The 57,430-nt window shown below is 47.1% G+C and carries 28 protein-coding genes and 3 pseudogenes; 22 read left to right on the top strand and 9 right to left on the bottom strand.

Going from position 1 to position 57,430, the window contains the following annotated elements; translation table 11 throughout:
• Positions 1-188 precede the first annotated feature (188 nt).
• Positions 189-1,299: pseudogene (locus BM122_RS09620) on the bottom strand (IS1380 family transposase).
• 587 nt (positions 1,300-1,886) lie between these two features.
• On the opposite strand from BM122_RS09620, the gene BM122_RS09615 reads away from it, so the two are divergent.
• From BM122_RS09615 to BM122_RS09570, 10 genes are all read left to right on the top strand, one after another.
• Complete coding sequence (locus BM122_RS09615; RefSeq protein ID WP_046850527.1) at positions 1,887-2,102, top strand: MbtH family protein; 216 nt, start codon at positions 1,887-1,889, stop codon at positions 2,100-2,102.
• Positions 2,103-2,114: 12 nt separating this feature from the next.
• The gene (locus tag BM122_RS09610; protein ID WP_074905362.1) at positions 2,115-2,861 is read left to right on the top strand and encodes a thioesterase II family protein; all 747 of its coding nucleotides are present in this window, start codon (positions 2,115-2,117) and stop codon (positions 2,859-2,861) included.
• On the top strand, positions 2,830-3,528 hold the full coding sequence (locus BM122_RS09605; protein WP_074905361.1) for a 4'-phosphopantetheinyl transferase family protein: 699 nt from the start codon (positions 2,830-2,832) through the stop codon (positions 3,526-3,528). The genes BM122_RS09610 and BM122_RS09605 overlap by 32 nt, the downstream gene beginning before the upstream one ends.
• 85 nt (positions 3,529-3,613) lie before the next feature.
• Positions 3,614-8,914 carry a non-ribosomal peptide synthetase gene (locus tag BM122_RS09600; RefSeq protein WP_074905360.1) on the top strand — a complete coding sequence of 1,767 codons (5,301 nt, stop codon included), beginning with the start codon at positions 3,614-3,616 and terminating at the stop codon, positions 8,912-8,914.
• Complete coding sequence (locus tag BM122_RS09595; protein WP_074905359.1) at positions 8,914-13,506, top strand: type I polyketide synthase; 4,593 nt, start codon at positions 8,914-8,916, stop codon at positions 13,504-13,506. The genes BM122_RS09600 and BM122_RS09595 overlap by 1 nt, the downstream gene beginning before the upstream one ends.
• Positions 13,507-13,547: 41 nt before the next feature.
• Positions 13,548-16,880, top strand: coding sequence for a non-ribosomal peptide synthetase (locus BM122_RS09590; RefSeq protein WP_074905358.1), 3,333 nt, complete (start codon positions 13,548-13,550; stop codon positions 16,878-16,880).
• 6 nt (positions 16,881-16,886) lie between these two features.
• Complete coding sequence (locus BM122_RS09585) at positions 16,887-28,823, top strand: amino acid adenylation domain-containing protein (protein ID WP_074905357.1); 11,937 nt, start codon at positions 16,887-16,889, stop codon at positions 28,821-28,823.
• A gap of 103 nt (positions 28,824-28,926) precedes the next feature.
• Entirely contained in the window at positions 28,927-29,043 is a 117-nt protein-coding gene (locus tag BM122_RS25995) for a ferritin family protein (protein WP_371264912.1), read from the top strand.
• 352 nt (positions 29,044-29,395) lie between these two features.
• Positions 29,396-30,031, top strand: a complete 636-nt coding sequence (locus BM122_RS09575; RefSeq protein ID WP_074905356.1) for a LolA family protein — start codon at positions 29,396-29,398, stop codon at positions 30,029-30,031.
• A gap of 32 nt (positions 30,032-30,063) precedes the next feature.
• The gene (locus BM122_RS09570) at positions 30,064-30,324 is read left to right on the top strand and encodes an IS30 family transposase (protein WP_143083386.1); all 261 of its coding nucleotides are present in this window, start codon (positions 30,064-30,066) and stop codon (positions 30,322-30,324) included.
• A gap of 201 nt (positions 30,325-30,525) precedes the next feature.
• Here BM122_RS09570 and BM122_RS26565 read toward each other — a convergent pair.
• Positions 30,526-31,277, bottom strand: a pseudogene (locus BM122_RS26565) (IS982 family transposase).
• Between the two features lie 106 nt (positions 31,278-31,383).
• Between BM122_RS26565 and BM122_RS21630 the strand changes: the two are divergent.
• Positions 31,384-31,814 (top strand): annotated as a pseudogene (locus tag BM122_RS21630) (ISNCY family transposase); the annotation flags it as partial.
• A gap of 315 nt (positions 31,815-32,129) precedes the next feature.
• On the opposite strand, the gene BM122_RS09560 reads toward BM122_RS21630, so the two are convergent.
• From BM122_RS09560 to BM122_RS09545, 5 genes are all read right to left on the bottom strand, one after another.
• Positions 32,130-33,194, bottom strand: coding sequence for a multicopper oxidase domain-containing protein (locus BM122_RS09560; RefSeq protein WP_074905354.1), 1,065 nt, complete (start codon positions 33,192-33,194; stop codon positions 32,130-32,132).
• A 322-nt stretch (positions 33,195-33,516) separates the two neighbouring features.
• Complete coding sequence (locus BM122_RS25975; RefSeq protein WP_371264913.1) at positions 33,517-33,588, bottom strand: hypothetical protein; 72 nt, start codon at positions 33,586-33,588, stop codon at positions 33,517-33,519.
• 26 nt (positions 33,589-33,614) lie between these two features.
• Positions 33,615-33,869 (bottom strand): hypothetical protein, encoded by a 255-nt coding sequence (locus tag BM122_RS09555; RefSeq protein ID WP_143083385.1) that lies wholly within the window; start codon positions 33,867-33,869, stop codon positions 33,615-33,617.
• A 153-nt stretch (positions 33,870-34,022) separates the two neighbouring features.
• The gene (locus tag BM122_RS09550) at positions 34,023-35,291 is read right to left on the bottom strand and encodes a PepSY-associated TM helix domain-containing protein (protein ID WP_083398435.1); all 1,269 of its coding nucleotides are present in this window, start codon (positions 35,289-35,291) and stop codon (positions 34,023-34,025) included.
• Positions 35,292-35,295: 4 nt separating this feature from the next.
• Positions 35,296-36,966: a cyclic peptide export ABC transporter gene (locus BM122_RS09545; protein WP_074905353.1), complete on the bottom strand. Its 1,671-nt coding sequence runs from the start codon at positions 36,964-36,966 to the stop codon at positions 35,296-35,298.
• Between the two features lie 285 nt (positions 36,967-37,251).
• On the opposite strand from BM122_RS09545, the gene BM122_RS09540 reads away from it, so the two are divergent.
• From BM122_RS09540 to BM122_RS09495, 11 genes are all read left to right on the top strand, one after another.
• Positions 37,252-38,358 carry a GNAT family N-acetyltransferase gene (locus tag BM122_RS09540; protein WP_256211979.1) on the top strand — a complete coding sequence of 369 codons (1,107 nt, stop codon included), beginning with the start codon at positions 37,252-37,254 and terminating at the stop codon, positions 38,356-38,358.
• A gap of 10 nt (positions 38,359-38,368) precedes the next feature.
• On the top strand, positions 38,369-39,670 hold the full coding sequence (locus BM122_RS09535; protein ID WP_074905352.1) for a lysine N(6)-hydroxylase/L-ornithine N(5)-oxygenase family protein: 1,302 nt from the start codon (positions 38,369-38,371) through the stop codon (positions 39,668-39,670).
• A 36-nt stretch (positions 39,671-39,706) separates the two neighbouring features.
• Entirely contained in the window at positions 39,707-42,052 is a 2,346-nt protein-coding gene (locus BM122_RS09530) for a TonB-dependent siderophore receptor (RefSeq protein WP_074905351.1), read from the top strand.
• Positions 42,053-42,124: 72 nt separating this feature from the next.
• Positions 42,125-43,102, top strand: coding sequence for an alpha/beta hydrolase (locus tag BM122_RS09525; protein ID WP_074905350.1), 978 nt, complete (start codon positions 42,125-42,127; stop codon positions 43,100-43,102).
• A gap of 67 nt (positions 43,103-43,169) precedes the next feature.
• Positions 43,170-44,537 (top strand): efflux transporter outer membrane subunit, encoded by a 1,368-nt coding sequence (locus BM122_RS09520; RefSeq protein WP_074905349.1) that lies wholly within the window; start codon positions 43,170-43,172, stop codon positions 44,535-44,537.
• A gap of 48 nt (positions 44,538-44,585) precedes the next feature.
• Complete coding sequence (locus tag BM122_RS09515) at positions 44,586-45,776, top strand: efflux RND transporter periplasmic adaptor subunit (RefSeq protein WP_074905348.1); 1,191 nt, start codon at positions 44,586-44,588, stop codon at positions 45,774-45,776.
• Entirely contained in the window at positions 45,773-48,913 is a 3,141-nt protein-coding gene (locus BM122_RS09510; RefSeq protein ID WP_074905347.1) for an efflux RND transporter permease subunit, read from the top strand. The genes BM122_RS09515 and BM122_RS09510 overlap by 4 nt, the downstream gene beginning before the upstream one ends.
• 23 nt (positions 48,914-48,936) lie before the next feature.
• Entirely contained in the window at positions 48,937-50,322 is a 1,386-nt protein-coding gene (locus BM122_RS09505; RefSeq protein WP_218152050.1) for an AMP-binding protein, read from the top strand.
• The gene (locus BM122_RS24135; protein ID WP_218152049.1) at positions 50,292-50,555 is read left to right on the top strand and encodes an AMP-binding enzyme; all 264 of its coding nucleotides are present in this window, start codon (positions 50,292-50,294) and stop codon (positions 50,553-50,555) included. Before BM122_RS09505 ends, BM122_RS24135 begins: the two co-directional genes overlap by 31 nt.
• Positions 50,556-50,972: 417 nt before the next feature.
• Positions 50,973-52,790 (top strand): penicillin acylase family protein, encoded by a 1,818-nt coding sequence (locus BM122_RS09500; RefSeq protein WP_177198088.1) that lies wholly within the window; start codon positions 50,973-50,975, stop codon positions 52,788-52,790.
• A gap of 436 nt (positions 52,791-53,226) precedes the next feature.
• Positions 53,227-54,165, top strand: coding sequence for a bestrophin family protein (locus BM122_RS09495; RefSeq protein ID WP_074905346.1), 939 nt, complete (start codon positions 53,227-53,229; stop codon positions 54,163-54,165).
• A gap of 136 nt (positions 54,166-54,301) precedes the next feature.
• Here BM122_RS09495 and BM122_RS09490 read toward each other — a convergent pair whose 3' ends face one another.
• Both BM122_RS09490 and BM122_RS09485 read right to left on the bottom strand, forming a co-directional pair.
• Positions 54,302-55,840, bottom strand: coding sequence for a cytochrome B6 (locus BM122_RS09490; protein WP_074905345.1), 1,539 nt, complete (start codon positions 55,838-55,840; stop codon positions 54,302-54,304).
• A gap of 1,101 nt (positions 55,841-56,941) precedes the next feature.
• Complete coding sequence (locus BM122_RS09485) at positions 56,942-57,136, bottom strand: hypothetical protein (RefSeq protein WP_046850506.1); 195 nt, start codon at positions 57,134-57,136, stop codon at positions 56,942-56,944.
• Between the last annotated feature and the right edge of the window lie 294 nt (positions 57,137-57,430).

Raw genomic sequence — 57,430 nt, 5'->3', positions numbered from 1 at the left:
TTATCAATCGCTTCTTGAAGCCAAATCTTCTCCAGCTTCGACCAGAACTCATCATTAAGCATCCATCGTGGCATCGCAAACTCGTTTTGTTGGGGATATAGGAAATTCAATATTACGAGTTGGTTTTTATCTATGAAATACTTACCTTAAAACGTCAACAGACCCTAGTTCATAATCCTGGAAATGAGTTATCCAGAAGTCAGTCTGGCTGCGGCTTGGAAGAATAGTTTCTGATAAGGACAGCTACTTGCAAGTAAAAAGCGAATACGGCGGGTATGGCGTAGAATAACGGCGCCGATTTTGATCAACTTAAGGCGCAATGTGCTTACATAGGTTTGAGCCAGTTCCGTGCCTTGCAAGGCAAGGTGCCGGATGGTTTCCAGCAGGATGTACGCCAGGGAAGACAGGAGTAGACGAAATTGATTTGACCACCACCGATGGCAGCTGGTGCAATCTGCAAACAGATCAAGCTGTTGTTCCTTGATATGATTTTCCATTTCACCGCGGGGTGAGTCAAAGCTTATCATAGAGGAACTGCGGTTTGCCTATCAGATTGGTGACCACATAACGGGGATTGCTGCCTTTGTCAGCATGTTCGATTTTAATGATGATGCGCCGTGTCCGTTTCCAGCTCTTGGTAGCATAGTGAAATTCGTCAAACGAGCGTACTTTCTCACCGCATGCGGCATACAGCTGATTGCTGCCATTGCGCGCTGATCTCATTCAATCGCTTGTTCTGGGCGATCTCTATGAGGTAACCCACCTCATGATGCTCACACCATGCCAGCATTCTGTGGCGGCAACAACCACTGCCACCGCGAAAAATGATACGAACTTCAAGCCAGCTTTGCCTGAACCGCTTTACCAGCAATGACAGGATAGCCCGGGCATGTTTTGCCCCATCAAGATTGCTTGGCCGCAGGTAGCTTAACTGCTCTATCATCACTTGATGAACATGCCAGGCTGTTTGTCGATCCGCTGATTCTCCCGGCGGCACAAGGTGGAACGGCTGGCCAATACCTCTTCGCATTCAACCGCTGATGGAATCGTCAAATCATGACGTAATGGCTGATGATCATTGAGGTCTTCATAGCCGCATGCCAAGGCATAAACGCGTTGGCGCAATAGCGCCAAATTATCATGTTTGCAACTTGCCTGTCGACGATTGTCTTCCAGTGCCTGAGCAACCGCTTTACTCAACCCAATGTGTTTATCCGCCTGGCGCAATAACATGGCACCACCATCTGAAGTAATCTCTCCACCCTCGAAATTCACTTCAACAGTACGCTTTTTTAACATCTGGAAAATTAAATGATTCCCGGGTACATTTTGTCACTGGCAATTCCTTTTCTTTACTCAGCGTAAATAACTGTATTATAAAGAATTATTGAGGAATTGCCACTTCCCTTTGTGCAATATTGGAGTTAAATAGCCAGCAGGTTCAAAAGATTCTCTGGCTATTTCTTGATCATAAAATGCGCACAATTACCCGGAATCATCCTCATCTAAGGCGCGAAAAAAAGCAGACAGTGGAGCAATATCTGTACTTCATATGAGCTCTAGCCAGATCAAGTAAGGTATTTCGCAATTGATTTTTCCAAGTCAGCGTGTATGTGGTGCTGAATTTGTTCTGACTCAGTGAAGAAAAGCTTTATGCTTTCAATTTTTTGTAGGTCCAAACACTTACTGTATTGGATATAGTCGGAATAACTTCTCTATGTAACTTCCTAACTCATTTAATAAACAAGGCATTCAAAGGGCTTGCAAAAAGATTTTTAATATTTCTTTGTATTCTCAATAAGCCGGTTCGTCTAGTATGAATAAGAAGCATTCTTATTTAGAAGAATTAAAAAATTCTATTTATTTGTAAATCCGAGGGGTGTGCTATGACGAATTGCTTTGATCGCGAAGATGGTGTTTTTCGCGTTTTAGTTAATCATGAAGAACAATACTCTATCTGGCCGGAATGGAAAGCAATTCCTGGTGGCTGGCAAGATACCGGTGTGCTAGGCGACAAAAAGACCTGTCTTGATCATATTGAGAAAGTCTGGACTGATATGCGTCCGCTCAGCTTGCGGCTTTTTATGGATAACCAGGTTTAGGGCAATATATTTATGCTCAAACCACTCACCCTGTTCTGTTTACCGTGTGCAGGCGCAGGTAGTGCTATGTACCTCCGCTGGCGACGGTTACTATCTTCCTGGATAACGGTGCAGCCGATCGAGTTGCCAGGGCGTGATAGCCGGATAGATGAACTCCCTGAAGAAAATTATTTAGCGCTGACTGAATGCTTAAGCAATGAGCTTGTGCCTACATTGCCCGAAAATTATGCCTTTTTTGGACATAGCATGGGCGCCTTGCTGGCTTATGGGATTACCCATCGCTTGTCTGCTCAGAAATTACCGCTTCCCACTGCATTGGTGGTTTCAGGCTGCGCAGCACCGAATCGTCAGGATAGTGAGCGCTATAGCAAAATACAGGGTGAGGCAGCATTGATCGCGGAGCTAAGAAAACAGGCAGGTACACCGGAAGAAGTGTTCGATCATCCGGAATTGCTGGCGATGACGCTGGATTTATTGGCAATAGATTACCGGCTATGTGGGAGCTTCCAGCACGTGGAGCTACCGCCTTTGCCCATTCCCATCCATGTTTTTGGCGGGCGTGCGGATGAGATTGAAGCGGCAAAGTTGGATGATTGGCGACTGGCAGGTGCTCAAGCGTTCACCTTGGATTGGTTTGAGGGTGGTCATTTCTTTCTTCGTCAGTCTGAAGAAGTATTTCTGCATACTCTGGTAAAACGTCTTACAGAAAGTTTAAGTGGAGCCCCTCATGAAGCATCTGAAGTGCCTGCAATTGCCTGAAACGATGCCTATTGGAGTCGATGTTTGGTTGCTCGAGTTCGATTTCGATTCGAATCAGCTTGCTGTTGACTGGACATTGCTGAGCGCAGAAGAAAAAGCGCGCGCACTTCGCTTTCGTCAACTGCGGGATCGGGAGCGCTTTATTACGACTCGTGCAGCGCTCCGCCGTCTGCTAGCGGAATGTGTGATGGCGCCACCTCAGACATTACGTATTGAAACGAACAGCTTTGGTAAGCCGTGCTTGCCAGCGAATTCCGGGATCGAGTTCAACGTTTCCCATGCTGATAATTTTGCTTTGATTGCGTTATCTACTCATGGGGAAGTGGGTATCGATATTGAGCAGTGCCATCGGGATGTTGCCGATCTGGAAGCGCATGTGCTTTCTTCGGTAGAACGGGCTTGGAGGATCTGGTCAAGCAAGAACTTCATCGAGCTGTGGGTCGTGAAAGAATCGGTACTGAAAGCATTGGGATTTGGCATTGCCGAATACCTGCCAGCTATAACCGTTCTGCCAAATCATGATGGCAGTTATTGTATTACTCACGATCAGACTGAATGGGCAGAAGTCCACGCCTGGCCGATTAGTGCACCCATTCACTATGCGGCAGCATTAGCATTGACCCATAAAAATCAATCGCTAGCAAAGCGCCAGCCTTTTCTATCCTAATTAATTCCAGAAGCAATGAAGTATGCAAAATTAGGCTGGGTTAATAATTTTTCAGTAAAGCATGCATTTATTTTAAGTATTAATCATGAATACAAGACTGATTCCTTCTCGCAGTTACCCTGACAATATTGTGATTCATCTGCAAACGCTCGCTCGTGAGCGGCCGACAGATATAGCTCTGATCGTAGTAAGTGCGAATGGCGATACACTCATTGACAAACAGTTCGATTATGTTTCGCTCAATTTGTATGTCAGGGCTGTTGCCGCTGTTTTACAGGATCGATTCGATCAAGGTGATCGAATACTATTGTTAATGGATAACGATGAACATTATGTAGTCGGTTTCCTTGCCTGTCTTTATGCAGGGATGATCGCAGTACCAGTTTTTCCACCCGAATCGATACGAGAGCAACATCTGACTAGGCTGCTCGCGATTGCAACCGATGCAAAGGCGCGATGCATTCTGACGACTAGCGAAATTATACCGCTGATTAGCGAGGCAGCGATTATGCAATTGGCAGACGCTGATATTCTAGCGGTTGACACCATAATGAAAAATAATAGGTTTGGTATGGCGTCCGCATGGCATGAGCGCATGCCGGAGAAAGATGAGATTGCTTTTCTGCAATATACCTCTGGGTCGACTTCTACACCTAAAGGTGTGATGGTTAGTCAACATAATCTAATGATCAATGCCCGGGCTTTTGAAGAAGGCATGTCAATCGGCGAGAACGATATCTTCGTCAGTTGGCTGCCGCTTTATCATGATATGGGATTGATTGGCGGATTATTGCAGCCGTTACACCGGGGAATTCCGGCAATACTCATGACACCACAGTTTTTTATCGAACGTCCTGTGCGCTGGCTAGAAGTCATTTCACGCTATCGCGCCACAGTAAGTGGCGCACCTAATTTTGCCTTTCAGTTATGTGTCGAGCGCGTGAGAAGCTCGCAATTGCAGGGACTCGATTTATCGACCTGGCGTGTTGCTTTCTCGGGTGCCGAGCCCGTGCGCAGAGACACGATGCGTGCTTTTATCGAGCGTTTCAGTACAATTGGATTTCCAGCTGGCACTATTTATCCCTGCTACGGTTTGGCTGAAGCGACCCTATTTGTGACGGGAGGTGTGCGTGGAGAAGGTATGAAAGTGCATGAATTTTCGTCCGACAAGCTGGCACAAGGTCAAGCGGAGGTGGAGACGCAAGGTATCCCGATCGTTGCCTGTGGTTTTCCTGCTTCCAATCATTCGGTAAAAATCATGGACCCTGAAAAGCAGATTTCACTGGCAGATGGCCATGTCGGCGAAATTTGGACGGATGGACTCAGCCTCGCACAGGGCTACTGGCAGCGTCCACAGGAAACTGCTGAAACCTTTGTTGATCATGAAGGCGCACGCTGGTTACGTACCGGTGATCTGGGTTTTATCCATGCGCGCCAGTTATACATCATGGGGCGACTCAAAGATCTCATCATTATCCGTGGACAAAATATTTATCCCCAGGATATTGAGTTAGTTATCGAGGAAGAAGTGGAAGCTGTACGTAAAGGGCGGATCGCGGCATTTTCAGTCGAAGGAAAAGAAGGGGAGGGGATCGGTATTGCAGTGGAAGTGTCACGCAACATGCAGAAACTCGTTTCTGCCGAGGCTCTGGTGGCAGCCCTCAGCGAGGTAGTCAGTTCAAGTTGTCATGAGCCCTTGTCCGTAGTGGTACTGCTAAACCCCGGTGCACTTCCCAAAACTTCGAGTGGCAAATTACAACGCTCAGCTTGCCGTCAAGGTTGGCACGAGCGCACACTGGATGCTTATGCCATCTACGAATATGGTCATTTTGTGCTCGGTGGAAGCGAACCGCTCCCTTGTGTGTTGGAAGATGAAACAGAGCTTGCTTTGGCAGCTATTTGGGAAACTGTGTTGCACCGTACGGGATTGAAGCGTGGAGATCATTTCTTTGCTATTGGGGGTAATTCACTTTCTGCTGTTCAGGTCGTGGCGCACATTTCAGATCGCTGGCATATTCCGTTTCTTCCGCGTAATTTATTTCAGCACCCACGACTGCAAGAGTGTGCGGCGGAAATTAAGCGTTTGGCATCCTTGAAGGAAGTCTCACAGGAAGCGGATACGTGTCGCCTTATGCCTATGCAGGATAATCGCTATAGCTTGCCATTATCCTATGGTCAACAGCGTCTTTGGCTTCTTTGGCAACTCGATCCTGACACCACGGCCTATCACGTTCAGCATGCGCTACGATTATCAGGCATGTTAGATAAACAAGCGTTCGTTGCGAGCTTTCAGGCGTTGATCGAACGGCATGAATCATTACGCACCTTATTTCGTATCAGTACGGAAGGCGTGGTCGAGCAAGTAATACAATCGACATTGCCATTAGCAATAACGGATATCGATTTGTTGGATTGGGATGTTACGCAGCGTGAAGAGCAAGCGACAGCGGAAGCGCAGCACATCATTTCGATGCCCTTTGATTTGACGCAAGGCCCTTTACTACGAGTGGCATTGATCCGGGTAGCTGAGTACGAATACATTCTCGTTATTGTCATGCACCATATCATTGCCGATGGTGTGTCCATGCAAATCTTGCTGAATGAGTTTGCAGCTTATTATCAGGCGTCTATCCAAGGAAAACCAGCTCAACTCGCTCATTTGCCTATTCAGTATGTAGACTACACAGTTTGGCAACAAAAATGGCTTGAAGCAGGCGAAAAGGAAAGGCAGCTCGCTTACTGGCGAAGTTACCTAGGTGAGTCACATCCGGTTTTAACATTGCCAACTGATCGCGTACGACGGCCTGTAACGAGCTACCCTGCCGCACGTCACAGTTTCGATCTGCCACAAGCGGTATTGGTAAAACTTCGCCAATTCTCATTTGATCGCGGAGCGACCCTGTTTATGTCACTAATGGCAGCCTTCCAGGTATTGTTATTTCGTCATACAGGGCAACAGGTAATTCGTATCGGTGTACCCGTCGCTAATCGCCACCGCATCGAAACGATGAGCCTGATCGGTTTTTTCGTCAATACACAGGTCTTACAGAGTCAATTGCATGGGCGTATGTCCCTTGCTGAACTTCTAGATCAAGTGCGAGAGGATGCGATCAATGCTCAGGCTCACCAGGATTTGCCATTCGAACAACTGGTCGAAGCACTGCATCCTCAGCGAGATTTACGCCATAATCCACTATTTCAAACTACCCTCAATCATTTACAGAAAGACTACCGTAGTTTGCAGCAATGCTCTGGGCTGGCGGTTACCGATTATGTCCTTCCTGAGCAGGCAGCCCAGCTGGAACTGAGACTTGAAACCGTTGAATTATCCGATGGAAATGTATCCGCCAGTTTCATTTATGCGTCTAGCCTGTTCGATTCTCTTCTGATTGAACGCCTCACGCGCCACTATCTACAAATTTTGCAGGATTTTTCACTCCAACCAAACGTTGCTATCGGCGACATCGATTTGCTGGATGAAACTGATAAACAGCAACTTATACTCTGGGGAGGCCATCAGCAGACTCCATCCATCAACCAACCAGTTCATCATATGATTGAGCGCCAGGCAGACAGATGCCCACACATGACGGCAGTAATCTCGGGTGATATCGAGCTGAGTTATGCCGAGCTCAACCGTCGGGCGAATAAGCTTGCCCATCGGCTCATCGACTTGGGTGTCAAACCTGAAGTGCGGGTAGGCGTTGCACTCGAGAGAAGTTCCGTCGAGTTGATTATAGGGTTTGTGGCTATTCTGAAAGCAGGGGGGGCATATATACCGTTTGACCCTGAGTATCCTAACGATCGTCTAGCTTATATGATGGAAGACAGTGGGACTCAACTGTTGTTGGCTCAATCTCATCTCAGCGAGCGACTGCCTTACCGCGAAGGGATACAGATCCTTGAACTTGATACGCTTGATCTGAATGCAGTAAGTGAAATTAATCCTGATGTCACCTTACATAGCGACCATATCGCTTATGTGATTTACACCTCGGGGTCGACTGGTCGACCTAAGGGCGTGGCGGTTTCTCATGGTCCGCTAGCCATGCATTTGTCTGCTATCAAAAAAATCTATGGGATCCAGCAAGGCGATCACGAATTAATGTTTTTCTCGATGAATTTCGATGCAGCAGCAGAGCAGTGGATGGGACCGCTGACTGAAGGGGCAACGCTGGTGCTTTCTTCTAATCATCATTTGGCAGGAAAGGGTTTTGTTGAGCTGATCGAGCGGCACAAAATAACGATCCTGCACCTTCCTCCTGCTTATTTGCGATTATTACTCCCTCAAATTGATCGTACCCGGCAATGGGTGCGTACCTGTATAGCAGGGGGTGAAGCATGGTATGCAGCAGATGTGATCGCGGCTCGTGCGATATTTCAGAAAGCTCGTTTGGTGAATGCTTATGGCCCAACTGAAACAGTGATCACTCCAGCTGCATGGATTGATCAGAGCAATGAGAATGCGTTAACGTCAGAGATGGGTGAATTCGCACCGATCGGCCAGCCGGTGGGTGAACGCACGCTCTATGTGCTTGATGCTGAGCTCAATCTTGTGCCACCCGGCACAGCCGGTGAGCTTTATATTGGAGGGAAAGGATTGGCGCGCGGTTATCTCGATCGTCACGCTTTGACTAGCGAGCGCTTTGTAGCTAATCCATTCGATCAGTCGGGAGGCCGTCTTTATCGGACAGGAGATTTAGTGCGCTGGCGAGACGATGGACAGCTTGAGTATCTCGGTCGCCTCGATGATCAAATCAAGCTACGTGGTTTTCGTGTCGAATTGGGAGAGATCGAGGCACGCTTGCTCACGCTAGCCGGGATACGTGAAGCTGCGGTAATTGCTCACGAGGGACGTCATGGTCTTCGCCTGCTTGCCTATGTCGTTTTGCACGACAATACTCAATTAAACGCGTCACTATTAAAAACAGCGCTGACAGCTACGCTGCCGGACTACATGATACCCAGCCAGTTCATTTTCCTGGATATGCTGCCTCTTAATCCGAACGGCAAGCTAGACCGGAAAGCGCTACCTTCCCCTGAACAGTTTGATACACCGGATTATGACCCACCGGTCAATCTGATGGAAAAAACCATTTCGGAAATCTGGGCTGAAGCCCTCGAAATGCCTCAAGTCGGTTTGCACAACAACTTTTTTGATTTGGGAGGGCATTCACTGCTGTTGATCAAAATCAAGCAAAAGCTGGAAGAACATTTAGCCAGGCAGATTGCCATGGTTGATTTGTTCAAATATACCACCGTTGCCAGTCTGGCAAAATTTCTGAGCCAAGGGAATACAGGTACAGCTTCCTTATCACGCCACCAGGCGCGTGCGCAGCGGCAACGTGGCGCTTTCATTCAACGGAAACAAGAGAGGATACAGTAATGGATAGTCCTGAAAAAATACTGGAAAATGCAGAACTTGATATCGCCATAATCGGAATGGCATGTCGTTTCCCCGGTGCTAACGATATCGAGTCTTTTTGGCGCAATCTGCGAGAGGGTGTCGAATCCATTACTTTCCTGAGCGATGAAGAACTGCATGCACGCGGTGTGCCAGCGGAGGTATTGAATGACCCTCATTACATAAAAGCGGTTGCTCAGCTGGATGATATTGATTGCTTCGATGCGTCTTTTTTTGGTTATACCCCACGGGAAGCTGCAGAGACTGATCCACAGCATCGGCTTTTTCTGGAAGTGGCATGGCAAGCTTTGGAGGATGCCGGCTATGATCCTTCGCGGTATACCGATCCAATTGGCGTATACGCAGGATGCGGCGTGAATACTTATCTACTGCTTAATTTGCTATCGAGCGGACGCAGAATGGACAAGCAGGATATTTCTTCGCTGCAGGGATTGATGAATGGTAATAATAAAGATTCCATGACGACGACCGTCGCGTATAAGCTCAATTTACGCGGACCCGGAATTACTGTCCAAACCGCGTGCTCCACTTCACTTGCCGCGACACATGTTGCTTGCCGTGCCCTGCTTAATCATGAGACCGACATGGCTCTTGCAGGCGGCGCTTGGGTTAACTTGCTGCATGAAGATGGCTATTACTATCAGCCCGGTGCCATTCTTTCACCAGATGGGCATTGCCGTGCATTTGACGCAAAGGCTGCAGGAACAGTAATTGGCAGTGGTGTCGGTATTGTAGTATTGAGACGGTTGTCGGATGCTTTAGCAGACGGGGATGCTATTCATGCGGTAATCAAGGGATCGGCAATCAATAACGATGGCTCAGCCAAAGTAGGTTATACCGCTCCGAGTGTAGAAGGGCAAACGGAAGTGATTCTGGCTGCCCAAGCCATTGCTGGCATTTCTGCCGATACGATCAGTTATGTGGAGGCGCACGGAACAGGTACGACACTCGGTGACCCGATCGAGATCGCAGCCTTGACGCAGGCATTTCGTGGAAGTACTGATCAACGCAGGTTTTGTGCCATCGGCTCGGTCAAGACCAATGTGGGACATCTCGATTCGGCTGCTGGAGTAGCCGGGCTGATCAAGACTGTCCTTTCATTGAAACATCAGATGTTGCCTCCAAGCCTGAATTTTGAGCAGCCCAATCCGCAAATTGATTTTGCATCCAGTCCTTTTTACGTCAATACTGAATGCAGAATTTGGCCAGAACAATCCACATCACGGCGCGCCGGGGTCAGCTCGTTCGGTATCGGTGGCACCAATGTGCATATGATTGTCGAGGAAGCACCCAACCGTATCCCTTCGGGTGCATCGCGTGATTGGCAGCTGCTCGTGTTGTCGGCACGCAGCCAGGAAGCATTGGAACGAGCCACGAATCGATTGCAGCAGCACCTTGAAGCTCATTTAGAGCAGCCATTAGCTGACGTTGCTTATACGCTGCAGGTCGGGAGAAAACAATTTGCTCAGCGGGCAATTGCGCTTTGTCATGATCACGAGGATGCCATTACATTATTGCAAAACAGAGAGAGTGAACGCTTTCTTATTCAATACAATGTAGTCGAGCGCCGGTCTGTAACATTTTTGTTTCCAGGGCAAGGCGCACAATACATCGATATGGCGCGGGATCTTTATCAAAAGGAGCCTGTCTTCCGCCAGCAATTTGATCAATGTTTGCAATTGCTGCGGCCGCACCTTGATTTCGACCTTCTTGCCATTCTGTACCCAGGTGCGGATGATACCAATAGATTGGCAGCTTCCTCGCGGCTCGAACAAACTGAAGTTACACAACCCGCCTTGTTCGTTATTGAATATGCCTTAGCACAATTGTGGATGTCATGGGGAATCCAGCCTGCATCGATGATTGGTCACAGCGTGGGCGAATATGTGGCTGCTTGTTTAGCGGGTGTATTTTCTTTGCAGGATGCCCTGAGGTTGGTAGCTTTGCGTGGGCGTTTGTTACAGCAAATGGAAACGGGCGCCATGCTGGCTGTTATGCTATCCGAAGCAGAACTGACATCCTACGAATTTGATGGATGTGATCTGGCAGCGATCAATGGACCGGCACTTTGTGTATTGTCCGGTCCGCTTGCGGCGATCGAAGCAGCTGAAGAAAAATTGACTGCACGCGATGCCAGCTACCGAAGACTGCATGTCTCACATGCCTTTCATTCGCATATGGTAGAACCACTACTGCCAGCTTTTATTGAGCAGGTCGCTCAGGTTAAACGTCAATCGCCTAAAATTCCATTTTTCTCTAACTTGAGAGGTGATTGGATTACACCTCAAGAAGCGATAGATCCGCATTATTGGGGACAACATGTACGTGGGACGGTGCGCTTTAATGATGGTTTGCACGCATTGCTGGCTGATCCAGCACAAGTATTAGTTGAGGTTGGGCCTGGAGAAACGCTGACGACACTCGCGCAACGTCATCCGTTGGCAAATCCCGGACAACTTACTTTGTCATCCTTACCTCATCCCAATAGAAGTTATTCGGCACAGAAACACCTTTATCTCACGCTCGGCAAGCTATGGTTAAATGGCGTGGCTATCGATTGGAATCAATTTTATGCGCATGAACGTCGATATCGCGTACCGTTACCAACCTATCCTTTTGATCGTCAATCCTACTGGATCAAAGCCGATGATGAGCAGTGCGAATCAAAAGCCGGCGTGCAGCCAACTTTGGCAGTAAGGAAACGGGAACAGACTGTCACACAGTCGGTAAATGGATGGCTCTACGTACCGTCTTGGCAGCGCACTGAACAAATTGACTTCGATAGTTTACATCCGGAGCAAGCCGGTGCTTATTTGATATTTAGCGATGAATATTTAATAGGAGAAGCATTAGCTAGTCATTTACGTCTATTTGGAATTGAGCCTATCGAAGTTTTTGCTGGTACCACCTATCAGCGAGAAAGTTCGCATCGCTATCGGATTTCTCAGGAAAATTCTCACGATTTTGACCAGTTACTACAGTCGATACGCGAAGAAGGTAAAACGATCGGTCATATTTTTTATCTTTGGAGTCTGAGTACGGAAGATAAAGCTGAGTCTCAGACAAGCAGTATGAACAGCAATTTCTACAGTCTGTTCTATCTTGCCAGAGCACTGGAGGCTACTCAGATATTTGTTCCTTCAGCTAAAAAAATCAGTATTTCCATGGTGACGAATCAAATGGAGGATGTAACCGGCAACGAAATATTATGCCCGGAAAAGGCTTTGCTCTACGGACCATACAAAGTCATTCCACAGGAATATTCAAATGTTACTTGCCGCCTGATCGATATTGACTTTCAGGTGAAGGGTATTAAGGTTCCATTGCAGCTGGCTAAGCAGATTCTGGCTGAGTCACAAACGGATGCCGGAATGGCTGTGGTTGCTTACCGGGGACCTCACCGCTGGCTTCAATGTTTCGAACCTATGCAACCTCCTCCCATCGTAAAGAATCGCTTCAAATCAGGTGGGGTTTATTTAATTACCGGCGGATTAGGTGGCGTCGGCCTGACACTGGCAGAACATTTGGCACGTACTCAACAAGCCAAATTGGTGCTGCTGGGGCGTTCTCCTGTCCCTACACGCGAACGCTGGCTGGAGATTCTGTCGGGAATCGGCAAAGACAGCGCATTAGGTAGTAAGCTGGAAAAAATCAAGCAGCTGGAAGCATTAGGTGCTGAAGTCCTGGTCGTGAATGCAAATATGGGTAACCAAAGTGAGTTAGAAGCGGCCGTGACACAAGCTCAGCAATACTTCGGACCGATCAATGGTGTGATTCATGCTGCGGGTGAAGTTAGCAATGGGTTAATTTCTACCAAATCGGATGAAGCGATTGCACGAGTATTTGCACCCAAAGTAAATGGAATGCGCGCGTTGCAAGCAGTTTTCAGGGATGACCCACTCGATTTCATGTTGTTATGCTCATCGCTGGCTACGATCGCAGGCGGACTCAATAAAATTGATTATTGTGCTGCTAACGCTTACTTGGATGCGGTGGCGCATGCCGCTTATCGTGAATCCGCCTATCCGATCATTTCAGTCAATTGGGATAGCTGGCGGGAAGTGGGCATGGCCGCAAACATGGACATGCCAGAGGGTGTAGGGATTGAACCGCAAGCAGGTGCAGCAGTGTTCGAACGGATCGTGAATGGTCCGTATATGCCTCAAGTAATCGTTTCAACGCTTGATTTGCATACTCGGCTGAGCCAAACACAGCACGACTTGGTTGCGCAACCGTTTACTTTTACGGCACCCATTAAGACAGGAAGGTTTCCGAGACCGACATTGCCAACGGCATTCAAATCCCCCGAAAGCGAGCTGGAAACGAATATTGCAGAGATTTGGCAAAAAATGCTCGGAATCGATGCTATTGGCGTGGATGATAATTTATTTGAATTGGGGGGTGACTCGTTGCTGGGGATACAACTGCTTTCCAGAATTCGAACCGGCTTTTCTATCGATCTGCATCCAGCCGATTTCTTCAGATCGCCTACGATCGCAAGTTTAGCAGCACTAGTTGAAACCAAACTGCTCGATGAAATCGAATGTTCATAAACAGTTCCACGTATTAATGCATAACTCAAAGAATATTCTTTATGACAGACAATAACAATCTTGTGCACCGGCGGGCGCGTCTGACACCAGAACAGCGTCAACGATTAGCGCAGAGACTCCAGACGGGTAAAGGGCAGGTACAGCAAGAATCTACCATTCCCCGCCGAGCGGCTAGTGAGCCTGTATCTCTTTCCTATGCACAACAGCGGCACTGGTTTTTATGGCAGCTGGATCCCCATAGTACGGCCTATCATTTAGGCGGTACATTGCAGCTGAAGGGCAAACTGGATCGGCAGGCGCTGGAAGCCAGTTTCGAAGTGCTGGTTGCGCGGCATGAATCGCTGCGCACGGTGTTTCGTGCCAATGCGCAAGGCTTGCCTGAGCAGGTGATTCAAGCGGAAAATGACTTTAAACTGACAGTAACCGATTTAAGCGATTTCCCGTCTGAGCAGCGGACCACGCGCGCGCGGGCAGAGGCGATCCGCATCCATACCACGCCGTTTGATCTTACGCAGGGTCCGCTTTTGCGTGTGGCCCTGATTCGGCTCGAACCGGAAGCGCACTATCTGGTGGTAGCGATGCATCACATCATTTCGGATGCCTGGTCCAACCGCCTCATTATCGATGAATTCGCTGCCTGCTATCGTGCTCATCGTCAGGGACAATATGCTGCGCTGCCAGCGCTTTGCATTAAATATGCCGATTACGCACTCTGGCAGCGTAATTTTCTGCAAGCAGGCGAGAAAGAACGGCAATTGGCCTACTGGCGTAGCCAGTTAGGCGAAACTCACCCTGTATTGTCATTGCCAACCGATCACCCGCGCTTATCCATCGGAAACTACCGGGTTGCCCAGCATGATTTCGCGCTGCCTGCTCCCCTGATGATACGTTTACAACAGAGACTGCAAGCACAAGGGTCCACGTTGTTTATGGGTTTGCTGACAGGCTTTCAGGCGTTGTTATACCGCTATACCGGGCAAAGCGACATACGCGTAGGGGTACCGATCGCCAATCGCCACCGGGCAGAAACCGAAAACCTGGTCGGTTGTCTGGTGAATACCCAGGTATTGCGCAGCCAACTCGACGGACGTATGCCACTGAACAAGATACTCGAGCAGACCCGTGAAGCTGCGCTGAGCGCGCAAATCCATCAGGATTTGCCTTTTGAGCAACTGGTCGAAACGCTCCAGCCTGAGCGCAGTTTGCACCAGCATCCACTCTTTCAGGTGATGTTCAATCATTTGCGCGAAGATTATCGCGCGCTGGAGCAATTGCCGGGATTGACTGTCGAGGAAATTGAACTCGGGGAACGAGCTGCACAGTTTGAATTGACATTGGATACCCTGGAACGGGCGGATGGTCAATTCAGCGCACGTTTCACCTACGCAGCCGAATTGTTCGAAGCCGAAACCATTGCACGGCTCGGTGAGCATTATCTGCGTCTGCTGGAACAGCTGGCGGAACAGCCTGGGCAGTGTCTGGGCGATGTAACCTTATTAAGCGAAGCAGAGCAGAACCAACTCAAGGCATGGGGGGTTAACGAGCGGCGTTTTACCTCGGTCGAACCCGTCCATCGCCTGATCGAACGCCAGGTGAAGGCACGTCCGGAGGCCACTGCGCTGATTTTTGGCAATATCGAACTGAGCTATGCAGAGTTGAACCGGCGGGCGAACCGGCTGGCGCATCACTTGATTGCGCTGGGCATCAAACCGGAGAGCCGAGTGGGGATTGCGGTGGAGCGATCGATCGACATGATTGTGGGACTGCTCGCCATCCTCAAGGCGGGGGGAGCGTATGTACCGCTTGATCCGGCTTATCCGCGGGAGCGGTTACACCACATGGTGACAGACAGCGCCATCGAGCTGCTGCTGACACAAAGTCCTGTCAAGGACAGCATACCTGAGCCTGTATCCGGTAACGTGCTGGTACTGGACAGGTTGGATCTGACCGATTTACCCGAGGATAACCCCTCAGTTACCCTCCAGGGCGAGCATTTAGCTTATATAATTTACACCTCTGGCTCCACCGGGAAACCGAAGGGCGTGATGGCGCACCATCATGCATTGAGTCATTTCGTAATGAGCATGCTTGAGTCGCCGGGTATGACACCCAAAGATACCTTGGTATCCGTCACTCCACTCTCGTTCGATATTGCTGGTCTAGAGATTTATCTACCTTTGAATGCAGGCGCACGGCTGGTGCTGGCACCGCAGGGAGCAAGACGTGATGGAGCGATTCTTGCGCAATTGATCCAGACTTATCAGGCAAATATTCTCCAATCTACCCCAGCTGGATGGCGTGTGTTGCTGGCGAGTGAATGGAAAATCTTACAAGAAGAGAATCAGCGTCCTCTTAAATGTCTATGTGGCGGAGAATCACTGCCTATCGATTTGATTGATCAGTTATGCACACTGAATGTCGAACTGTGGAATATGTATGGCCCCACAGAAACTACAATTTGGTCAACTATAAACAAAATCGGGCACCGAACGAATTCGCTTGGTGCACCGATAGCCGCTACACAACTCTTTATTCTTGATGCGGAAATGAAACTGGTACCGCAAGGTGTGGTAGGGGAAATCTATCTTGGCGGTGTTGGCCTCGCACGTGGCTACCTGCATAGACCTGAGCTTACAGCGGAGCGATTCGTTGCTGATCCATTCGTGGGGCAGGGAAGTCGACTCTACCGAACAGGTGATCTGGCGAGATGGCGCCCGGATGGGCAAATCGAATATCTCGGGCGTGTGGATCATCAGGTCAAGGTGAGAGGTTTCCGCATCGAATTAGGTGAAATTGAAACACAACTGCTGGCCCAACCTGACGTAAGGGAAGCGGTGGTGGTGGTCAAGGAAGAGTCGAGCGGTGTGCAGCTGGTAGCTTATGTCTCGCTGCAAGCAGGCAGTAGGGTGACAACCAGCACATTGCGTGAATCGCTCGCCAAAACCCAGCCCGATTACATGCTGCCATCGGCGATCATTGTAGTGGATAGCCTCCCCTTGAATGCGAACGGCAAGGTGGATCGCAGCCGCCTGCCGGAGCCGGAATTTGTCAGTAAAGACGAATATGAAGCGCCTGAAGGGGAAATTGAGGAAGCCTTAGCGAGGATCTGGTCGGAAGTATTGAGTCTTGATCGGGTAGGGCGCAACGATAACTTCTTCGAACTGGGAGGACATTCTCTTGCCGTTCTGCAAGTTCAACAGAAATTGCAGCTAAACCAATCTATTTCCATGCCCTTGCGGATTTTTTTTGAGCAACCTGTGTTGAGAGAGATTGCGGGAGTAATACAGGAAGAATACACGCCGGTTTCCAGGAAAGCCAGGGAACAGAGTGGATTATCTGAAATGTCTGAATTACTGGATTTACTGGAGAATTAATTAGAATTGAATAAACAAGAAATTGCCGAACGGTTTTCCACGCTTTCCTCCGAAAAACAAAAAGTATTTTTAAGTACATTGAAGGAACGAGGCATCGATTTTTCTCTTCTACCTATCGTTCCACAACCAGGCAAAAAACGCCATATTCTTTCCTATGCACAGCAGCGGCACTGGTTTTTATGGCAGCTGGATCCCCATAGTACGGCCTATCATTTAGGCGGTACATTGCAGCTGAAGGGCAAACTGGATCGGCAGGCGCTGGAAGCCAGTTTCGAAGTGCTGGTTGCGCGGCATGAATCGCTGCGCACGGTGTTTCGTGCCAATGCGCAAGGCTTGCCTGAGCAGGTGATTCAAGCGGAGAATGACTTTAAACTGACAGTAACCGATTTAAGCGATTTCCCGTCTGAGCAGCGGACCACGCGCGCGCGGGCAGAGGCGATCCGCATCCATACCACGCCGTTTGATCTTACGCAGGGTCCGCTTTTGCGTGTGGCCCTGATTCGGCTCGAACCGGAAGCGCACTATCTGGTGGTAGCGATGCATCACATCATTTCGGATGCCTGGTCCAACCGCCTCATTATCGATGAATTCGCTGCCTGCTATCGTGCTCATCGTCAGGGACAATCTGCTGCGCTGCCAGCGCTTTCCATTCAATATGCCGATTACGCACTCTGGCAGCGTAATTTTCTGCAAGCAGGCGAGAAAGAACGGCAATTGGCCTACTGGCGTAGCCAGTTAGGCGAAACTCACCCTGTATTGTCATTGCCAACCGATCACCCGCGCTTATCCATCGGAAACTACCGGGTTGCCCAGCATGATTTCGCGCTGCCTGCTCCCCTGATGATACGTTTACAACAGAGACTGCAAGCACAAGGGTCCACGTTGTTTATGGGTTTGCTGACAGGCTTTCAGGCGTTGTTATACCGCTATACCGGGCAAAGCGACATACGCGTAGGGGTACCGATCGCCAATCGCCACCGGGCAGAAACCGAAAACCTGGTCGGTTGTCTGGTGAATACCCAGGTATTGCGCAGCCAACTCGACGGACGTATGCCACTGAACAAGATACTCGAGCAGACCCGTGAAGCTGCGCTGAGCGCGCAAATCCATCAGGATTTGCCTTTTGAGCAACTGGTCGAAACGCTCCAGCCTGAGCGCAGTTTGCACCAGCATCCACTCTTTCAGGTGATGTTCAATCATTTGCGCGAAGATTATCGCGCGCTGGAGCAATTGCCGGGATTGACTGTCGAGGAAATTGAACTCGGGGAACGAGCTGCACAGTTTGAATTGACATTGGATACCCTGGAACGGGCGGATGGTCAATTCAGCGCACGTTTCACCTACGCAGCCGAATTGTTCGAAGCCGAAACCATTGCACGGCTCGGTGAGCATTATCTGCGTCTGCTGGAACAGCTGGCGGAACAGCCTGGGCAGTGTCTGGGCGATGTAACCTTATTAAGCGAAGCAGAGCAGAACCAACTCAAGGCATGGGGGGTTAACGAGCGGCGTTTTACCTCGGTCGAACCCGTCCATCGCCTGATCGAACGCCAGGTGAAGGCACGTCCGGAGGCCACTGCGCTGATTTTTGGCAATATCGAACTGAGCTATGCAGAGTTGAACCGGCGGGCGAACCGGCTGGCGCATCACTTGATTGCGCTGGGCATCAAACCGGAGAGCCGAGTGGGGATTGCGGTGGAGCGATCGATCGACATGATTGTGGGACTGCTCGCCATCCTCAAGGCGGGGGGAGCGTATGTACCGCTTGATCCGGCTTATCCGCGGGAGCGGTTACACCACATGGTGACAGACAGCGCCATCGAGCTGCTGCTGACACAAAGTCCTGTCAAGGACAGCATACCTGAGCCTGTATCCGGTAACGTGCTGGTACTGGACAGGTTGGATCTGACCGATTTACCCGAGGATAACCCCTCAGTTACCCTCCAGGGCGAGCATTTAGCTTATATAATTTACACCTCTGGCTCCACCGGGAAACCGAAGGGCGTGGCTGTTGCACATGGACCGCTAGCAATGCATGTGCAAGCCATCGGTGAGCGCTATGGCATGACACCAGAGGATCGTGAGCTTCAGTTTGCTTCAATCAATTTCGACGGTGCCCATGAGCGCTGGTTGGTGCCTTTAGCCTTTGGTGCTGCGCTGATGCCACGCGATCAAGAAATATGGTCGGCAGACCGGACTGCGACTGAGATTGCCAAGCATGGAATCACCATAGCCTGCTTTACTCCAAGCTATCTGCAACAGCTAGCTGAATTTACCGGCAGGGCAGGCCGGAATTTACCGATCCGTTCCTACACCGTAGGCGGCGAAGCCATGAGCCGTAGCAGCTACGATTTCGTTCAGGCAACGCTACAACCCCCGCGTATCATCAATGGCTACGGTCCTACCGAGACAGTCATTACACCGCTTATTTTCAAAGCGTATTCTGCAACCCGCTTCAATTCGAGTTACTTGCCGATTGGTTCACCCGTAGGTGACCGGACTGCCTATATTCTCGATGCAGAAATGAATCAGGTGCCTTGTGGAGTGACTGGTGAACTTTATCTTGGTGGTGCAGGGCTCGCGCGTGGCTACCTGAATAGGCCGGGGCTCACTGCGGAGCGATTTGTCGCTGACCCATTCGAAAGACAGGGAAGTCGACTCTATCGAACGGGTGATCTGGCAAGATGGCGTTCGGATGGACAAATTGAATATCTCGGGCGAGTGGATCATCAGGTTAAGGTAAGGGGTTTCCGCATCGAATTAGGCGAAATTGAAGCACAACTGCTGGCACAGCCAGATGTGAGGGAAGCCGTGGTGGGAGCCAAGGAAGGCCCGAGCGGTATAAGACTGATCGCGTATGTCTCGCTGCAGACAGGCAGTGTGGTGACCACTAGCGAATTGCGTGAAGCGCTTGCACAAACCCTGCCTGATTACATGTTGCCTTCGGCGATCGTCGTGCTGGATAGCCTTCCCCTGAATGCGAACGGCAAAGTAGATCGCAGCCGCTTGCCGGAGCCGGAATTTGTCAGCGAGGGCGAATACGCCGCACCCGAAGGGAAAGTGGAGGAAGTTCTCGCCAGGATCTGGTCGGAAGTATTGGGCCTTGGCCGGGTAGGGCGCAACGATAATTTCTTTGAATTGGGAGGAGATTCGATTCTCAGTTTGCAGATTGTAACCAAAGCACGGCAGGCAGGTTGGAAAATTACGCCACGGCAATTATTTGAGCGGCAAACGATCGCCGCGCTGGCGGTTTTAGCCAAGCCCATGGGAGAAGGCGTGACAACCGGCTTTACAAACGAGGTCGGGTTTGATGCAGCCGCCCCTGTCCCCATGTTGCCGATTCAGCTTGATTTTTTTGAACAATCCATACCTGCACAGCATCACTGGAATCAGGCCGTATTGCTAAAAAGCCACCATCGGTTGCAAACCGAGTGGCTTGATCAAGCATTGCAAGCGGTCGTACAACATCATCGGGCGCTTCGCTTTAGTTATGCCACACAAGCCAATGGTCAATGGCTGCAGCGCGCGACTGATTCGGTTGCACAGAATCTGCTGTGGATACGTTACGCGGCTGATAGCGAGCAATTCATGGCATTGTGCCATGAAGCGCAGTGCAGCTTAAATCTGCATGAAGGACCGCTCCTGCGCGCCGTGCTGATTGACATGGTCGATGGGACACAGCGTCTCTTGCTAGTGGTTCATCACCTCGTAATTGATGGCGTCTCCTGGCGCATTCTGCTGGATGATCTTGAAACCGCTTATGATCAGGCAATGCGCAGTGAAACCATCGTCATGCCTGAGGCGACGACCGATTATGCCATTTGGTCCCAACGGCTTCAGCATTTCCCCTCGACTCATGCTGCTGAGTTTGCTTATTGGGAGAGCCTGACAGACGTTCCTATTGCGCTTCCTCGTGATTACCGGGAAGGCTCAAATGCCATGCGGCACATCGATCGTGTGACCATGAAACTCGATCAAGCGAATACGCAGGCTCTGCTCAAGGACGCACCAGTAGCCTATCGTACGCAAGTGAACGATTTGCTGCTCACCGCCCTGGGTAGCGCGTTATGCCGATGGAGTGGCCATGAAAAAATTATGATCGATTTGGAAGGTCATGGACGCGAAGATCTGGATTCTGATATTGATCTATCCCGCACGATAGGCTGGTTTACCTCCTTATTTCCAGTGGTACTCGATCCAACAGGTGATTTAGCTACACGGATCAAGCGTATCAAAGAATGTTTGCGGCAGGTCCCGCACAAAGGATTGGGCTATGGTCTGTTCAAATACTATGGAACTGAAGCGCAGCAACAAATCCTGGCCAGTTTGCCTAAAGCGCAAGTCGTATTCAACTACTTAGGACAATTCGATACTAGCTTTGAATCGGATACTCCCTGGCAATTGGCCAGTGAACCTATTGGTGACTTGATGGATCAGAGTACGTTGCAACCACATGATTTATCGATCAATAGTCATATTTATGAAGGTAGATTTTGCCTGGAAGTAAGCTACAGCAAAGCTCGTTATACGCGAGTGAACATTGAGGCGTTTATTCGTATTTTCCTGGCTGAGCTTGAATCCGTGATCGCCCATTGCACACAAGGCATTCGTGCGGTTACCCCTTCTGATTTTCCCTTACTCCAGATCACCCAGGATGAATTGGATCGCCTGCCCATTCCTATGGATCAGCTTGAGGATCTTTATCCTCTTTCTCCGATGCAGACAGGTATGCTATTTCATAGTGTCTTCGATACCGGGGGCGGCGTTTATCTCAGTCAACTCAGAGCGGAGATTGGACACCTGTCGGTAGAACGATTCAGAAGTGCATGGCAGGGGACAATCGATCGGCATGAAATATTGCGCACCGGTTTCCTACAGGAAGGCAATATCCCTCTACAATGGGTCGCCAAAACAGCTGAGCTTCCTTTTGTTATCATGGATTGGCGTGATCGCACCATGTCTTCCACGGCATCTTTGGAGCAGGCGCTCGATGACCTTGCGCAATCGGAGCATGCACAGGGATTCGATCTGAAGAAGCCGCCGCTTATGCGTATTGCTGTGGTAAGCCTGGCTGATGATCGCTATCACGTCATTATGACAATTCATCATTTGTTAGTGGATGGTTGGAGTACTTCTCAATTGCTTGGTGAAGTGTTGCGGCAGTATGGCGGCGTGCTCCCTTCATCACCTCGCGCCCGTTATCGGGATTTCATCGAATGGTTGCAAGGGCACGAGCGAAAAGCAGCAGAAGATTATTGGCAGGCATGGTTAAGTCAATTCAGCGAGCCTACTAAGCTGGCTGGGTCAATTGCATCTCCATCAGCCAATGAAGGTTACCAGGAAGTTGTATGTCCACTTGATCATGAGTTTACCGAAGCGTTGATTCATTTCTCCCGGCAGGAACGAGTTACGGTCAATACCCTCATGCAAGCAGCCTGGGCTTTATTGCTCGGTCATTACACGGGCCAGGATGCGGTGACTTTTGGCGTAACCGTTGCCGGTCGACCGACCGATTTGCCAGGATCAGATCAGATTCTAGGATTGTTCATCAATACTTTACCTATGAAAGTTGAACTTAAACCAGAGCTTGCGGTGGGGGAATGGCTGCGTATTTTACAAGCGCAGAATCTGGCTTCACGTGAACATGAACATACACCGCTATACGAAATCCAGCGCTGGGCAGGGCAACAGGAATTATTTGATAGTATTTTGGTATTTGAGAATTATCCCCTGGATGAAGCTTTCAAGCACCATACCCCGGGTGGGCTCGTGATTACAAACGTGCAGGGGCGTGAGGAGACGAATTATCCAATGACTGTTTCAGTTGTTGAGAGTAATGGATTTAATCTGCAGTACAGTTACAATTGCAAGTTTTTTTCCGAAGCGACTGTCAATGGCTTCGCGACGCAAGTTGAGAGACTGCTGCGTGAAATTATGCAAAGCGCTGCTAAGCAGCTAGGCGATCTGGTTATTTTGAGTGAAGCGCAGCAGGCACAACTTAAGAGTTGGGGAGTAAATGAGAAGCGGTATATCTCAGCTGAACCGGTACACAGACTGATAGAACAGCAAGCAAAGGAGCGTCCGGAAGCGATCGCGCTGATTTTTGGTGATACCGAACTTAGCTATGCCGAACTGAACCGCCGCGCAAACCGATTGGCACATCATTTGATTGCATTGGGAATTCAGCCGGAGAGCCAGGTGGGGATTGCGGTGGAGCGATCGATCGACATGGTCGTGGGGCTACTCGCTATTCTCAAGGCGGGCGGCGCCTATGTACCGCTCGATCCGGATTATCCAAGGGAGCGGTTAAACTACATGATGACGGACAGTGCCATCGAACTACTGCTGACCCAGCGGGCGATTGAGGCAAAAATTCCCCGTCCTACTTCAGGTCGCGTACTGATCTTAGATACGTTGGATTTGACCCATTCATCCGAGGATAATCCCACTGTCACGCTACATGGCGAGGATCTGGCTTATATCATCAATACCTCTGGTTCTACCGGCCAACCCAAAGGGGTAGCTGTTGCACACCATGCTCTGGTTGAACATGCGCTGATCGCCGTTGAGTTCTTTAAGCTAAGCAGTCGTGATCGTATGCTGCAGTTTTCCACCATCAATTTTGATGGTTTTATCGAGCAGTTTTTTCCACCACTGTGTGTTGGCGCTACGATCGTGTTACGCGGACCCGCACTTTGGGACAGTGAAACGTTCTACCACGAATTGATCGATAAACGGATAACAGTTGCCGATTTGACTACCGCATACTGGTTTTTGCTTGTGCAAGACTTTGCCAAAGAAGGGCCACGGGACTATGGTGCATTGCGACAAGTGCATGCAGGGGGTGAAGCGATGTCACCCGAAGGCATCAAGGCCTGGCAGCAAGCTGGCTTGGAGGGAATAACTTTACTGAACACTTATGGACCAACCGAAGCAATCGTGACAGCAACCACTGCCGATTGTGGCGGAAGCACAGGAGGTGCACAGGGCCACGATCAGGAGCCGGTGGTCACCATTGGCAAACCACTGCCTGCACGTCATATTTATCTGCTCGATGCCAATCTGATGCCCGTTTTGCCGGGCGTAGCGGGAGAGTTGTATATCGGAGGAAAATTGCTCGCGCGTAGCTATCTCAACAGAGCTGGATTGACAGCCGGAAGATTTGTGGCTGATCCATTCGATGAGCAGGGAGGAAGGATCTATCGCACGGGCGATTTGGCGAGATGGCGCCCGGATGGACAAATCGAATACTTGGGGCGGGTGGATCATCAGGTCAAAATCAGAGGTTTTCGTATCGAATTAGGTGAAATCGAAACACAATTGCTGCATCAGCCGGCTGTGAGGGAAGCAGTGGTAGTCGCCAAGGATGGGCCAAACGGCACGCGGCTAGCAGCCTATGTTTCATTACATGCAGGCAGCACATTGACAACGGAAGCATTGCGCGAGGCGCTTGCGCAAACCCTGCCTGATTACATGCTGCCCTCGGCAATTGTCGTGCTGGAAAATCTCCCGTTGAATGCAAACGGTAAAGTGGATCGCAAACGCTTGCCTGAACCGGAACTTATCAGCGATAAGCAATATGCAGCACCCGAAGGGGAAGTAGAAAAAACCTTGGCGGCAATTTGGGCCGAAGGATTAGGTCTTGGACGGGTAGGACGCAATGATAACTTCTTTGAGCTAGGGGGTGATTCCATCCTCAGTTTGCAGATTGTGACTCAGGCGCGACGCGCAAGCTTAAAAATCACACCACGCCAATTGTTTGAACGGCAAACAATTGCTGCACTCGCGCCAGTCGTTGAGCTCCTGTCAGAATCTCTGGACGAAACGCCTTCATTGGCGCCTCTACTCGAGCGTGCGTATCTGGAAGATTACCTTGATGAAAGTCTCTTAGCGACATTACCCTTCAGCAATGATGAAATCGAGGATATCTACCCATTATCGCCGACACAGGAAGGAATGCTATTTCATACCCTGGAGGCACCTGGCACTGGATTGTATGTGAGTCAGATCAGCGTTGAAGTCGAGGGCCTTGATGCTCCGCAGCTAGCGCAAGCATGGCAGACTATGATTACCCGCCATCCCGTGCTGCGTACGGGTTTTTTATGGCGAGTGGGATTGGCACGTCCTTTACAGATTGTCTTCAAGCAAAGCGAAGCGCCAGTAATCCATCTGGATTGGCGGGATCAGGATAGTCTGGACGAGCGTCTTATTGCCTATGCTGATCAGGAGCTGAAGCGGGAATTCGATTTTCTTCATCCTCCCTTGGCGCGCTTGTGCTTGATTCGGCTAGACGATAACCGTTATCAGTTGATTTGGACCAAACACCATATCCTGGTAGATGGTTGGGGCGATTCTATACTGATCAGCGATTGGCTGCGTTGCTATAACGGTGAAATATTACCTCCGGCAGGGCCAGGGTATGGCGTTTATGTACGCTGGTTGGCCAAGCAGACCAGTCACGCAACCCAGCGTTTCTGGCAAACTGAACTCAGTAACACTGAAGGACCGACGTTGTTAGCAGGATCGGTCGCGAAGGCAGTAAAGAATCAGAGCCGATCTGGTTTTGCCCAGGTTTATACACGCTTAAGCCCAGAAGAAACCCGTCGTTTGCAAGCCTTTGTGCAGCAAACGCGCGTAACCTTAAATACCTTTGTCCAGGCAGCCTGGGCGCTGTTATTGCAACGTTATACCGGAAAACAGACCGTCATCTTTGGTGCAACTGTGGCCGGGCGTCCGCCCAGCCTGCCGCGAGCAGACGAAATTCTGGGTTTGTTTATTAATATGATCCCGGTGCCAGTAGCGCGCCGCAGCGAATTGACGGTAAATGAATATTTACAGTCGTTGCAGCAAACAAATGCCCGATTACGCGATTATGAACATAGTGCGCTTGCAGATGTTCAGCGCTGGGCGGGATTTCCTGGGCAACCGCTGTTTGACAGCATTGTCGTTTTTGAAAACTATCCGATCGATACATCCTTGCGCAGTAATGAACTATATGGTCTGCGTTTCGGCGAAATTGCCGGCAAAGGGTTAACCGGCTATGCCATGGATTTACAAGTGACGGTCGGGGATACGTTAGATATCGAATATGCTTATGGTTGCCATGATTTTACCGATGAATTTGTAATTGAATTACGCAGCCATATGGAATGCCTGATGCGGGAAATGATGGCTTGCCCGCAGTGTGTGGTGGGAGAATTGAGGGGGCTCGCCAAGGAGAAACTTGATCGGCTGCTAATGCTGCGTAGCGATACGGAGACAATGCGTAGCTGGTCGCAGTTCTATCAACCCGTTCATTATCTGATCGAACATAATGCAGTACACCAACCCGATGCCATCGCGCTGCTGATGGGCGAGCAGGAAATGACTTATGCAGAACTGAACAGGCGCGCAAACCAACTAGCACATCGTTTGATTCAATTAGGTGCTAAACCGGAGATACGGTTCGGCGTTGCGATGGAACGTTCCTTGGATGTTATCGTAACGCTGCTCGCTATTCTCAAGTCAGGCGCAGCTTATGTGCCGCTTGATATAGATTATCCATCTGATAGGCTTGCGTTCATGATGAAAGACAGCGCCTTATCGCTGCTAATCACGCAGAGCAAGGTGCTCACAAAATTCCAATTCAATACGGCCGTGCCTGTCCTTGTCCTGGATGCAATCGAGCTTGAGGCCGAACAGGTGTGCAATCCCGAAATGCCAGTACATGAGCACAATCTCGCTTATGTGATTTACACCTCGGGATCGACCGGGCTACCTAAAGGTGTGGCAGTTACCCATGGCCCACTTGCCATGCACTGTCAGGCCACTGCGTACATTTATGAGATGACGCCTCGTTCCTGTGAACTGCTGTTCATGTCCTTTTCCTTCGACGGCGCGCATGAACGCTGGCTTACTGCGTTGACGGTAGGGGCGGGGCTTGCGGTACGCGATCAGGAATTATGGACCGCCGAGCAGACCTATGATGCTTTGCGTCATTACAGTATTACCAATGCTGCCTTCCCTCCTGCCTATCTTGGTCAGGTTGCGGAATGGGCTAACCCACGCAATGATCCTCCGCCGGTAGAGCTTTATGTCTTTGGTGGCGAAGCGATGCCAAAAGCATCTTATGACTTGATTCGCCAGACGTTGCGGCCGCAAACTCTGATCAATGGTTATGGACCCACCGAAACCGTCGTCACTCCCTTGATCTGGAAAACCGATGCCAACAACAGTTTCGAATGCGCTTATGCGCCGATTGGACGCCCAGTGGGAGAACGCGCCGTGTATGTGCTGGATGTCGATATGCAGCCTGTGCCGATGGGCATCGTGGGTGAGCTTTATATTGGCGGCTATGGACTGGCACGCGGTTATTTGGGACGAGCTGGTCTGGCGGCAGAACGCTTTCTCGCCGATCCTTTCGACGAAAAGGGCGGTCGCCTTTACCGTACGGGTGATCTGGTCAGGTGGATGGAAGATGGCAACATCGAATATATCGGTCGTGCAGATCACCAGGTAAAAATACGTGGGTTTCGCATCGAACTGGGTGAAATTGAGGCCCGTATTCGTGAAGCAACCGGTATCGCAGAAGCGACTGTGACTGTTCACCAGGGAGCAAGCGGCGCCCAGTTGGTAGCCTATATCGTACCCGCCAAACAAGACGTGACCAAGCAATCATCACAGCAATTGATCGCGCAACTCAAACAATCCCTTGGCGAACGACTGCCCGAATATATGTTGCCAGCCCATTTTATAACACTGACTAACTTACCGCGCTTACCGAGCGGCAAGCTTGATCGCAAAGCATTACCAGAGCCTGATTGTTTGCCAGGAGCGCATTATCAAGCGCCTTCGACGCCAGAAGCCAGATTGATTGCAAACATATGGCAGGAAGTTCTAGGCGTTGAGCGTGTCGGGGAAACGGACAATTTCTTTGCGCTCGGTGGAGATTCTCTATCCAGCCTGAAGGTGATGGCACGCATGCGCAGTCTGCCTGATGTGAAGCTGGATTTCAAGTTGAGGGATTTGATCCAACGCCCAACCATCGCTGGTTTGCTTGGTCTGGATAAACGACCACAACCCAATCAGGGGCTATTGATGCTCAACCAGGCGGCTGACGATGGCAGAACTCAACCGTTGTTCTGCCTGCACGCGGGTCTGGGCACGGTATTTGATTACCAGCCACTTGCCCGGCGCCTGCAAGGGCTGCGGACTGTTTATGGTTTACCTTGCCGCATGCTTGCCAATCCTGCCCACCGCGACACCTCTTTAAACCAAATGGCAGAAGATTATTGCCGCATGATTCGCGTTGTGCAACCAGAAGGGCCTTATCATTTGCTGGGCTGGTCATTGGGTGGGACACTGGCTGCCATGATTGCCGCGTTGCTGGAAGATGCAGGGCAGACGGTTGCGTTTCTGGGCCTGATCGATCTTTACGTTCCTGGAACGGAATCACCGCAGCAAGGTGATTGGCAGCTGGATTTTCTTGATTTTGTCTCGGTAGCGATTCCTGGCGTGATGCCTAATGTTGCGCTTCAGACAACGTTAGCCAGCCAATCTGCGGTTGCGGTGTCGAAGCAGGTCATCGTCTATTTACTCGAAAGGGTACTCGCTATCCGGCAAGCCGAAAGCCGAACGAATGGACAAACGGCTATGCAAGGTTATGCCGAGATGGGTACGGAAGAATTGGCGAATATCTTTCTCGTGGCGCGCCATTTAAAAATGCTGTCGTTGCAAACCTGCACACTGCGTTCTTTAAAATGCCAAATAACGTGCTGGTGGGCAACGACCCGTGAGATCAATGATCGTCTGGTACTGGAACGGCAAATTAAATCTGCCGAAATTCGCTCAGTTGAGATTGAAGCGGATCATTTTGGTATCGTCCGGACCGAACAAATCCTGCTGGATATAGAATCGTTATTGTCGACAACCTTACCTGAGCAAACAAATTGCATTATTGATTTATAGAATAAAACAGCTAGTCTTTTTACTCACTATAAAATTGGAGAATGACTATGTCTACTGATAGCTATCCGAGTCTATTCAGGAACTGTCTGACGTAACACGTGATATGCATCGAGCGATTATTTCCTTGCGCGAGGAATTACAAGCAATTGATCTTTACAACCAACGCGTTGATGCATGCAAGAATAGTGTTAGCTTACCTCCGGCAAAAAGCCGGAGGTAAGCTAACCAGGCAATCTCTCGGTCAGCAGTAATAAAGCGGTCCATCTCTCGTATTTTCAGCATTCAATTCAAATCAACTGATATCTTATTGGAATCACATTAAGTCTGACAAGCTCTTAGATACCGAATTGATAAACTTGGGCTATAGCGCTATGTGTTGTAGTGCTAGAATTGATATCGATACAACTTATTCCATTTTTAAATCAAATCTGATTTTGTCAATTTTTCCTTGCCAAATTATTTATACTATCTGCGGTTCGCCTTCGTACTATGTTTGATTGTGAAATGGAATGACATATTTATTTCCATGAATGAAGATGAAGCGATATCATTAGCTTGAGGAGCTTTAATAAATGTTGCCCGGCCTGATGCTTACAATGGCGCTATTATCTGCTGATAGCCCTAATCTTGTTCAGGAAGCCGCTGATTATTACCAGCAGGTTGAGACATATCAGGCAACCATCAAATCTTCATACGGTAATCTGTCTGATAAAACCGATGTCTTACGTTATTACTATAAAAAACCGGGGTATGTCCGAATGGAAGTAATTGAGCCATTTAATGGGACCGTACTGGTTTATAGCCCAAAAACTGAAAAGGTTAAATTATGGCTATTTGGAGATAGTAGCTTCCCTTCGCTTAGTCTAAGCCCGGAGAATAAAATGATTCAGGGTCCATCTGGTCAGAGGATAGACCGCTCAGATCTAGGGGTTTTGTATCAGGAAGTGATGTTACTGCAAAATCAGGGCAAGACAACTGTGCTTGGTACAGATTCTATTGCAGGTCAGTCTGCCCTGCAAATTAGTGTGCAGGGAGCAGGTGGCTTCAGTGTAGGCGCTGTGTCACGGATGGATTTGTGGTTAGACGTAACGAACGGTTTTCCACTCAAAGTGATGAGTTATGGCACGGATGGTAGTCTGATTGAGATGGTGGAGATATTGGATTATCAAATCAACCCAACATTCCCTGTGGGTTTGTTTGATCAGTAAGGTGATAACAGAATGATGTATTCAAGGATCGGGTGCATACTCTCACCTTTGACAATGGCATGGAGTTCGCTAAGCATGAAGAAGTAGCAAATACGCTTGAATGTGAAACATATTTTGTCAAACCCTATCACTCGTGGAAGGGTGGTCAGAATGAAAACGCCAATGGGCTGTTAGGTCAATATTTCCCTAAAACGATGGGACTGCTGGATGTGACTACCCAGCAGGTATTGGAAGCTGTCCACAAACCTAACAGCAGGCCAAGAAAGTGCTTAGAGTTTAGGACGCACTACTAGATGTTCCGCGAATTATCAGGCACAGATGCTGAAAAATTGGTGGGTTGCACTTATTACTTGAATTCAAGCGGGATCATACTATATGGCATATTGCTATTTTGTTTATGACCACTAGGTTTGTCCGTGCGTGCATGCTATTTTGGCAACCAATATATTAAAGCGCATCAGCATAGAGGTAGGAGCAGTTAGTCAGGACGGAACTTAGTGTAACGTGAGTTCGACATAAGAATCATCCCCTACCACTGGAAGAGCTTGAGAAAACCTAATGTTAAGCGAGGGTTTCTTCTCCCAAAGGCTGTAAGCCACCAATCCAGCTATCAGATTAAGAAAAAAATTAACTAGGCTGCGATGGCGGGAATACTCGATTTGCGAGATATTCTTCAATAGGTCATTGACGATCTCAATGGTTGAGCGTTTACGTAACAGGAGCTTGCCAAACTGTGGCAACAGCTTGTTTTTCATATTCTTACGCACTTTTAGTAACGAGCTGCATGCCCTGCTCCCACAGTTGCTCAAAGAGTGACTGCGAGGTGTAATCCCGGGCACCAAAGAGTTTATCAAACAAAGAGCGCGCCAGTTCCGGTAGGGAATCACGGTCATCCACATTGCCCGCTGTTACTTTTACCCCAGCAATTCTCCTTAGTCATTAATGACCAGGTGCAGCTTGAACCCATAAAACCAATCCACACTAGTTTTTCCCGAGCAACAAACTCTGCCATTACTTTATGCGACCCAATGCGGCGATTGTGGCATATACTGATCTTGGTCGAATAATAGTGCTTAAACGTCCGGTAACCGGACAGATGAAACCCCACCATGATGATCATGACTTTACTTAGACACAGCGCGCCTCGCTGCTGACGCCGTTTCAGCGATGACTCCGTTAAACGCTGCTTCCACCACGGCTCAAACCCTTTATGAAAATCGTTAATCGCACAAAAAATATTAAGCATCCATTGGAATCTGACTCTTGTAGTGATGAAATTCTTTTCCCACATCGCTTCATCATAAGGAATTCAGATTCCTTTTGCTGCTTTTCTTATCCCGAACTCGCGTTAAAAAAAACGCTTTCCCCTACTCAATGCCTGCAGCTTCGATAAAGGTTTTCATTCACCTACCAACCAGGCTGAATTAGTCCAACATCTCGACCAAGTCACGCTCCCCAAAAAAGCAAACTATCCAGAGAGCGCAAAGCGGTAGAACAAACGGAAGAATTTATTAAAACTCGTCGTGCGCACTCAGCAGTAGAGTCAGCAATCCATGCGCTGGAGGTGAACGGACTATACAAATGCCCAGATCATGGCATGGTTGGTTTTAAACGTTACGTTGCACTGGCTATTGTCGCCAGAAACATCCGCCGAATAGGTGATTTCTATGGCAGCAAGATGTGGAGCGTGAGCGCAAAGGTAAAAACGTAATTTAAAGCACTAACAAGCAGCTTAAGCTCTCCAGCTAATGCAAAAAACCGCCTGATTGCGAGCAATCAATAGTGAGTGTTGGGTGAAAATCGTATTTTTTATGCCATGTCTCACAAAAAATACAATCAGGGGCTTTTTTGGATGCGTGGTTTCATTGCATTTTTACAAAGGTACTTAAAAAGTAGGCAACTTGAAGGTGAAAAAATGAGGTTGTCGGACTGGCACTAATTGTCGGCTTCAAGGCTAAAGAATGTATAGTAATCTAAGTATAACATGGTGAGGAATATAAATAACTTACCAGGTTATATAGGAGCATGGTAAGGTTATTACACATTTTTTATCGACCCGATGTGCAAAAGCTTTAGCATTTTTTAAGCGAATGTTATTTTATTCAACAGTAAACATCGTCGACATGCCAGCACTGATGTGATCATTGACATGGCAATGATACATCCACTCGCCCTTGACATCTGGCTGCATATCCAGAGTTTTAGTAGCCGCCGGCAACACTTCAGTTACATCCAAGCGGTTACCATTATGCAATAAAGTGGCACCATGCCAATGCGGTGAATGAAGATCCACCTCGCTACCCATGCCTATGATATACCAACGCACGCGTTCGCCAGTGCGCATCAGATAACCTTTATTATTGCCATAAAGCAATCCATTGATTCCATGCTTCAGATTACTTTCCTCAAATTCTTCGCTTTTCGGGTCACAAGAACCAGTGCAAGTGGAAAGATTGATATCTTTATATAAGCTGGCGTTTTCATCGAATACAGTAAACAGTGAAATAAACTCACGATCTACATCCAGCGGTTTCTCTCTGTTACTTGAAATAATAATCGGGCCAATTAATCCTGAGTTGGTATCGGCAGGTTCATTGACGTGACCATGGTAAACCCAGGCAATGGAAGAAGGATCATTTGGGCCAGGACCTGCGCGTTCTGGAACATCCCAAATATAAGTGTGCTCCCCTCCCGGCTCCACGATTCCGCCAGATTTATGCTTATCAGCTGATGAATGTGCAGCGCCTTCGTGTTCCTTGATATAGCGCACGCCATGCGGGTGGATACTTGCTGGAAAACGGGTATTGTTTTTAAAATGAACAGTAATTCTGTCTCCCACGGCTGCCCGAATGACAGGGCCAAGTATACCCAAGTGCTCCTCCTCAGCGACACGCGGTTTTACCGCACCAAACCCGGCGGTATATTCCCGATAGACAGACTTTAAATATCGCCGACCAATCCCTTGCTCGACGAATACACGCTCTTCTGCAGTAAATTCATGGCCTGTCATCGGATTAGCAGGAAATGAAGGTGCATAGTCCCACAATACTTCATCAGCTGCTATCCAATAAACTCGGTTTCCACCGTTAGCCCAAACTGGATTGCTGATAAGTATAGGCAGCATCAAAACTGAAACTACTGAAATAATTTTATTTTGCAACATCGAATAATCCCTCCTTGATAGAGAATCATATGATTAAAACAATGTATTATTTATTGAATTGATGCATTCCATTCTTTGAAGAGCAACGCAAATTACAATTGGTAATGATAATGAATATTATTTAAATTTACAAATTAAAATAGTAGGAATGCGGTTTTTGTATACTGTATTTCTAGAGCTTTTTGTGGATGTGTGGCTCATAAAATGGAACACTTAAAAATACTAAGTAATTCTAATTTGCACTAGAAACTACATTAATAATCTAATCCCAGCTGGTTATACTTTTGATTAAATCAGAGTATTTTCGAGATCATATAATGCACTAACTAACTAACTGATTCTCTAGCGCATCGATGCTGTCAAACTGACGGTTATGAAAGTATTTTTCTCGCAGTTGGCCCCAAATATGCTCTTGTGGATTTAGTTCAGGGGAATACGGTGCAGGAATAACAAATGGATCTCAGGTAAATGAATATCCTTGCTCTTATGCGAGCCAGCGCCATCAACGATCATAACGATATGATCACTAGAGTAACGACTGGCCATCTCATTGATGCAAATCTGCATGCAATCGCTGTTGACATGAGGCAATACCAAGCTGTCGAAGGCTCCATCGAGGGGACTGACTGCACTGAAAGCATAAGTAACGTGAGTTCTGGATAAGAAAAGCAGCAAAGGGAATCTGAATTTATTAAGATAAAGCTATCAGACGGGCTGGTGACTTACACCTTTCAGGAGAAGAAACCTTTGCTTAATATTAGGCTTCCTCAAGCACTCCAGCCGTTATGTGATGATTCTTATGTCGAACCCACGTTAAATAAGTAAAGATTATTTACAGTGATTGCTAGCGATTCTCGTACGCGCACAACGGTTCCTCTGCCAAATAATAACTCCTGTTACGGACACTATTGCGACTGCTACTCCTAACAAGGAAACCAGGATACGTCCAGGCAAGCCAAGGATGCGACCGGAATGTAAGGGAAACTGGGCTTGCAAGAATAGGTCACCCATGCTGCCTACCCCCGGGATATTGTCACCGAGAAAGGATCCGTCCTGGCCATCAAAATAAAGCCAAGGATTACCAAGACCGAAGTTTGCGTGATCTTGACCTGGCTCGTGAAACGTTACACCATAAATGCCATACTCTGGCTCATAAAACATGCCCCCTAACGGAATGTTCCAATTTCTTCTTTGAGCTTCTGTAGTGGCAAGCAGAATGACTTCGTGTCGCGTGATCGAAGGTTCAATCGGTTCATCATGCGGCCTAGGAGTACGGTGCGCAAACGGGTCTGGGGTGAGGGTGGAAAAGACTGAGACAAGGGGACGCATGATTTCCTGTTTAAGGTTCATAGAAATAGCGGTCACGGCCAGTAGCAATAAACAAGCCCATAACCACACCCCACCTGAGCGATGCAAATCGAAATTCAGTTTGTAACCGCCTTGTTGCCAGCGAAAAACAAATGATTTGCGCCATGCCTGGAAATGGGGAAACGAAATCCAGAGGGCAATGAAGCAATCGATTGACCACACCATCGCTAGTATGCCCATAAACAATATGCCTAATTCCAGTCCAAAAGCATCCGGGATATGCATGCTATAGTGCAATTTGTACAGAAAGGGCAAGAAATTTTCCCGGCTGAGTGAGATTTCACCCCACATGCGGGTACCGCGTACTTCGCCACTCACGGGATCAAGTGCGACTTGATTGAAATCCAGATCATATGCTTTGCCAGTATCAGGATCAAGGCGAGAGTTTACCCCTAAACCAAGGTTCTGATCAGGCTCTAGGGACAAAGGCAGCCAGGTGATCATAATTTCGGGATGAGATGCTTCGAACTGGTCAGCGAGCGTCAGGGGTGCAAGAGGATCTCCCTGACTTTGTCGTTCAAATAATTGGGGATTGAGCCACTCATCCAGTTCGTGATCCCAAGAAATGATTGCGCCGGTCAACCCTGAAATGAACAGGAAGGCTGCTAAAAAGAGACCAGCCCAGCGGTGTAGCAAGGTGAGTATTTGGCGACTTGCTCTGGATTTGCTGGACTGTTTCTCCTGTTGCGCGATATCAGCAGTTATTGCGGGATCAATAAATTTTTTCATAATGCTAAGTAACACTATTGGCAGTCATCAATGATGGGGTGGTTATTTTTTTTGGGGTATCTGCTGCTTCCTGATGGTCAAAGATCAAACGGCCATTTTCCATGCGTAGCACACGATCGGCTAAATGGAAGTAGCGGTCGTCATGTGAAATAACCAGGATGGCTTTACCCATCGCGCGTAATTCCGGAAGCAATTCATAATAAAAAATTTCCTTAAATGCTGGATCCTGATCGGCTGCCCATTCATCGAATACCAGGAAGGGTCTGTTTTCCAGATAAGCAATCACTAGCGCGAGACGTTTACGTTGTCCTTGCGACAAGGTGAGCGTGGTAAAGGCTCCATCCTGGACTTTTACCTTATTTTGTAGATGAAGTTTGGCTAACAGCTGATTTCCCCTTTGATCCAGATCGTTGCCATGATCCGTTTCAAGCAGCCGCTCAAAAAGGTGAAAGTCAGAAAAAATAGTAGTAAAGAACTGTCGGTAGTAGTCACGGTTAGTATCATCGATAACCTTGCCATTAAGACTGATGCTGCCTTCTTCCGGCGAATAGAGCCCCACCAGTAATTTCGCCAAGGTCGTTTTACCACTGCCATTGCCTCCGATCAGAAAAGTGATTTCACCCGGAAAGAACTGTAAATCAACCGGTCCCAGCGTAAACATTTCATCCTTTTGCTCATGATAGTAACGATGCAACACCCTCTGCAATACAATCGATTGCAGAGGCGGCAGATCGATTTTGTCTGTCTGGGATTCAGAAGAGAACATGGAATGCGTAATTTCCTCTATATGATCGGCTGATACCTGGGCAAGGTTAGCCCGTGGAATATTCAACAGTAATGCTTCGAGCGGCCCTACCATATAAACGAACACCAGGGCGTAGCCCGTCATGATCAATGCCCGATCAGGTACATCACCTACCAGCAAAAACAACACCAGACCAATAAATGCGTAAATCAGGAAATTACCCCAGCTTGCTGAGGCTACAAAAACAGACATACCAAATGTTCGCTCCTTACGTACCTTTTCGATGGAGCGTTTAAGCACATCATCATAAAAAGTAGTCCGTTTATCGCGATTGAGGCGCAATTCCTTGGCGCCGTCAGTGAGTGAACGAAAATAGGCAAATAAATTATCCTGCTCCTGGGCGGCGATATCAAGATGTTTAATGGCACGTAAGTGAGCGAGGTGATAACCGAGTGAACCGAACCCAATGACGACGAGGGCGAGCAGGAATACCTGCCATGATAAAAACGCCATGTAAACCAGGCAGCCAGCGACCACTACGGCATTAGTAAGAATGACCGGAAAACTGACAAAGAACTCAGCCACTCGTGTGCAGTGTTCGGAAAGGGCAGATTGTACTCGTGCAGCACCGAGTTGCTCGAGTTGCCGATAATCGGCAGCAATCACTCTTTGCGCAATAAAACTGCGTAGCTCGGAATGCGCGCGCTGTCCTAGGCGTTCAAAGAGAATTGCCGCCACCATATAACTTAGCATGACACAGAGTGCCGTTGCTGCAAAAATGAGCGCCATTTCATCCTGATCAGATGCTGTCGAAGTGAGTGCCTTGCTGATTTGAGCAAGCAGCAGTACGCTGCAAATGCCATGCACGATGCTGGCAAATGATGCACTTAACAGCAATAGTTTGGATTGATTAATAAGATACTTAAGCATGGTTTATACATAAAAGAGAGGAGATATACTAAAAAAGACGAATAGCCATGGTAAATGTTTAACACCAATATAGCCATGCTTTCGCTAATTTTTACTAAAGCAGTGCATCTAGCTGCTTCTCATTGCAGACAATTTGCTCTGCTTATCAATGGCATAACTATTTACTATTTCCTCCCCACATGCTAAATAACTAAAATTTTATAGAATGTGTAAATAATAATACTTCTCATTCGTCTTCAATCAGTATAACGAGGGTTTTATCCAAATCAGTTTACTGGGAGACAAATGGAACGGTATCGATTAAACGATCAAGCTTGTGAGACGCTGGTAGAGCAGTCGGTGCGTCCGATGAGCTTGTTATCTTGCCCAGATCAGACACGTTATCTCGTTACCTGTGAAGGTAACACTTTGAGTGTGCAGGATTGCGAAAACAAAAAAAGAACGGCCTGGCACTTATATAAGCAATCTGATCAATTAACGCTAGAGTGGGCTGATCTTTATTCAGCGCATCCGGATGTCACTGAATTGCTGGCAGCAATTGAAGCTACATTTGTCTATTACTCCAATCAGGCGAAGTTATATCTCTCTGTACCCATTAATCAGTTTAGTAAATTATTTGATTCTGGGGTAGTGGTTAAAACTGAAGATGGCCGGAATGTTGTGTATGTGGAGCTTTTCTGGCAGCAGGCCAGAGTATGGCTTTCATCATCGCGATCTCAGTCATATCCAATTTACCCTGTTTTTAGTCATGGCCGCCGCCATCCGCTCCGGCCGCCTAAGCCCATTGGTATTGTTTATCAGCGTTATATCACGTGGCTAGGGCGTACTTTATCATTTCGAACAGTCGATCTCGCGACCGATCTTACACGTTTCAGTCGTTGGATGAATGATCCCGTTGTGGCAAAGTTCTGGCAGGAGAGCGGTGATCTCGCTAAGCACCGCGCATACCTTGAAGGCATCCAGAGCGATCCACATGTGATCAATCTCATCGCTTGCCTCGATGATGAACCTTTTGGTTATTTTGAAATATATTGGGCCAAAGAAGATCGGATTGCTCCCTATTATGATGTAGACAATTTTGACCGTGGCTGGCATGTGTTAATTGGAGAGCCCCACTTACGCGGCAAACCTTTCGTAACCGCTTGGCTGCCGTCTATTTCCCACTATTTATTTCTCGATGATGATAGAACTCAGCGCATTGTCATCGAACCCCGTGCTGATAATCACAAGATGATCCGGAATCTTGCTCAATGCGGTTACGCGCTTCTCAAGGAGTTCGATTTCCCCCATAAACGCGCCATGCTCGGGATGTTGTTACGAGAGCGCTTTTATGCTGAACAACTATGGATACCGCGCAGCACGTTAACACTCCATTCTGTTTTTTTACCCTGAGGATTTCATCATGAAAGTTTACGATTTGATCGGTATTGGCTTTGGCCCATCCAATATAGCGCTTGCCATTACGCTCCAAGAAAAAAAGCAAGCTGGTTATAACCTCGAGCCTTTTTTCATTGAGAAACAACCCGGTTTTGCCTGGCATGCCAACATGATGCTGAATAACGCGCATATGCAGGTTTCTTTTCTCAAGGACTTGGCTACGATGCGCAATCCTTCAAGTCATTTTACGTTTATTAATTATCTCCATCAAAAGAATCGGTTGCAGGATTTTATCAATCTCAAGACCTTTTTCCCGAGTCGCCATGAATTCAATGATTATCTGTCATGGGCAGCATCGCATTTTGACCACTGTTGCGCTTATGGCGAGGAGGTAATCGAGATATTACCGCAGAAACGTGGAGAGGAGACTGTGCTGCTGCGTATCCGATCACGCGATGGTGAGCAAGTCATTCACGAGCGATTGGCGCGAAATCTGATAATAAGTATCGGCGGCAAACCGAGAATCCCGGATAGCTTCTTGTCACTTGAGGGAGATCCGCGTGTATTTCATTCCAATAGTTATCTGCAAGAGATTAAACAATACCCCGATGCTAGTAGGATTGCAATAGTGGGAGGCGGGCAAAGTGCAGCAGAAATTTTCATGGATCTGCATGATCGCTTCCTGACGACTCAGGTTGATCTGATTATGCGTGCGCGCTCAATCAAGCCATCGGATGACAGCCCATTCGTCAATGAGATTTTCAATGCTGACTTCACAGATTTTGTTTTTAATAGCTCTCAGCAAGATCGCGCTGAGATCCTCAATGAGTTCTGGCATACCAATTATGCCGCGCCTGATCTGGTTTTAATTGAACAAATTTTCAATGTGCTTTACCGGCAGAAAGTGTCCGGTAGCGAGCGCCATCGTTTTCTGCGGCGCCATGAAGTCAGGCAAGCGCTTTCCCAGCAAGAAGGTATTCAATTTGTTTTACATGATTTGAATACCAATTGTGAGCGAACGGAAACTTATGATGCTGTGGTGCTTGCCACGGGCTATCACCGGGATCATCACAAATCCTTGTTAGCGCCACTCACTCCATATTTCGGAGATTTTATAGTGGATCGTCAATATCGACTATGCAGTACACCTAATTTCAAGCCAGCGGTTTTTCTGCAAGGTGCTTGTGAATCAAGTCACGGATTGAGCGATACCTTGCTCTCAGTAACAGCTGTACGTACGAACGAAATTGCTCAGGCACTCATGACTACCTCTAATCAAACAAGCGCTATGCAGGCAAAACGTGGAATTTCTTCAGTATTTGCTTAATAGGTAATATTTCTTAAACTAATCAACATATTAAATATGAATAGCATCATAGCGCCTCCCGAAGGAACCATTAAACTAAAAAACGTAATCCTATTATCAGCCGTGCAACTGGCGTTATTGACAATATCACTCAATAGTTATGCAGAACCAAAACAAATAGCGGATAAAGCAGCAGAAACAAAAAACCAGCAGATTGAAGGTGCTGCTGAGTCATCTGAGCAAACAACGAATAAAGCAGCAGAAGCAAAAAGCACACAGTCAGAAACTACTGCCAGCTCAAATGAACCAGATGCGGATAAGTCGAATGTCACGGTATTACCTGCAGTGACTGTTAAAGGTAGAGCATCTGACCAGACTATCGGTTATGCAGCCAAACGCAGTATGACTGGAACCAAGACAGATACACCGATTATTGAAATCCCGCAATCGATCTCGGTGGTTACGCGTGATGAACTTGACATACGCAGCGTACAGAATTTTACTGAAGCTTTACGCTATACACCAGGTGTTACCACTGGCAACTTTGGGTTTCAGGGAACAGGTTTTGAAAATATTTTCTTACGTGGCTTCGATGGATTGACGAATGCAAATTTTCGTGATGGCTTGAGTAATGCAGCGCAAGGTCTATTTTTTGGTTCTTATATCACCGATCCGTACGGATTGGAGCGTATCGATGTGCTACGCGGACCATCGTCGGTATTGTTTGGCCGTGGCGATGCAGGGGGGATCGTCAATCGTGTGACTAAACGCCCGAGTGCCGATCCAATTCGGGAAATTGAGTTGCAGTACGGCAATTTTGACCGTAAACGGGTTGCTGCCGATTTAGGATTTGCAAACAAGGATGGAACGTTGATGTTCCGTCTTGTAACTTTGGGGCTTGATACGGATACGCAGGTTAGATTTCCCAATACCGGCGGAGATCGCGCATTCAATAGACGCTTTTATATTGCTCCCTCGGTGACTTGGCGGCCAACAGTCAACACGACCATCACACTCATGGGTGATGTACTTAATAATCGTACGAATGCAGCCGCTTTTTATCTGGCAGCACCGGATGGCAATCGCACCAATGTTCTTTTTGGAGATCCAGATTTTGTTAAATACTCGACAAATCAATCTTCTTTCAGCTACCAGATTGAACATCACTTTAACGAGATGTTCACAGCGCGACAGAATTTTCGCCATACGGATCAAGACGGGCGATTTAATGATTTCTTTCCGCTCGGTTATAATACGGTTGATCAACCTACATTGCAGGATCGTTCGGCCTTTTCTACTAGGGAACGATTAAATCAGACTGTACTCGATACCCATTTACAGGCTAAGCTTAATACTGGTCCAGTCCATCACACGGTACTTACAGGGGTAGACTGGAATGTAACCAATGCTTCACTCAAATTTTTTCAAGGAAACCAGGATGGCTCTGTTACACCTGGCATCGACATTCTTAATCCGGTGTACTCACTACCGATTGCTAAGCCTGATATCTTGGGTATCCATGCCAAGCAGAAAATTAATCAATTTGGCGTTTATATACAAGATCAAATCCGATACGATGAGAATTGGATCCTGACTTTAAGTGGTCGTTATGACAGAGTTGATTCTACTAATAACGATCTTCTGAGTGCTATTACAGCAAAAGCCAAACAGGATGCATTTACCGGCCGGGCTGGTTTAACCTATCGGTTTGCCAATGGCATCGCCCCTTATGTGAGTTATTCACAATCATTCTTGCCACAACCGGGCTTTGATACTAGCAACAATCCATTTGATCCAACGCGTGGGGCTCAATATGAAGTAGGTATCAAATACCAGCCGGTGGGTGGCAGGAGTCTCTACACACTTGCATTATTTGATCTAACTAAAACCAATGTAATAACACGTGATCCCAATGATCCGTTTCGCAGTGTGCAAACAGGTGAGATCGGTTCACGCGGCGCTGAACTGGAAGCTAAAGCAGAACTGTTACCTGGACTGTTACCCGGCTTGAATTTTATTGGCTCATTTACCTATCAAGAAGTAACCGTTACCAAAAGTAATGATACCAACTTAGACAAAATGCCTATTTTAGTGCCCAATACCATGGCTTCAGCCTGGCTGGATTATTCTTTTAGGAGTCTGGGCATAGAATGGTTGCGGGGATTGGGGATTGGAGGAGGTGTTCGTTATGTCGGTAGAGTATACAATGACCCGGAAAATACCAGTACGACCCCGGCATTTACCTTGTTCGATGCCACACTGCGCTACGATTATGGCCCTTGGATATTTAATATTAACGCTAGCAATATCTTTAATAATAAGTATGTTTCATCTCAGCTCGGTGGTAATTTTTTTCTTGGAACAGAACGAACCGTCGTGGGAACTTTGAAGTACAGATTCTAGGTGGTGTTATGTTGTATTCACATCCTTGCCAGGCGATAGACCTGGGTTATATTTATTATCGGAGAAGATTAAATGTCGCTTGATCCGGATCTGGCTGCATTTCTTGAATTGGTTGAAGCTAATGTCATGAGTGGAAGTAAATCCATGATGCATGAGTTAACACCTGCGCAGGCCCGGCTAGAATATGATGCTTCAACGCAGATATTGGATGTTCCTGGGATGGCTGTTGAGAGTGTGACCTCTATCAGTATTCCATGCCGGGATAGCCAACAGATCCATGCGCGGCTTTATAAGCCGATTGAGTTAGCAGAAGAAAAGGGACCTCTACCAGTATTACTCTATTTTCATGGTGGAGGATATTGTGTGGGCGGACTGGAGTCTCATGATTCATTGTGTCGAGCATTGGCAGCATTGACACCCTGTTGTGTGCTCAATGTTGCCTATCGGCTGGCACCTGAATATCGCTTCCCGACAGCTGTTTATGATGCACAGGATGCCTATCAGTGGATACTATCAGCAGGTACTGAATACAATTTGGATATTACACGTATTGCTGTGGGAGGAGATAGTGCGGGTGGAACGCTGGCAGCCGGGATGTGTTTAGCATCGCGTGATAGCAGTTGGCCACAACCTGTATATCAGGTATTGCTTTATCCTTGTACCAGCGCATGGCAGAATACCGCGTCGCATCGTCGTTTTGCACAAGGCTATCTGCTTGAAGCAACAACTCTGCAATGGATGTTTACCCATTATTTACGTGATGAATCAGATCGAAAAGATTGGCGTTTTGCGCCTCTTGAAGCGAGTAACCTGACTGGTCTTGCTCCTGCATTTCTGGCTTTGGCCGAATATGACCCCCTGATAGATGAAGGTATTGCATATGCCGATCGGCTCAAGACTGCGGGTGTTTCTACGCTCGTCAGGATCTATCCTGGAATGACGCATGATTTCGCGCGTCTCGGAAACATTGTCAATGAGGCTTATCAGGTACGTAAGGATATCGCTAATGCGCTCGCTAATGAGTTTTATCCAAACCGGAATACCCGCTAGATCAGATATGCACCTTTATCTTCCAGTATTTATTAGTCATTTTAATAAATAGGATCGGATGGATTAAGTGATCAAAATTTTTATTTGCATAATCCTTTTTCTTATACTGGCAGGTTGTAACATGCTACCGCAGCGGCATGTTGAGGAAGTAGGCGCAGAGATACCAGATCAATGGGTTGAGGATAAAGCACTCGGCCAACCGATGCCGACTAAATGGGTAGAAACTTTTGGTGATCCTCATCTAAGTGCTTTGGTTGACAGTGCGCTGGCTGATAATTATGAACTGAAAGCGGCAGCAGCCAGGGTCGATGCAGCGATAGCACAGGCACGAATTGATGGATCAAGCCGTTGGCCGCAGTTTTTTCTCACAGCTGAACATGAGCGAGCTCAAATTCGGGAAGCAGGGTTTGGATCATCAAGATTCGATGTATTTGAAGTTCTGTTCGGGATGAGTTGGGAATTGGATGTTTGGGGGAGAATACGTGATTTTCAGCAGGCTGCAGTTTTGGAAGCTGATGCGACCGCTGTCGATTATTATGGAGTAAAACTGTCCTTGGCAGCACGGGTAGCGCAAGGCTATTTTGAGTTAGTTGAAGCAAATCTGCAGGCAAAGGTGGTCGAGCAATCGATCAAGGATCGAACTATTATAGTGAGTTTAGTCCGGGGACGTTTTCAACGAGGTCTGGAGCGCGGTCTCGACTTACGCCTAGCCCTCACTGATCTGGCCAATGCAGAAGCGCAACTCAAGCAAACGCGTAACAGAATTCAGATGATCACCCGCCGCCTGGAGATTTTACTGGGACGTTATCCGGCCGGGAATGAAATAGACGCCATCGCCTTGCCGCAATTACCTGTTGATATCCCTGCTGGATTGCCTTCTGAATTGCTAGAACGGAGGCCGGACGTAGTTGCAGCATTTGAGCGCCTGAAAGCTGCTGACTTCCGAACAGCCAGCTCTAAAAAATTGCTTTTACCCCGTATTACCCTGACTGCTGCCGGCGGGACGCGTAGCAGCGATCTGACTGAACTGATCGATCCTAAGGCAGTGGCCTGGCATGTATTTGCCGGACTCATGCAACCTTTGTTTACTGGTGGACGTATTAAAGGTGAAATTTTCCGGAATCAGGCACGCGCAGAGGAGGCACTGAATTTTTATAAAAACACCGCACTTAATGCTTTCCGCGAAGTTGAACAAGCGCTGGCAGCAGAAGAGTGGTTACGGCAACAAGAAGCGTCTCTTAGAAAAGCGGTTGAACAAACTGAATCCAGCCAGAGATTGGCTGTTTATTCTTATCGTCACAACCTGATTGGAATTCTCACCTTACTCGACAGTTATCGCAGCACACTCAATGCCCAGAGCGCCCATTTGTCTGTCACTCGGCAGTTACTTAGCAATCGCATTAATCTTTATTTGGCTCTGGGTGGAGATGTGTAACGAGGCACATGCAGTGATCCGAAACCGGTATTTAATCGTTACCACTCTATGAAAACACGCCAGCAATTAATCATCGCGTTACTGATTGCGATTGGGGGGGGACTGGCTGCCTTTGCCATTGTTATTTCACCGCCGCAAACCGAGCAGCAGGAGGATATCGTTACACCGCCATCGGTTCAAGTGATCAAGGTAAAGCCTCAGCGGCTACGTATGGATGTCCGGTCGCGAGGGCGTATCATGGCGCAAACAGAAATAGACCTGGTTACTGGTGTTTCAGGCAATATCATCAAAATTTCACCTGAATTTATCAGCGGTGGATTCTTCAAGAAAGGGGACTTACTGATTTCCATCGATCCGGCGGAATATGATTTGCGGGTAGCGCAAGCACAAGCTAGGGTAATGGAAGCCCAGTATCAGCTGACACGAGAAGAAGCGGAAGCAGAACAGGCACGTGATGAATGGCAACATCTCGGACAGGGAAAGCCTAATTCGTTAAATCTAAGGATTCCGCAGCTTAAGGAAAAGAAAGCCAAGTTAGCAGCAGAGCGAGAAGAGCTGAAGAATGCCCGGTTATTGCGGCAACGCACAGATATACGCGCTCCTTTTAATGGTCGGGTACGTAATAAGGAAGTAGGGATGGGCCAGTATCTGAGCAGCGGTGCGGTATTGGGAAGAATTTACAGCAGTGATCTGGCCGAAGTGCGCTTGCCATTAAGCACACATGAACTTGCTTTCATCGATTTCTCAGACTCCCCCACTCGTAATAAATCCAAGCAGGGAGCACCAGTAAGGCTCACCGCAAACTACCAGGGGCAGCAACAGGCCTGGCTAGGCCATATTGTGCGAAGCGAGGGCGTAGTTGAGCAAGATACCGGCATGGTAGTACTGGTTGCACAAATCCCGGATCCATTCGGTCTTGGCGCAAAAAAATTTGACTCATCTGGCACGGAATCGTTTGCTACCAGTTTACCGGTAGGCTTATATGTAGAAGCCAGCATCGAAGGACGCTGGCTCGAAGATTTGGTTATTCTGCCAGCCAGTGCATTACGCAATAATAATCGGGTAGTCATCGTTGATCAGAAACAGCGGTTACGTTTCCGCAATGTGGAAGTCCTCAGTAGAGAACGAGAACAAGTGATCATTAAAACAGGATTAGAGGCAGGTGAACATGTGCTTGTATCCGGCCTGCATCATCCGGTTGAGGGAATAGAAGTCATCCCTACTGAGATTGCTCTATGAAATTGATCATCTGGTTTGCCAGAAATCCTATTGCCGCGAATTTTCTCATGTTGATTATTATAGCGGGTGGATTGATGGGTCTAACCGTGTCCAAGCGTTATACTGTTCCACCTGCGCCACAAAATCAACTGAAGATCGAAATAGCTTATCCAGGAGCAGGTCCTGCAGAAGTAGAGCAAGCGTTATGTATCCCCATTGAGGAAGCCATCCATGATTTGGAAGGGATTCGGCATATCAATGCCATTGCTAACCAGGCGGAATGCGAGATTATCGTTGAGTTTGATCCTGCGATTGGTTCCGCACGTTTCCAGACTGCTGTGCAGGCTAGAATGGATCGCATCACGGCTTTTCCGAAAGGAGCCGAGAAGCTAAAGATTCAGGAAATGAAAACTGGCACGATTGCGGTAACTATAATGGTGCATGGTGAAGTCGATATATTAGCCTTAATACGTCAACGTGATCAATTGCAGGCTATGCTGAGTAAGCATCCGGATATAGGATTAATGATTCCTTGGCCTCAGCTTCCTTATGAAATGTCGATTGAAATTACAGAATCTGATTTACGCCGCTATGCGTTGAGTTTTGAAGAAATTGCCGAGGCGATTCAGGTCGCATCCAATAATATACCGGCGGGAGAACTTAAAAAATCCGATGGCAAGTTGCTGCTGAGAAGCAAGAGTCAGGCTATGACTGTGGCTGATTACGCTGCGATTAGTCTGCGATCTGAACCGGATGGTGCGCGCCTATTGCTTGGTGATATTGCGCAGATTCGCGAAACAGTGGGTGAAAAAGATTTTCTGGCAAGAATTGATGGCAAGCCAGCCGCGCAAATCTTTGTAATGTCAAAAGACCGAATTGTGACAACAGTCGAAGCGGTCAATGAAGTTATTGAAGCATTTCGCCCTGAACTGCCTGATGGTATTGGTATTACGACATGGGATGATTGGTCAAAATATTATAAACACAATATGTCCATGTTATGGGAAAACGCAGTAGAAGGTTTTATTCTTGTTTTTCTGATACTGATGTTTACCATGCGTTTTTATCTAGCGTTATGGGTGAGCAGTGGTATTTTGATATCTCTGTTAGGAGCACTCTGGCTGATGCCGATGCTGGGAATTTCTCTAAATATTTATTCGATTGCTGCTTTGATTCTTATCCTGGGGGTCTTGGCGGATGACGCGATTATTGTAGGTGAGAATATTTACTCGCATCAGCAGCGAGGGCGTCCCGGTTTATCGGGTGCAATCAGTGGAACGCTTGAAGTAGCACCATTAGTCGTGTTAATGGTGTTGTCTACGATGATTGCTTTTATTCCCGGGCTTTTTTTGCCGGGTCTTAGCGGATATTTGATGTACAACATATCTCTAGTGATTATTGTAACCTTGGCGTTTTCCATGCTGGAAGTGCTTCTGATCTTGCCTTCACATTTGGCTGTCAGCATTACTTCAACTAAAAATCGTAACGCTTGGTCTTCTGCCGTAAGTTCTATTCAAGAGCGGGTTGATACTGGATTGCAATGGTTTATCGACTGTGTATATGTCCCAGTACTGAGATCGCTGATACGGTTTCGCTATATTACGTTATCAGTGTTTTATATCATATTGCTGATTACCGGTGCGCTTGTTTTTTCCGGACGCATTCACAGCGTGATGGAAGCGCCTGTGAATGACTATTATATGATTGCCATTCTTCAGCTTCCGCCAGGCACCCCATTTGAAGAGGTTAATTATCAGGTAATGCGCTTGGAACGTATTGCCAATGAAATACGTTCAGAGCTAAACACTGAACTTGGAATCGACACAACGACTAAAGTGAAGGATAGTTTTCAACACATTATTGCTATTGTTGACGACAATTCCGGGTTTGTCGATATCGAGATAGCGATTGACGAACGTATCCGTTCCCGTATGGATATCATTCAAAAACAATGGCAAGAGCGCTTTGGTGAGCTTCCTGCTGGAGCGACGCTGTCTTTCCAGACCTTCTGGCCAAGAGATCTTGGCATGCCTACTGCTCACTCCGCGAAAGCCATTGAGTTAAAGCTGATTGCAACAGATGTTGCACTACAAAGTACAGTCGGTGAAATCCTTAAAACCAAGCTTTCTTCTTATGCTGGCGTACACAGCGTGACGGGTTCCATGCAGGCAGGTAAGTCCGAGCTGCAACTTAAGCTTAAGCCTGAAGCATCACTTTATGAGCTAACGATGCAAAGTCTAGGTGAGCAAGTTCGTCATGGATTTTTTGGACTGGAGGTGCAGCGCTTTTTTCTGAATCGGGATGAAATCAGGGTGATGCTACGCTTTCCTTCCGAGCACCGCCGTTCTCTGGATGATTTATATAAAATGCCGATCAGGCTGGCCAATGGCAATACTGTACCATTCACCACAGTAGCGGAAGCCGAATATACACCGGGTTTTGCGAGTATTTCCCGGCATAACCGGGAACGAATTCAATTAATCAGTGCTGATATTTTTAAAGGAGAGGCTAACACCGAAGCTATTCTTGCCGATTTGCATGCAAATGTGATTCCCGATTTGGAGGCGCAGTATCCTGGGCTAAGAATAGAGCCAGGTCAAGCCCGGCAAAAGCAAGAGAGAGCAATGTCGAATCTATGGGGTTATGGAGCACTGGCTTTGATGGGGATTTACGCGCTACTGGCGGTGCCGCTACGTTCTTATACACAACCGCTCATCATAATGCTGGCTATTCCATTTGGCTTTATCGGCGCAGTTGTAGGCCATTTGTTGCTGAAAATTCCTTTATCCCTGGAATCTTATGTCGCTTTATTTGCCGTAGGAGGGGTTGCAATCAACGATAGCCTGATATTGGTTGCAAAACTCAATGAAATTCTCCAGCAAAACACACCGATTTATAAAGCTGTAGTTTTTGCGGGTAAAGCACGTTTCCGTGCGATATTTCTAACAACAACAACCAATGTTATGGGATTACTGCCGCTCATCAGTGAACAAAGTTCAGATGCTGAGAAACTCATGCCGATGGTGATTACGCTTTCATTTGGTATATTTTTCTCCTCTTTGGTTACTTTATTGCTAGTGCCTGTCAGTTGTGTTGTTTTAAAGAAAGTGTCCAGTCAGAAGTATGCTCACAAGCTGATAAGAGGGTTCTCTAGTTAAAATCTCTAACAAATCAGAAGAAAATGACATCGTATCCATTACTGCTGAAACATCTCTGGCATACGCCGTTGACGAATGCGTCTCATCAGGAGATTGTCTATCGTGATCAATTGCGCTTGAGTTACCACCAGGTGTATACCCGGATTGGTCAATTTGTTGCTGCATTGGCAGCGTCTGATTTTCGTCGTGGTGACGTGATCGCAGTAATGGATCACGATAGCCACCGCTATCTCGAATGCTATTTCGCCATACCAATGTATGGTGCAGTTATGATGACGGTCAACACCAAGCTGACACCGGCACAGATTGCTTATACATTGAATCATTCTGGTGCTGCAATGCTGTTGATGCATGCTGATTTCATCCCTATTATTGAAAATATACGCACAGAATTATCCGGTATACGAAAGTTTATTTTTATGACTGATGATGCAATCATGCTGCGCACTTCTCTACAATTTGATAATGAGTACGAGAACTGGTTAACTGATCATACAGAAGATTTTAGTTTTGCAGATTTTGACGAGAATATGCGGGCGACGGTGTTCTATACCACTGGTACGACAGGTGCACCCAAAGGTGTTTACTATACGCACAGGCAACTGGTGCTGCACACGCTAGCAGCAGGCATGGCGTTAGCTGCTCCAGCAGCGCGGCAACGGTTCCACAGCGAAGATGTATACATGCCAGTTACACCGATGTTTCATGTGCATGCATGGGGTATTCCTTACATAGCGACGCTACTGGGTGTGAAACAGGTTTATCCGGGACGTTATACACCTGACATGCTGCTGAAACTGATTCGTAAAGAGTGCGTCACTTTCTCACATTGTGTTCCTACCTTATTGAAAATGATATTGACCGCAGCGCAATCATCCGGTGTGGATCTTTGTGGCTGGAAAATTGTTGTTGGTGGATCCGCGTTGCCGCAAGCGTTGGCCAAACTAGCACTGGAAATGGGGGTCGATTGTTTTTCTGGTTATGGTTTATCCGAAACTGCTCCTATTTTGACATTAGCACAATTAAATACCCTCAACGGCGCGGAAGATCCGGTAACGGATGACGCGCTGTCTGCGTTATGCTGCGCCGGGCGCGCAATACCGCTAGTGGATTTACAGATCGTCGACGACACGATGCATCCACAGGTTCATGATGGCCAAGGCAGTGGTGAAATAGTTGTACGTGCACCTTGGCTGACGCAGGGTTATCTTAATGATCCTGAAGCCAGCACAGCGCTGTGGCAAGGTGACTATTTACATACGCAGGATATCGGCACCATTGATCGGGATGGTTATCTGCACATTACCGATCGCCTGAAAGATGTTATTAAAGTTGCCGGTGAATGGGTGTCGTCACTGGAATTGGAAAACGCACTGCCTTGGTTGCCGGCGTCCAAGAGGTTGCCGTGATCGGCATGACGGATAAGCGCTGGGGAGAGCGTCCACTGGCATTGCTGGTAGTAGATAAAGTTTTGTTTAATGAATCGGCTGCGCATGAACAAATACGCTTATTAATCGAGTGTGGGGTGATTTCAAAACACGCGCTGCTCACGCAATTCAAATTGGTTGAAACCATCGCCAAAACCAGTGTTGGCAAAATAGATAAGAAGGCTTTGCGTGTTGAGCATGCTGCTGCACTTTAAACAGCTTTTATTTTAAGATCTTCACCCATAAACATAAGCGGGCTTCATCAGATATAGAAATTCGATCCGTACCGCGTGCATTGCGGCACATGTTATGTGCTTTACTATTGCTGAGCGCTTGCCAATTCGTTCAGCCACCTGCACAAATCCATGGTAGTCCGGAAATTTTGTGGGATAGATGGGGTGTACCGCTTATTGTTGCCCGTAAAGAGAACGATGCTTTCTATACATTTGGCTAGGCACAGATGCGAAGCCGTGCGGATTTGCTGCTTAAGCTCTACGTCGTAGCATGTCGGCGCGGCGCAGAAATATTTGGTGAAAGTTATCTTCCCGCGGACCGGTCTGTACGGATATTAAGTATTCCGACTCTAGCCGAAAAATGGTATATGGAACAAGATAGTAACCTTCCGTACTAATTTGGATGCATTCGCTGCCGGTATTAATGATTTTGCACGCCAGTACCCGGAGACTATTTCCGATACAGTCCGAGCGGTGTTACCGGTAACGCCGCAGGATGTTATTGCGCATACTACGCGTGTAATGACTGTTTTTATTGCCGATACTTCCGAATGTGGTGCGTTATTGCCTGGCTTCGGCTTTTCTGATCAGCCGGTTGCCTCGAATGGCTGGTCACTCGGTTCTTCCTATTCAGCCAGCGGTAATACTATGTTACTGGCCAACCCGCATTTGGACTGGCGTGGATTAGAGACGTTCTATGAGTCGCACTTCTTGCTGACGGATGTGAATCTTTATGGCAAAGCGTTGGTCGGTTCGCCGGTTCTACAGATTGCTTTTAACGATCACCTCGGCTGGACGCATACTGTCAACACTATGGATGGTTGTGATCTCTACCAACTGAAGCGGGCAGGGGCTACCTTGGATGGCGGTTACTTGCTCGATGGGATGAGACAGCCCTTCACTACCACTACCGAAATTATTCAAAGCCGCCAACAGGATGGCAGCATGACGAGCGAGTTTTTACTCATCCGCCGGACCAAGCAGGGGCTGGTAATCGAGAAGGATGACCAGATGCTGGCGGTGCGCTTTGCCTTATTGGAAACATCATTATTAGCTGGCATGAACCGGCAATGGTGGGAAATGGGGCATGCGCGTAACCTGGAAGAATTCCAGGATGTGCTGCAAGGTCAGCATCTACCCTTATTCAATGTGGTATATGCAGATGCGGACAAGCATATTATGCTTCTCTTCAATGGCATTATTCCCGTGCGAACTACGGGTAATGGAGCATTCTGGCGAACACCTGTCTCTGGAGATGATTCAAATCTGATCTGGAGCAGGATACATACCTACGCGGATCTGCCTAAAGCGATTGATCCCGCCAGTGGTTGGGTGCAAAATTCCAACGGCGCGCCCTGGTATATGACATTACCTTTCCTCAACAAGGATCTTTATCCTCCTAACATCGCGGCCGATATTACTAACAACCGGGAGCTGCGCGGATTGCAGATGTTGAATGCTCACCAGCAGATGAGTTACGAGGAATTGATCGCGGCCAAGCATTCAACACGCGCACTGGTAGCTGATCAAGTGCTCGATGACCTGATCACTGCTGCGCGCGGCAATGACAGTCGGTTGCTATTGCAAGCAGCCGATGTATTGGATCACTGGGATCGTCGGTATCTGGCAGAAAGCCGGGGGGCATGGCTTTTCAGCACGTGGTTTGAGAAATGGCTGGAAAGAACGATTGCTAAAGCCGCTGTGGCTGATCCCGATTACAGTTTTACCTCAGATCAGCTTGTCAGCGGTCTTTTCTATACTCAACCTTTTGATGCGACTCAACCACTGACAACTCCGCATGGGCTAGCGGATATACCGCTGGCGCTACTGGCCTTGCAGGATGCTGCGGGTGAATTGCAAGCAAGGGTCGCGCTCGATGTAGAATGGGGCGAGATCGCCCGTTTGCGCCGCGGCAGGGTGGATTTTCCCGGTAACGGTGCCGGCACTGCGTTAGGTGTTTTTCGTGAAATTGTTTATGAACCAGATGAAGATGGCAAATTTAAATCATTTTCTGGGGATACTTATATCGCTCTGGTGGAATTCTCGCAGCCTGTGCGCGCTCAAGTGCTCACAACTTATGGCAATGCCAGTCAACCCCATATTCCAGAGATAGGGGATCAATTGCCGCTGGCCGCCAAACAGCAACTCCGCCCTGCTTGGCGTATGTTGGACGAGATCGAGGCGAATCTAGCGATGCGCGAAATCTTGCGACGTTAATGGCAAAACTACCCAGGTTCGGTTAACGTTGCCTTAACTGGGTTGTCCGCTCGTGCTATAGTTTGATCCATATCCCAGTTAAATTATATCGCCAGCAAGCAGCCCCCTTGTTCTAGACAAGCTCTTTGGTTAATAGTGAATTAAAATCAGTTTATATTATATATATATGTACGATTCTGTGAACTACCTGTTTTCGATATAATTCTTCTCTTCAAAAGTAAGTTGTTCGTATGTCATAGAATATTCCGTCAGTTATGTCGGGGTACTTTTTCCCATACTTCGTCCTATCTAATTTGGCGGGCAGGCATTCCGATTCGATAAACAGAATAGATTTCTGATACGAATTCATCATAGCTCTTTTGGGGATTGTATTTCGAAATCTGTTGTTGGTTAATTGAATTGGACGAATTAAATTCAATAAGAGATTGGTATTAACGTGATAGTTAAAGATAAAGATAAAGTATCATGGGTACGGTTGCTATTTCACTTTCGGGGCAGCAGCTTTATGGTAACGTGGCCGCGGATTCTTACCGTGACAGTAACCTCAATGATCGTTACCTATGTAGAACTGTATTATAGTATTCAGAGCTACACATTCACGACAACACCTTTTTTGCTGCTCGGAGTTACAATGGGGATTTTTCTGGCTTTCCGCAACAATGCCTCATACGATAAATTCTGGGAAGGCCGCAAGCTTTGGGGTGCCTTGGTCAATACCTCACGCAGCTTGACGCGCCAAGCTTGCTTTATGCTGAATTCTGTGCAGGATATTGGGGAATTGCAACATTTGCGTGAAGCTTTCGTCAAACGTGTGATTGCGTTTGTACATGCGCTTCGCTGCCATTTGCGTAATGAAAATCCCGCAGAGGAAATTAAAAAATTTTTACCTCCAGAGGATTTAAATGCGGTTCTTCAATCCGCACATCGACCGCTTGCCATTTTGCAGCAATTAGGTCGTGATCTTGCATTTGCACGCAATCGGCGCTGGCTAAATGATTTTAGTTACCCATTTATGGATGCGCAGCTCAATGAACTATCCAATATACTCGGTGCCTGTGAACGTATTAAAAATACCCCTATCCCTTTTAGCTATTCGGTATTGATTCACCGAATCGTGGCTTCCTACTGCCTGCTTTTACCGTTTGGGCTTGTTGAAACGACCGGTATATTGACACCGATCGTTGTGCTGATGATTTCCTATGCATTCTTTGAGCTCGATGCTATCGGAGACGAAATTGAAGATCCGTTTGGTTTGCATCCGAACGATCTGCCCTTAACCGCAATTTCACGGAATATCGAAATCAATCTGTTCGAATTGATTAATGACCGCAATCGTCCTGAAGCGCTTAAGCCTAAAGATGATATTTTGATGTAAGTTGTAAAAAATTACCAAATTATATCAATCGGAGCATCGCAAACTCGTTTTATTGATAGGTTAGGGACCTCAATATAACGAGTTTGCTCCTACTTATTACAATACTTATCTCCAATTGCCAACAGACCTTGAGAGATTACAACTGCCTCATGTATGCCACAAGATCGGATTTTTCTTCGTCAGTTAATTGGAGTTGTAAAACCAAGTTAAAAAACTCGACAGTATCCTCCAAGGTTAATAAACGGCCATCATGTAAATAAGGGGGACTGTCTTTGATACCGCGAAGCGTAAAAGTTTTCATCGGCCCATCTCCCGGTTCATTCAAAAACCGTTCAAGCTTTAGATCATGCATTTGATGGTCCAGAAACGCAGGAGGTTGATGGCAAGTGGAACATTGGCCTTTACCAAAAAAAACCTTTTCACCGCGTAGTTCCTGTTCAGTGGCTTTGTCTTTATCAAGGCGTCCTAATATGTCTAATTTGGGTGCTGGCGGGAAATCCAGCATATTTTGGAACTGAGCCATATGACTTACGTGAATTCTGTCAATTACTGGAAATCCTTTTTTCATTGCATGAATAGGATCGCCGTTAAAATAAGCTGTGCGGAATTCAAATTCAGTGAAATCTTCAACAGATCGCAAGCTTCGTTTGGAACCGTGAATCTGTTGATTGAACATCCCCCTTAAACTTGTGGTGTCAAGGCGAAATCTTCTTTCTTGTGGGCGGATATCAGGGCTCTGATGAAATTGACCTGTCGTATGACCATTTACGTGGCAATCGAAACAAGTTACTCCGAGACTGGGTTTTTCGCTTTTGCGATCATCTGTTGGATTAAAATCTTCCTGTGGTAATGGCGTCAGCAGCATTTGCAGACCATTTAATTGTACAGGGGTCAAAATATCTTTGAAAAGATCATAAAAATTATTAATTGAAACAACTTCTCCTCGGGAAACATCTCCTAATTCTGGACGATTCTGCAGAAACATTGCGGGTGGGAATTCTGGCAAAAAGGCTTCTGGTAAATCAAATTCTATATCAAACCTTTCCAGTCTTGGAAACATCTTAATCTGAACGGGTGGAAATACTTGACCCCCGCTTGACTGTTGTGGATGCGGAAGACTAGGATAGGGGAAAATGTTCTTTTTACGTATTTCATCGCTGGACATTTTTGCCAGCTTTTGCCAAGTTAAACCATATGGTAATCTTGCAGTTGGACCCACAGCCAGTGGCTTGCCACGCGTCATCGTTGCATGAGGATCTAACCGAGGAGTTAAGTTATAGCGTTTTTGGAGGAGGTCTTGCTGGGTTTTTGTAACAGTTGGGCGTTCTTTGATAAGCTTGCTTTTTATTTCTTCTAAAGTCTCAAACGGTTTTTTAGCATTTAACGGATCTCGATAAAAATCGAATCCTGAAATTTTTCCATTATCCGGTTGATTCTTAAAAGCATCTGAGAGAGGAGTGGCATTAGAGGCTTTAAAAATATCGGATTTATCGTGAGCCTCAGTTTGTTTGTCTATTTCTTTTTTTTCTACTGCTCGAGTTTCTTGTGCCCGTACAACTGCATCATCTGAATCCTTAGACGCTTCTTTATCGTTCTTACCGATAGCATTATTCGCTATAAATCCGAATAAGCTGACTCCTGTTATAGCAAGAAATAAAATATTTGACTTTTTCATAATAACCTCCTTAGAGAAATCTAGGGTTATATTAAGGATTGGATTAAAGCTATGATGAAGAATACTTCTCTGTTCTAGACCGAATTAGCATATTAAAATTCTCAGGGGTAAGAGTTTTTAATATTTACAGTAGTCAGGGGAATAGATCATGAGCACTCTCCCGAAAATGAAAGTAAATCGCTTATAAAGATCCCTGACGAACTACCGTAATTGCAGATCTCAGGTGTAAGAACTTCTATTTATAGTATTCAGGAGAATAAATCATCATCAATACCCTGACAATGAAAGTACATTGCTTGTAGAGACGAGACTTCTGCATAACTGTTTCTAGACTTTTCTGTCTATATCTACCTGATAGAATCAATCACTTAAAAATACTCAACTATTCAAAACGCCCGTTATGCAAGAGTGCCTTATATATTGGAACTGGCTATGCAGAATTTGTTCCTTTTAAAAAGGATTTCTTGAGAAGTTCTACAAATGGTTGGTGGCTGGTATTATTAGTTTTTTCATAGAGTCTGTGATATCTCATCTTCGTCTGTAGAGTTGTACGCTACTTTATAGTCTATTTTCTCTGGATCAAGATCTCGCGGAATTGTAAGCTTTTCATATTATTGAATAATAATATAGGCAATAACCCAGTCGAACAATTCTATGTTTCTGGCAGGCAGTGAAGCCATTTGAATTTTAAATATGATATGGTTTATTAATTATTGTTGATATTTTGTAATATTAGCAATGGAAATCCTGGTCCATTTTGCGCAGGAATGAATAACAGGAAGGAATGAATAGATGAACAATAAGAAATTTTATATCGGCACCTATTTCCTTAAGAACGAGTTCATGTGAGGCGCATTGAAACAGCCATCGTTTTTTAAATGGAGTGTTGTGGAAGTTATGTGGTAGCACACAATAGTGTGTGTTGCCCCAGTCATTGGGCAAGTGGAAGTTGGTTTTTTTTAATCGCTTTCTGAAATTTTTTCGTGCTGGTGCAAAAATAAAGCTTGAAAGTTATGCCCACATTGCAAGCTCATCCGGGAGACAAGATGAGCTGAATAATTATCTCAGTTTGTATTCACATTGATAATCTTATCAACATGCTCATCCTGTATTCACATTAATAATCTTATCAACATACTCATCCCATGCAGCATTTGCTAGAAACTCAGCTTCTTTAACTGGAGGTCGGCTTAATATTTCATGGTCGACTGTACGGCTGCATTCCTCATATTTATTGGCGCACCATGCAGCTAAGAATGATGAAATAAATTGTGTTTTAAAAGATTCTTCGTTCATTTATACCTCCAAGATTAATAAAATCTTTTCCGCTATAATTATAGGTACTATTTAAATAAACGGTCTTAGCTTACTACTTTTTTGATTTTTTGCCGAATAAAAAAACTATATAACTTTTTGGCATCGAAGTACTGGCTTATTCTAATTTGCATTAAAAACTGCATTAATAATCCAATTCCACCCAGTAATACTATTAATGAGTCGGCCCTGAAATATCGGCAAACTATTGATATTAGGAATAGATTCTATTCATTGCGATGATCATGCCGACCAGAAATGTTAAAATATTCATGT

The sequence above is a fragment of the Nitrosomonas communis genome, from assembly GCF_900114745.1.
Taxonomy (GTDB): domain Bacteria; phylum Pseudomonadota; class Gammaproteobacteria; order Burkholderiales; family Nitrosomonadaceae; genus Nitrosomonas; species Nitrosomonas communis_A.
This window is presented reverse-complemented; position numbering and strand designations above follow the sequence as displayed.

Excerpts from the sequence above, each read along its gene's own strand:
- BM122_RS09590 (WP_074905358.1), top strand. The coding sequence starts at position 13,548 with ATGACAGACAATAACAATCTTGTGCACCGGCGGGCGCGTCTGACACCA.
- BM122_RS09535 (WP_074905352.1), top strand. The coding sequence starts at position 38,369 with ATGAAAGTTTACGATTTGATCGGTATTGGCTTTGGCCCATCCAATATA.
- BM122_RS09530 (WP_074905351.1), top strand. The coding sequence starts at position 39,707 with ATGAATAGCATCATAGCGCCTCCCGAAGGAACCATTAAACTAAAAAAC.
- BM122_RS09560 (WP_074905354.1), bottom strand. The coding sequence starts at position 33,194 with ATGTTGCAAAATAAAATTATTTCAGTAGTTTCAGTTTTGATGCTGCCT.
- BM122_RS09575 (WP_074905356.1), top strand. The coding sequence starts at position 29,396 with ATGTTGCCCGGCCTGATGCTTACAATGGCGCTATTATCTGCTGATAGC.
- BM122_RS25995 (WP_371264912.1), top strand. The coding sequence starts at position 28,927 with ATGCATCGAGCGATTATTTCCTTGCGCGAGGAATTACAAGCAATTGAT.
- BM122_RS09525 (WP_074905350.1), top strand. The coding sequence starts at position 42,125 with ATGTCGCTTGATCCGGATCTGGCTGCATTTCTTGAATTGGTTGAAGCT.
- BM122_RS09615 (WP_046850527.1), top strand. The coding sequence starts at position 1,887 with ATGACGAATTGCTTTGATCGCGAAGATGGTGTTTTTCGCGTTTTAGTT.
- BM122_RS09605 (WP_074905361.1), top strand. The coding sequence starts at position 2,830 with ATGAAGCATCTGAAGTGCCTGCAATTGCCTGAAACGATGCCTATTGGA.
- BM122_RS09505 (WP_218152050.1), top strand. The coding sequence starts at position 48,937 with ATGACATCGTATCCATTACTGCTGAAACATCTCTGGCATACGCCGTTG.
- BM122_RS09510 (WP_074905347.1), top strand. The coding sequence starts at position 45,773 with ATGAAATTGATCATCTGGTTTGCCAGAAATCCTATTGCCGCGAATTTT.
- BM122_RS09485 (WP_046850506.1), bottom strand. The coding sequence starts at position 57,136 with ATGAACGAAGAATCTTTTAAAACACAATTTATTTCATCATTCTTAGCT.
- BM122_RS09610 (WP_074905362.1), top strand. The coding sequence starts at position 2,115 with ATGCTCAAACCACTCACCCTGTTCTGTTTACCGTGTGCAGGCGCAGGT.
- BM122_RS09545 (WP_074905353.1), bottom strand. The coding sequence starts at position 36,966 with ATGCTTAAGTATCTTATTAATCAATCCAAACTATTGCTGTTAAGTGCA.
- BM122_RS09515 (WP_074905348.1), top strand. The coding sequence starts at position 44,586 with ATGAAAACACGCCAGCAATTAATCATCGCGTTACTGATTGCGATTGGG.
- BM122_RS09490 (WP_074905345.1), bottom strand. The coding sequence starts at position 55,840 with ATGAAAAAGTCAAATATTTTATTTCTTGCTATAACAGGAGTCAGCTTA.
- BM122_RS09595 (WP_074905359.1), top strand. The coding sequence starts at position 8,914 with ATGGATAGTCCTGAAAAAATACTGGAAAATGCAGAACTTGATATCGCC.
- BM122_RS09540 (WP_256211979.1), top strand. The coding sequence starts at position 37,252 with ATGGAACGGTATCGATTAAACGATCAAGCTTGTGAGACGCTGGTAGAG.
- BM122_RS09550 (WP_083398435.1), bottom strand. The coding sequence starts at position 35,291 with ATGAAAAAATTTATTGATCCCGCAATAACTGCTGATATCGCGCAACAG.
- BM122_RS09600 (WP_074905360.1), top strand. The coding sequence starts at position 3,614 with ATGAATACAAGACTGATTCCTTCTCGCAGTTACCCTGACAATATTGTG.